General features: G+C 59.8%; 56 protein-coding genes and 3 tRNA genes (1 of these 59 cut by a window edge). 28 read left to right on the plus strand and 31 right to left on the minus strand.

Annotated elements, in window-relative coordinates:
• Positions 1–66: 66 nt before the first annotated feature.
• The 4 genes from ACQZ5N_RS23225 to ACQZ5N_RS23240 form a co-directional block, all read right to left on the minus strand.
• On the minus strand, positions 67–576 hold the full coding sequence (locus tag ACQZ5N_RS23225) for a nucleotidyltransferase family protein (RefSeq protein WP_448734253.1): 510 nt from the start codon (positions 574–576) through the stop codon (positions 67–69).
• A 276-nt stretch (positions 577–852) separates the two neighbouring features.
• Positions 853–1,416, minus strand: coding sequence for a hypothetical protein (locus tag ACQZ5N_RS23230; protein ID WP_448734254.1), 564 nt, complete (start codon positions 1,414–1,416; stop codon positions 853–855).
• A gap of 185 nt (positions 1,417–1,601) precedes the next feature.
• Entirely contained in the window at positions 1,602–2,201 is a 600-nt protein-coding gene (locus ACQZ5N_RS23235; RefSeq protein ID WP_448734255.1) for an NADPH-dependent F420 reductase, read from the minus strand.
• Between the two features lie 26 nt (positions 2,202–2,227).
• Positions 2,228–2,980, minus strand: a complete 753-nt coding sequence (locus ACQZ5N_RS23240) for a 3-oxoacyl-ACP reductase family protein (protein WP_448734256.1) — start codon at positions 2,978–2,980, stop codon at positions 2,228–2,230.
• Positions 2,981–3,093: 113 nt separating this feature from the next.
• Between ACQZ5N_RS23240 and ACQZ5N_RS23245 the strand changes: the two genes are divergently transcribed.
• Complete coding sequence (locus ACQZ5N_RS23245) at positions 3,094–4,023, plus strand: LysR family transcriptional regulator (RefSeq protein WP_448734257.1); 930 nt, start codon at positions 3,094–3,096, stop codon at positions 4,021–4,023.
• A 310-nt stretch (positions 4,024–4,333) separates the two neighbouring features.
• Here the strand turns inward: ACQZ5N_RS23245 and ACQZ5N_RS23250 are convergent.
• Positions 4,334–4,410, minus strand: a tRNA-Arg gene (locus ACQZ5N_RS23250).
• A gap of 48 nt (positions 4,411–4,458) precedes the next feature.
• Positions 4,459–4,764 carry an ETC complex I subunit gene (locus ACQZ5N_RS23255; protein WP_003507982.1) on the minus strand — a complete coding sequence of 102 codons (306 nt, stop codon included), beginning with the start codon at positions 4,762–4,764 and terminating at the stop codon, positions 4,459–4,461.
• Positions 4,765–5,030: 266 nt separating this feature from the next.
• Here ACQZ5N_RS23255 and ACQZ5N_RS23260 point away from each other — a divergent pair.
• A tRNA-Pro gene (locus ACQZ5N_RS23260) sits at positions 5,031–5,107 on the plus strand.
• 53 nt (positions 5,108–5,160) lie between these two features.
• On the opposite strand, the gene ACQZ5N_RS23265 is transcribed toward ACQZ5N_RS23260, so the two are convergent.
• Positions 5,161–6,303 (minus strand): ceramide glucosyltransferase, encoded by a 1,143-nt coding sequence (locus ACQZ5N_RS23265; protein WP_448734287.1) that lies wholly within the window; start codon positions 6,301–6,303, stop codon positions 5,161–5,163.
• A gap of 213 nt (positions 6,304–6,516) precedes the next feature.
• Positions 6,517–6,786, minus strand: coding sequence for a DUF982 domain-containing protein (locus ACQZ5N_RS23270; RefSeq protein ID WP_035262940.1), 270 nt, complete (start codon positions 6,784–6,786; stop codon positions 6,517–6,519).
• Between the two features lie 213 nt (positions 6,787–6,999).
• On the opposite strand from ACQZ5N_RS23270, the gene ACQZ5N_RS23275 reads away from it, so the two are divergent.
• Positions 7,000–7,248: a BON domain-containing protein gene (locus tag ACQZ5N_RS23275; protein ID WP_003522642.1), complete on the plus strand. Its 249-nt coding sequence runs from the start codon at positions 7,000–7,002 to the stop codon at positions 7,246–7,248.
• A 60-nt stretch (positions 7,249–7,308) separates the two neighbouring features.
• Here the strand turns inward: ACQZ5N_RS23275 and ACQZ5N_RS23280 are convergent, their stop codons facing one another.
• Both ACQZ5N_RS23280 and ACQZ5N_RS23285 read right to left on the minus strand, forming a co-directional pair.
• The gene (locus tag ACQZ5N_RS23280) at positions 7,309–7,791 is read right to left on the minus strand and encodes a DUF192 domain-containing protein (RefSeq protein WP_448734258.1); all 483 of its coding nucleotides are present in this window, start codon (positions 7,789–7,791) and stop codon (positions 7,309–7,311) included.
• The gene (locus tag ACQZ5N_RS23285) at positions 7,791–8,369 is read right to left on the minus strand and encodes a cold-shock protein (protein ID WP_004442353.1); all 579 of its coding nucleotides are present in this window, start codon (positions 8,367–8,369) and stop codon (positions 7,791–7,793) included. Before ACQZ5N_RS23285 ends, ACQZ5N_RS23280 begins: the two co-directional genes overlap by 1 nt.
• A 192-nt stretch (positions 8,370–8,561) precedes the next feature.
• On the opposite strand from ACQZ5N_RS23285, the gene ACQZ5N_RS23290 reads away from it, so the two are divergent.
• The 3 genes from ACQZ5N_RS23290 (at position 8,562) to ACQZ5N_RS23300 (ending at position 11,441) form a co-directional block, all read left to right on the plus strand.
• Complete coding sequence (locus tag ACQZ5N_RS23290) at positions 8,562–9,002, plus strand: VOC family protein (protein WP_059760310.1); 441 nt, start codon at positions 8,562–8,564, stop codon at positions 9,000–9,002.
• A 156-nt stretch (positions 9,003–9,158) separates the two neighbouring features.
• On the plus strand, positions 9,159–10,433 hold the full coding sequence (locus ACQZ5N_RS23295; RefSeq protein ID WP_448734259.1) for a D-Ala-D-Ala carboxypeptidase family metallohydrolase: 1,275 nt from the start codon (positions 9,159–9,161) through the stop codon (positions 10,431–10,433).
• A gap of 192 nt (positions 10,434–10,625) precedes the next feature.
• Positions 10,626–11,441 carry a hypothetical protein gene (locus tag ACQZ5N_RS23300; protein WP_448734260.1) on the plus strand — a complete coding sequence of 272 codons (816 nt, stop codon included), beginning with the start codon at positions 10,626–10,628 and terminating at the stop codon, positions 11,439–11,441.
• A gap of 127 nt (positions 11,442–11,568) precedes the next feature.
• Here ACQZ5N_RS23300 and ACQZ5N_RS23305 read toward each other — a convergent pair.
• A tRNA-Lys gene (locus tag ACQZ5N_RS23305) sits at positions 11,569–11,644 on the minus strand.
• Positions 11,645–11,926: 282 nt separating this feature from the next.
• Between ACQZ5N_RS23305 and ACQZ5N_RS23310 the strand changes: the two genes are divergently transcribed.
• Positions 11,927–12,673 (plus strand): cytochrome c biogenesis CcdA family protein, encoded by a 747-nt coding sequence (locus tag ACQZ5N_RS23310; RefSeq protein ID WP_003523449.1) that lies wholly within the window; start codon positions 11,927–11,929, stop codon positions 12,671–12,673.
• Between the two features lie 34 nt (positions 12,674–12,707).
• Positions 12,708–13,646 carry an AEC family transporter gene (locus tag ACQZ5N_RS23315; protein ID WP_174056950.1) on the plus strand — a complete coding sequence of 313 codons (939 nt, stop codon included), beginning with the start codon at positions 12,708–12,710 and terminating at the stop codon, positions 13,644–13,646.
• On the opposite strand, the gene ACQZ5N_RS23320 is transcribed toward ACQZ5N_RS23315, so the two are convergent.
• A complete protein-coding gene (locus ACQZ5N_RS23320) occupies positions 13,630–14,838 on the minus strand; it encodes a UbiH/UbiF family hydroxylase (protein ID WP_448734261.1) in 1,209 nt (402 codons plus the stop codon). The genes ACQZ5N_RS23315 and ACQZ5N_RS23320 overlap by 17 nt on opposite strands.
• Positions 14,839–15,047: 209 nt before the next feature.
• On the opposite strand from ACQZ5N_RS23320, the gene pcsA reads away from it, so the two are divergent.
• The 10 genes from pcsA to ACQZ5N_RS23370 all read left to right on the plus strand — a co-directional run bounded on the left by pcsA (position 15,048) and on the right by ACQZ5N_RS23370 (position 26,296).
• Positions 15,048–15,773, plus strand: coding sequence for a phosphatidylcholine synthase (gene pcsA / locus ACQZ5N_RS23325; RefSeq protein WP_269827566.1), 726 nt, complete (start codon positions 15,048–15,050; stop codon positions 15,771–15,773).
• Positions 15,774–15,984: 211 nt separating this feature from the next.
• A complete protein-coding gene (locus ACQZ5N_RS23330) occupies positions 15,985–17,541 on the plus strand; it encodes an ABC transporter ATP-binding protein (RefSeq protein WP_448734288.1) in 1,557 nt (518 codons plus the stop codon).
• Complete coding sequence (locus ACQZ5N_RS23335; RefSeq protein ID WP_448734262.1) at positions 17,531–18,622, plus strand: ABC transporter permease; 1,092 nt, start codon at positions 17,531–17,533, stop codon at positions 18,620–18,622. Before ACQZ5N_RS23330 ends, ACQZ5N_RS23335 begins: the two co-directional genes overlap by 11 nt.
• Positions 18,622–19,542 (plus strand): ABC transporter permease, encoded by a 921-nt coding sequence (locus tag ACQZ5N_RS23340; protein ID WP_448734263.1) that lies wholly within the window; start codon positions 18,622–18,624, stop codon positions 19,540–19,542. The genes ACQZ5N_RS23335 and ACQZ5N_RS23340 overlap by 1 nt, the downstream gene beginning before the upstream one ends.
• A 35-nt stretch (positions 19,543–19,577) precedes the next feature.
• Positions 19,578–20,651, plus strand: a complete 1,074-nt coding sequence (locus ACQZ5N_RS23345; protein WP_003523439.1) for a BMP family ABC transporter substrate-binding protein — start codon at positions 19,578–19,580, stop codon at positions 20,649–20,651.
• 211 nt (positions 20,652–20,862) lie between these two features.
• A complete protein-coding gene (locus tag ACQZ5N_RS23350) occupies positions 20,863–21,600 on the plus strand; it encodes a FadR/GntR family transcriptional regulator (RefSeq protein ID WP_031233913.1) in 738 nt (245 codons plus the stop codon).
• A 223-nt stretch (positions 21,601–21,823) separates the two neighbouring features.
• Positions 21,824–23,185 (plus strand): bifunctional UDP-N-acetylglucosamine diphosphorylase/glucosamine-1-phosphate N-acetyltransferase GlmU, encoded by a 1,362-nt coding sequence (gene glmU, locus ACQZ5N_RS23355; RefSeq protein WP_448734264.1) that lies wholly within the window; start codon positions 21,824–21,826, stop codon positions 23,183–23,185.
• Positions 23,186–23,287: 102 nt separating this feature from the next.
• Positions 23,288–25,114 (plus strand): glutamine--fructose-6-phosphate transaminase (isomerizing), encoded by a 1,827-nt coding sequence (glmS, locus tag ACQZ5N_RS23360; RefSeq protein ID WP_448734265.1) that lies wholly within the window; start codon positions 23,288–23,290, stop codon positions 25,112–25,114.
• Positions 25,111–25,614 (plus strand): GNAT family N-acetyltransferase, encoded by a 504-nt coding sequence (locus tag ACQZ5N_RS23365; protein WP_269832627.1) that lies wholly within the window; start codon positions 25,111–25,113, stop codon positions 25,612–25,614. Before glmS ends, ACQZ5N_RS23365 begins: the two co-directional genes overlap by 4 nt.
• A 13-nt stretch (positions 25,615–25,627) precedes the next feature.
• Positions 25,628–26,296, plus strand: a complete 669-nt coding sequence (locus ACQZ5N_RS23370; RefSeq protein ID WP_020012801.1) for a DUF502 domain-containing protein — start codon at positions 25,628–25,630, stop codon at positions 26,294–26,296.
• A gap of 1 nt (position 26,297) precedes the next feature.
• Here ACQZ5N_RS23370 and ACQZ5N_RS23375 read toward each other — a convergent pair whose 3' ends face one another.
• The 4 genes from ACQZ5N_RS23375 to recG are packed head-to-tail and all read right to left on the minus strand — an operon-like array spanning position 26,298 to position 29,380.
• The gene (locus ACQZ5N_RS23375) at positions 26,298–26,681 is read right to left on the minus strand and encodes a type II toxin-antitoxin system VapC family toxin (protein ID WP_448734266.1); all 384 of its coding nucleotides are present in this window, start codon (positions 26,679–26,681) and stop codon (positions 26,298–26,300) included.
• Positions 26,678–26,935: a type II toxin-antitoxin system Phd/YefM family antitoxin gene (locus tag ACQZ5N_RS23380; RefSeq protein ID WP_269832625.1), complete on the minus strand. Its 258-nt coding sequence runs from the start codon at positions 26,933–26,935 to the stop codon at positions 26,678–26,680. The genes ACQZ5N_RS23375 and ACQZ5N_RS23380 overlap by 4 nt, the downstream gene beginning before the upstream one ends.
• A 54-nt stretch (positions 26,936–26,989) precedes the next feature.
• On the minus strand, positions 26,990–27,262 hold the full coding sequence (locus ACQZ5N_RS23385; RefSeq protein WP_142779351.1) for a hypothetical protein: 273 nt from the start codon (positions 27,260–27,262) through the stop codon (positions 26,990–26,992).
• A gap of 12 nt (positions 27,263–27,274) precedes the next feature.
• Positions 27,275–29,380, minus strand: coding sequence for an ATP-dependent DNA helicase RecG (gene recG, locus ACQZ5N_RS23390; protein ID WP_448734267.1), 2,106 nt, complete (start codon positions 29,378–29,380; stop codon positions 27,275–27,277).
• A 188-nt stretch (positions 29,381–29,568) separates the two neighbouring features.
• Between recG and ACQZ5N_RS23395 the strand changes: the two genes are divergently transcribed.
• The 3 genes from ACQZ5N_RS23395 (at position 29,569) to ACQZ5N_RS23405 (ending at position 34,164) form a co-directional block, all read left to right on the plus strand.
• Positions 29,569–29,880: an FAD assembly factor SdhE gene (locus tag ACQZ5N_RS23395; RefSeq protein WP_065115898.1), complete on the plus strand. Its 312-nt coding sequence runs from the start codon at positions 29,569–29,571 to the stop codon at positions 29,878–29,880.
• Positions 29,881–29,884: 4 nt separating this feature from the next.
• The gene (mfd, locus tag ACQZ5N_RS23400; protein ID WP_448734268.1) at positions 29,885–33,382 is read left to right on the plus strand and encodes a transcription-repair coupling factor; all 3,498 of its coding nucleotides are present in this window, start codon (positions 29,885–29,887) and stop codon (positions 33,380–33,382) included.
• 443 nt (positions 33,383–33,825) lie between these two features.
• Positions 33,826–34,164, plus strand: coding sequence for a hypothetical protein (locus ACQZ5N_RS23405; protein WP_448734269.1), 339 nt, complete (start codon positions 33,826–33,828; stop codon positions 34,162–34,164).
• A 96-nt stretch (positions 34,165–34,260) separates the two neighbouring features.
• Here the strand turns inward: ACQZ5N_RS23405 and ACQZ5N_RS23410 are convergent, their stop codons facing one another.
• From ACQZ5N_RS23410 to ACQZ5N_RS23430, 5 genes are all read right to left on the minus strand, one after another.
• On the minus strand, positions 34,261–35,199 hold the full coding sequence (locus tag ACQZ5N_RS23410) for an AraC family transcriptional regulator ligand-binding domain-containing protein (protein WP_448734289.1): 939 nt from the start codon (positions 35,197–35,199) through the stop codon (positions 34,261–34,263).
• An 85-nt stretch (positions 35,200–35,284) separates the two neighbouring features.
• Complete coding sequence (locus ACQZ5N_RS23415) at positions 35,285–36,112, minus strand: oxidoreductase (protein WP_448734270.1); 828 nt, start codon at positions 36,110–36,112, stop codon at positions 35,285–35,287.
• 126 nt (positions 36,113–36,238) lie between these two features.
• Complete coding sequence (locus tag ACQZ5N_RS23420) at positions 36,239–37,171, minus strand: DMT family transporter (protein WP_174056941.1); 933 nt, start codon at positions 37,169–37,171, stop codon at positions 36,239–36,241.
• Between the two features lie 51 nt (positions 37,172–37,222).
• The gene (locus ACQZ5N_RS23425; RefSeq protein ID WP_262532943.1) at positions 37,223–37,891 is read right to left on the minus strand and encodes a DsbA family oxidoreductase; all 669 of its coding nucleotides are present in this window, start codon (positions 37,889–37,891) and stop codon (positions 37,223–37,225) included.
• A 45-nt stretch (positions 37,892–37,936) separates the two neighbouring features.
• Positions 37,937–39,784, minus strand: coding sequence for an extracellular solute-binding protein (locus ACQZ5N_RS23430; RefSeq protein WP_059760270.1), 1,848 nt, complete (start codon positions 39,782–39,784; stop codon positions 37,937–37,939).
• A 307-nt stretch (positions 39,785–40,091) separates the two neighbouring features.
• On the opposite strand from ACQZ5N_RS23430, the gene ACQZ5N_RS23435 reads away from it, so the two are divergent.
• The gene (locus ACQZ5N_RS23435; RefSeq protein WP_448734271.1) at positions 40,092–40,748 is read left to right on the plus strand and encodes an invasion associated locus B family protein; all 657 of its coding nucleotides are present in this window, start codon (positions 40,092–40,094) and stop codon (positions 40,746–40,748) included.
• A gap of 92 nt (positions 40,749–40,840) precedes the next feature.
• On the opposite strand, the gene hspQ is transcribed toward ACQZ5N_RS23435, so the two are convergent.
• The 4 genes from hspQ to ACQZ5N_RS23455 all read right to left on the minus strand — a co-directional run bounded on the left by hspQ (position 40,841) and on the right by ACQZ5N_RS23455 (position 44,099).
• The gene (gene hspQ / locus ACQZ5N_RS23440; RefSeq protein WP_003523419.1) at positions 40,841–41,170 is read right to left on the minus strand and encodes a heat shock protein HspQ; all 330 of its coding nucleotides are present in this window, start codon (positions 41,168–41,170) and stop codon (positions 40,841–40,843) included.
• Between the two features lie 88 nt (positions 41,171–41,258).
• Positions 41,259–42,179 carry a DMT family transporter gene (locus ACQZ5N_RS23445; protein WP_425647209.1) on the minus strand — a complete coding sequence of 307 codons (921 nt, stop codon included), beginning with the start codon at positions 42,177–42,179 and terminating at the stop codon, positions 41,259–41,261.
• A 100-nt stretch (positions 42,180–42,279) separates the two neighbouring features.
• Entirely contained in the window at positions 42,280–43,689 is a 1,410-nt protein-coding gene (gene glnA, locus ACQZ5N_RS23450; protein ID WP_003523416.1) for a type I glutamate--ammonia ligase, read from the minus strand.
• A 71-nt stretch (positions 43,690–43,760) separates the two neighbouring features.
• Entirely contained in the window at positions 43,761–44,099 is a 339-nt protein-coding gene (locus ACQZ5N_RS23455) for a P-II family nitrogen regulator (RefSeq protein ID WP_003515720.1), read from the minus strand.
• Between the two features lie 359 nt (positions 44,100–44,458).
• On the opposite strand from ACQZ5N_RS23455, the gene ACQZ5N_RS23460 reads away from it, so the two are divergent.
• Positions 44,459–45,931: an NAD(P)H-hydrate dehydratase gene (locus ACQZ5N_RS23460; protein WP_448734272.1), complete on the plus strand. Its 1,473-nt coding sequence runs from the start codon at positions 44,459–44,461 to the stop codon at positions 45,929–45,931.
• A gap of 264 nt (positions 45,932–46,195) precedes the next feature.
• Here ACQZ5N_RS23460 and ACQZ5N_RS23465 read toward each other — a convergent pair whose 3' ends face one another.
• Positions 46,196–47,236 carry a GlxA family transcriptional regulator gene (locus ACQZ5N_RS23465; RefSeq protein ID WP_003523414.1) on the minus strand — a complete coding sequence of 347 codons (1,041 nt, stop codon included), beginning with the start codon at positions 47,234–47,236 and terminating at the stop codon, positions 46,196–46,198.
• 271 nt (positions 47,237–47,507) lie between these two features.
• Positions 47,508–47,726 carry a hypothetical protein gene (locus ACQZ5N_RS23470; protein WP_196378641.1) on the minus strand — a complete coding sequence of 73 codons (219 nt, stop codon included), beginning with the start codon at positions 47,724–47,726 and terminating at the stop codon, positions 47,508–47,510.
• Positions 47,727–47,852: 126 nt separating this feature from the next.
• On the opposite strand from ACQZ5N_RS23470, the gene ACQZ5N_RS23475 reads away from it, so the two are divergent.
• A complete protein-coding gene (locus ACQZ5N_RS23475; RefSeq protein ID WP_020810641.1) occupies positions 47,853–48,791 on the plus strand; it encodes a LysR family transcriptional regulator in 939 nt (312 codons plus the stop codon).
• Between the two features lie 54 nt (positions 48,792–48,845).
• Here the strand turns inward: ACQZ5N_RS23475 and ACQZ5N_RS23480 are convergent, their stop codons facing one another.
• Together ACQZ5N_RS23480 and ACQZ5N_RS23485 are read right to left on the minus strand one after the other, a co-directional pair.
• Positions 48,846–49,766, minus strand: coding sequence for a methylenetetrahydrofolate reductase (locus tag ACQZ5N_RS23480; RefSeq protein ID WP_448734273.1), 921 nt, complete (start codon positions 49,764–49,766; stop codon positions 48,846–48,848).
• Positions 49,767–49,856: 90 nt separating this feature from the next.
• Positions 49,857–50,633 carry a formyl transferase gene (locus ACQZ5N_RS23485; protein ID WP_448734290.1) on the minus strand — a complete coding sequence of 259 codons (777 nt, stop codon included), beginning with the start codon at positions 50,631–50,633 and terminating at the stop codon, positions 49,857–49,859.
• A gap of 192 nt (positions 50,634–50,825) precedes the next feature.
• Between ACQZ5N_RS23485 and ACQZ5N_RS23490 the strand changes: the two genes are divergently transcribed.
• Both ACQZ5N_RS23490 and ACQZ5N_RS23495 read left to right on the plus strand, forming a co-directional pair.
• Positions 50,826–50,987, plus strand: coding sequence for an entericidin domain-containing protein (locus ACQZ5N_RS23490; RefSeq protein ID WP_003495552.1), 162 nt, complete (start codon positions 50,826–50,828; stop codon positions 50,985–50,987).
• Between the two features lie 118 nt (positions 50,988–51,105).
• Positions 51,106–51,858 carry a phosphodiester glycosidase family protein gene (locus ACQZ5N_RS23495; RefSeq protein ID WP_448734274.1) on the plus strand — a complete coding sequence of 251 codons (753 nt, stop codon included), beginning with the start codon at positions 51,106–51,108 and terminating at the stop codon, positions 51,856–51,858.
• Positions 51,859–51,867: 9 nt separating this feature from the next.
• Here ACQZ5N_RS23495 and ACQZ5N_RS23500 read toward each other — a convergent pair whose 3' ends face one another.
• Positions 51,868–52,218, minus strand: a complete 351-nt coding sequence (locus tag ACQZ5N_RS23500; RefSeq protein ID WP_137003655.1) for a hypothetical protein — start codon at positions 52,216–52,218, stop codon at positions 51,868–51,870.
• Positions 52,219–52,609: 391 nt separating this feature from the next.
• Positions 52,610–52,876 carry a hypothetical protein gene (locus ACQZ5N_RS23505; protein ID WP_425647216.1) on the minus strand — a complete coding sequence of 89 codons (267 nt, stop codon included), beginning with the start codon at positions 52,874–52,876 and terminating at the stop codon, positions 52,610–52,612.
• Here ACQZ5N_RS23505 and ACQZ5N_RS23510 point away from each other — a divergent pair.
• A complete protein-coding gene (locus ACQZ5N_RS23510) occupies positions 52,875–54,278 on the plus strand; it encodes an L-serine ammonia-lyase (RefSeq protein WP_035260630.1) in 1,404 nt (467 codons plus the stop codon). The two genes, ACQZ5N_RS23505 and ACQZ5N_RS23510, sit on opposite strands and share 2 nt — an antisense overlap.
• A 65-nt stretch (positions 54,279–54,343) precedes the next feature.
• A protein-coding gene (locus tag ACQZ5N_RS23515; RefSeq protein WP_035260632.1) for a DUF1489 family protein crosses the window boundary here: on the plus strand, positions 54,344–54,592 show its 5' portion. It continues 186 nt past the right edge of the window; the window shows 249 of its 435 coding nt (coding positions 1–249); its start codon is at positions 54,344–54,346; its stop codon lies beyond the right edge, outside the window.

Consider the following 54,592-nt stretch of genomic DNA (forward strand, 5'->3'; position numbering starts at 1 on the left):
ATGGCTCCGCACCGCACCCCGCCGCTACCGCCCCGAATACAGCAACCCAAAACCGCTGGAGCGAACTCAAAACTGGATAAAACTTGGGGGCAAGGTCAGGACGATGGCACTCAGTAAGTCAGAAAGTCCGTAGGGAGTGTACAGTTCCAATTTAGTATGGCCAGGTCGGAGTCCCACAGCTGCTGCCGTTGTCGGAAAAGTGGTTATGGCCTGGGCTGTCGAGGTATACGGCTTAATCGAGTATCCGAACTTGGTCTCATACCAAGAGTGTACTCTGGCCTGATTTTTCACATCTATCCAGAATGGCAGGTCAGAAAATGCGGCTCGGATACGGGCAGAGTGTTCGGCCTCCAAGGTTTCAGAAAGATCGTCGGCGTCGAAATAGACAATATCGACGTCTTGAATGCCATAAATGGGTGAGAAGCCAAAAACGTGGTTCCAAACCGTTTGGGTTACGGCACCAGCGACAAGCCAGGAATCAGGCAGAGCAATCTCATCCCATTTGTTAAGGATCGAAGAGAGCAGCGGGCTCTTGTAGACGATCGCTTGCAATTCAAGATGAAGTTCGTCGCTCACGTAAATCCTCCCTCAAACGGCTAAACTGATTCCAAATATCACGCTATCGCGCTGGCTTTTGCATGGCACATCTTATTTGATTAACTTCACAGAGAATACAGGAGCCACTTCTGCGAGGAGGTTCGCCGGTGTTTTATTAAGGTTTGCCGGCCATAACTCTCTTCAAGGCAGACAAAGCGTTTTACGCAATACCCGCCTTGAAGATTAGCAATCACTGTGAATGACTGCTGATTGGATGTTGAGTGTTGAAGTGGTTCGGGCGACCTATCGGCTTCGTTAGGCCGCCCGCCTTCCAGGCGTTTGTCGACCATCCAAAGATTGCCGCAACTGCGTCCTGACCTGTTTCCAATCGACCGTGCGGCATTCGCTTGCAGCCGATCGCCAGCTCTCGTCTTTTAGGTCGAATATGCCGGGTAGGCTGAAATAGCGATCGATTTGCAGGAAGGTATCGATCCCGAAGCCTGCAAGCGGAAGCTCGTATGCAATCGCCGCCGCTGCGATCGACACATGGTATCCGAAACCAGGATGCGCTACCTTTGGTTGGGGCAGCCAGATGTTCTTCAGTTCGCGGCACTCCAGCATAGTTGCAACTAATTTTGCTTTCTCTTGCTCTCGGCCAGATGCAAGAGGCCAACTGCCGCTGACAGAGGAAAGCCATTCGCGAAGCTCGGCGGCTCTCTGAGGATTCGTCTTCGACGTCCTAAGGATTCCGCGTTGAACGTCAATCAGGGTCTCGGGCGAGAACACGAATGTGTTCGTAGCAATGAATTCCAAGACGTGGGGCTTTTGGCGTGGTTTAGCAACCTCGCTTACAAGGCAGGTCGTTGCCAAATATTTCAATGGCTTGCTCCGTTTTTCCGCAGTCACCTTTAACTGCGAAAGCGAAGATGCCCGGATTTCACCGGCGATTTATTAAAACTGGAGATTTTTTCGTCGAATTCTTGATTTTTGTAGCGACGGCGGACGCGAAGCGACGCACGCTATGACAACAGAATTTGCTTCTCGCAGCGTGCGTCCGATGTTAGTCACCCAAATTTCACAAGGTTGAGTGCAGGGAGCGGCCCGCCCGGGAACTGCACGAGCTGTCCGCCGACCGAGACCGGACCGAGATCGATTCCCGCGAAGCCCAGCCTGGCGATCAACGCACCAACTTCTGCCTTCGATCTCGTGTCATCTCCCGAGTAAAAGAGGACGCGGCTTCCACCCTCAGCGCGCGGATCACCAGAGAGCAGATGCGGAGGGAGGTGGTTGAACGCTTTTACGACACGAGCGCCTGGTACCAGGTCAGCGAAGACTTCGGTCGACAGTCGCCCATTGAGTTCCGCTGGCTGGAAGAGCGGACGCTCGATCGGGTTGTTGGCGTCGATCACGATGCGGCCGGCCCAATCCGGAAGGCCCATCAATGCCTTTGGCAATTTCGACCACGGAACGGCGACCAGCACGAGATCGGCTTCGGCCGCTTCCTCGATGGTGCCTGCCGTGATGTGTGGGGTCAGTTCGCGTGCGAAGTCCCGAAGCGTGTCGGGACCTCGGCTGTTGGAGATCGTTGCAGCGATCCCGTTTCGCGCCAGCGCGCGGGCGAATGCGGAGCCGATCTCGCCGGCTCCAATGATACCAATAGACATGGGAAGTCTCCAGGTTGGATTGATGGTCAGGCGGTGAAGCCGCCATCGGCGACGATGTCAGCGCCGGTTACGAAGGCAGCCTCCGGGCTGGCGAGATAGGCAACGACGCTGGCAACCTCGTAGTCCTTGCCGTATCGTCCGATAGCCATGCCGGGGCCGACGATCTTCGAGACGGGACCTCCATCTGGGTTCATGTCGGTGTCGGTCGGGCCAGGGTGCACGGTGTTCACGGTGATGCCCTTGGGACCGAGGTCTCGCACGAGGCTGCGATTGAAGCCGGCAACGGCTCCCTTCGTCAGTGTGTAGAGAGAGGCTGTCGGGAAGGCTGCATACCGGACCATGGACGAACCGATATGGATGATGCGCCCACCCGACTTCATGCGACGGGCGGCCTCCTGCGTGCCGACGAACACACCGGTTACGTTGACCGCGATCATGCGCTCGTAGTCTTCGAACTTTATGTCCTCAATCGAACCGCCGAGTGCGATGCCGGCATTGTTGACGAGGATATCGAGGGAGCCGAACGCTTCCTCCGTCTTGGCCACGGCGGCACGTACGGATTCGGGGTCCCCGGAGTCGGCATGGATGGCGATAGCACGACCACCAGCGTTTTCGATGTCTTTGACGACTGCTGCTGCCCTTTCCGGCGATGCGCTGTAGGTGATGGCGACTGCGGCTCCATCTGCCGCAAGGCGCTTTGCGATGGCTGCGCCGATCGAACGGGAACCGCCCGTGACGAGAGCGGTCTTGCCGGACAGTTTCAAAGAGGTGTTGGTCATTGGAAGCACTCCATTTGCTTTGGTTTCGATGGAGTGAATATCGCCCTTTTATTCCTCTATGATTAGACGGAATTGACTGTTATTAATTTCAAGCAATCATTGAAAGATGCGTTATGGAAACACTGGCAAATCTGGAGTCCTTCGTGCGCAGCGCCGAGCTTGGAAGCTTCTCTTCGGCGGCCCGCAGACTGGGTTTAACGCCAGCGGCGGTCAGCAGGAACGTCGCCACCCTTGAATCCAACCTGAAGCTTCGGCTTTTCCAACGCAGCACGCGAAGCCTCACGCTTACGGAGGCGGGCGAGCGCTTCCTTCATTCGGTCCGTAATCACCTGGATAGCCTTCAGGGTGCGATTGCCGAGGCATCCAACGAACAGGCCGAACCGGCAGGCGTGCTGAGACTCAGTATGAGTCCCACATTTGGAGTTGAATACCTTCTTCCGACGTTGCCCGAGTTCATATGCCGATACCCGCGGATCAGGCCGGAGTGGATGTTCGAGAATCGGCAGGTGGACCTGATCACCGAGGGATACGATGCGGCGATCGGGGGTGGGTTCGACCTGACACCGGGCATCATCGCAAAGACCTTGGCGTCGGCCCATATCATCGCGGTTGCCTCGCCGTCATACATGCAGGATCGCATTCCGCCTCATGATCCATCTAGCCTGATTGAATTGGACGGCATCGTCATGCGTTCGATGCGTACAGGGCGAATTCGCCAGTGGCAGATGCGAAACGTCGCAGGTGAAGAGCAGTCGGCGGCACTGAAGGAAAGGATCGTCGTCAACGACCCGGCCGCAATGCGATCGGCTGCCGTTATGGGACTTGGCGTCGCTATGATCGCGAAGCCGGACGCATTGTCCTACCTGGAGAACGGCGAGCTTATCCGTCTTGTCCCGGCCTGGTACGCGGACGCTGGTCCGATCTCGATCTATTATGCGAACCGGACCTTGCTACCGACCAAAACCCGTGTGTTCATTGATTTCATCGGCGAGGTCTTTCAACGCAATAGGTGGCCTGAACGATTTGCAGGTACGTTGGGATAGCGTTCGCTGTTGGTGGCGCTTTCAAATGAGGCCCTGCGGGATTGAGTGCACGCCGAAAATACATGCCACTCTGGGTTTTCCAACACGCTAACTCGCCCCTCAGACAGTCTTTTGTGCTCTTTGCCGCCTACTTATCCAGTCATCAATCCTGAGAGGCTCGTAGTCCCAGAATCGGCAATGGAATTGTGATGTTTGGTGACTGGGGACAAACCTATTGGAGCATTTCGACCCGACCAAGTAAAATAGCGACAAACCTACGGAGCGCAATCATCTTGCGATAATCCGGACGTATCTGGCGTTGCAGAAAAGATGGCGACCCCTGCAGGACTCGAACCTGCGACCTACTGCTTAGAAGGCAGTTGCTCTATCCAGTTGAGCTAAGGGGCCGTCATGCCGGGCAATCGATACTCCGGCAATAACTTTGATCGTTGTGTTTCAGTGCGTCCAGGGCTGGGTGCGGTTGAAACGGAAATTGTCGGTGTAGGAAACGACCTTGCGGGTTGCTTCCTTCGGCTGGATGACGCGGTATTCGATGCCCTTGCGCTGGGCATAGGCTTCGGCCTGTTCCTGCGTCTCGAATGTCAGCTTGAGCTGCTGCTTCATGTCGGAACTGGAGGTGTAGCCCATGATCGGATCGATCTTGCGCGGAACCTCGGCGTCGAATTCCAGAACCCAGACATTGGTCTTCGCCTTGCCGGATTGCATGGCGGTTTTTGCAGGGCGGTAAATCTTCGCAGACATGTCGAAACTGCTCCGGTTGGACAGTGGGGCGAAACACCCCGAATTATTCATCACGTACCTGAATAGAATAACCAAATCGTGTCAGGAACGTTGAATTTGAAATGGACTGACTTCAGGTGAGAGTCAAGACGATTATCCCCTTGCCGTCCGATCCTGCGCCATCGTTTCGAGGTTACGTTTTGCTCATGCGGGCCGTGGCTGAACAAAGATGAATTTCCCTGTTGCGGACTGCGGGTGAACCGTGTATTCCCCAGCCATCGCCTCGGCGGAGTGTAGCGCAGTCTGGTAGCGCATCTGGTTTGGGACCAGAGGGTCGGGAGTTCGAATCTCTCCACTCCGACCATTTTAAAGCAAAACATCAGCTTTCCGGCGTAACTTCTTCCAAATAGCCGTGATTTATTCCGCGGACGGACCGGCCAGAGTGCTCTCCGCCGTGCCGATCGTCATGACATTGCCGCGCCACGCCACCGCGCTGCCGATCCAGCTTCGCGCCCAGACGACAGGCATGATCATGTCGCGGGCGATCATCGCCGGCAGCGTATGGAGCGATATCGGCCAGCGGTTGAGGGCCGCGAGCGCAAGTTCCGGCACATACATGAGGGCGAGGACGGCAAAGGCGGTTGCGGCGAGGTTTACATCCATCATGGCGGCGGCGGCGAGCGCGAAGAGGAGCGGGGGAAGCGCGCCGGTGAGGATTTCAGGCGCGAAATATTGCGGGAAGGTCACGCGTCGCAACCGCGCCCAGCGGGTCTGGCGCGACCAGATCTCGCCGGCATGGCGCTGGCCGAGCGGCTGTTCGAAGGGGGCGCAGACCAGATGCACCTTGCGGCCGACGCTTCGCACCAGCTTCGTCGAAGCGGCGTCTTCGGCGATTTCAGCGGCCAGCGCGCGAATGCCGCCATTGCCTTCCAGAAACGGCTTGTTCCACAACATCGACTTGCCCTGCGCGAAGCCCATGCCGATGGCTTCCGCCGCATATTGCCAGCGGCCCTGCGAGCCGTTGAGGAAGGCGCATTCCACATGCGCCCAGAAACCCGCAGGCCTTGATCCGAGCGGCGGCGAGCAGACCAGCCCGCTATCCTGCCGCCAGGCCGACATCATGGTCGCAATATAGGATTTCGGCATCAGCACGTTCGAATCGGCCAGAATCACCCACTCATGCCGGGCGGCCCGCCAGCCCTTGACGCAATTGTTCAGTTTCGGATTGGCGCTGATGCGGTCATCGCCGATGAGCAATTGCATGGAAACCGAGGGGAAGGCGGCTTGCGCTTTGCGAACTTCCTCGATCACCGGATCGAATTCATCGGCGACGCAGAACAGCAGCTCATAATCGGGCCAGTTGAGTTCGAAGGCGCGCGACAGCGTCAGGGGCGTGAAGTTCTCCACGCCGCGCAGCGGTACCACGAGCGAGACAGGCGGCTTTTGCCGGACAAGATCGTTTTCCGCGTCCCGTCTCGTCAGTCGCCAGCCGGCCAGAACGATGCCGAGAAGATTGAAGCCGAGGAGCAGAATTGCGCAAAGGGCAAAGACAGTTTCCATGCTGGCCAGTTCCACTCCCAAGCTTTTGGCGGTCTGCGCGCCAATCGATTCCATGGAATTCGTCTCTGCCGATTATAACGTTTGCGTGACAGTTACATGTCATCATCGGCCGGTGTGCAGGCTGCGCCGTGCATGGAAGCGTCGCAGACGCCGCGCGCAAAAGAAAAAGCCCTCCGCATAGAAGGGCCCAATCGTCATGACGGTCGATGAATTTTAATGGACGTTCAGGATATGGGCATGACTGCTTGCGACAAGAAACGATTCCCGTGCTTTCTCGATGTCGCATCTGCCGGCGATGGCATCGAGGCAGTTCCTGCGTGCCTCTTCATATTCCGGCCCGTGTTCCTCGGGCCAACGGTACATCAGCATGTCCAGCGCCACCAGCGGGCTGTAGATTTCCACGGCGACGCACAGCGGCAGATGGATCGCCACCGGCTTCATCCACGAGGCGTGGTGACACGGCTCCGTTCTGTTAATCAGCATGTCATTCTCCTCCCTGTTTTACCTGCCTTGAAGGTCTTTCATTCTCCCATGCGCGAAATGCCCGCCTCACGAAATGGTTCCCGATCACCTAAAATGTGATCGATCAGGGGGTTCCAATTTTCCAAGATGAATGGAAGATGAACAAATAGATGAACCGGAGATGAACAAAACCGCCCTCAGGGCGTTGTTATGTCCATAAGAAGGAGAACGCATATGTTCAATTTGTCAGGCATTCAGGAAAGCTTCTTCGGAGACCGCATGGCCGGCGTATGCCAGGCAATCACGTCGGCTCTGGCTTTCGAATCGGGTCTCGAGAAGTCGCGTATTTCCGCAACTGTCGAAAATGATGTGATCTATCTGGAAGGCACCGCCGATTCGGTCGAGGCGATCGACATCGCCATCAACCTTGCCGCTTCCATTTCCAATTGCCGGATTCTGAGCCATATCGAGCCGGTCTACTGAATATTGCGCCAGCCGGGCGAAAGCTCGTCCGGCTCATTCAGACGCAATAACGCGGCAACGTCATTTCCGGTTGCCGATTTGCGCGCTGCGAACCATATCGCCCGGCTTGATGCCATAGCGCTTCGCAGTGCCGCCATTCAGTTCAAGCACAAATTTTACAGGCCCGCGGGAGCTGATGATCGCTTCCGAACGCGGAACCGCGTTTTCGTGAATATGGGTAATGCGGCCGTCACGGCCAATGAAAAGCATGTCGAGCGGAATAAGCGTGTTCCGCATCCACATGGCGACGTCACGCGGCTCACCGAAATCGAACAGCATGCCGTTTTCAAGCGGCATGCTCTTGCGGAACATCAGGCCCTGTTCGCGCTGGGCGTTGTTCAGCGCCAGTTCGGCAGTGAAATCGTGGCTCTTTCCCCCGGCGGTTTCAATCTGCAGCGGTTCGGAGGTGAAAGTCTGCTGTTGCTGAGCCTGGGCGGCGGCGGCGAGCGTGAAAAAAAGAAGCGCCATAACGGCGCTTTTCACCATATGGGGCAGGGCGGACATCAATGCGACATCCCGATGGAAACCGGGTTGTCGGGGTGGATTTCCGCCGCCATCAGGCCCTTGTCGCCATCGCCGTAACGCACCAGCACCACCTGGCCGGGGCGAAGCTCCGTCAGGCCGAAACGGCGCAGCGTTTCCATATGCACGAAAATATCTTCCGTTCCTTCGCCGCGCGTCAGGAAGCCGAAACCCTTGGTGCGGTTGAACCACTTGACGATGGCGCGCTCAAGCCCGCTCGAAGGCGTTACCTGCACATGGGTGCGCACCGGCGGCAGCTGCGAGGGGTGAACGGCGGTCGACTGGTCCATGGACAGGATGCGGAATGCCTGGAAACCGCGGTCGCGCCGCTGGATGAGGGCGACGATGCGCGTGCCTTCAAGAATTGTCTGGTAACCGTCGCGGCGCAGGCAGGAGACGTGCAGCAGCACATCCTGCGTGCCGTTGTCGGGGACGATGAAGCCGAAACCCTTGGCGACATCGAACCACTTCACGACGCCGGTAATTTCGGTCAGGTCCACGGCATCGCCCGAAAGGTCCTCGACATCGACTATCGTTTTCGATGACATCCTATCAGCCATATCCTGCCAACCCCTCGATTACGCGCCATACACCGGTCAACTGATTCCTGTGCGCCAGATTAACATCTTGGTAACGGTTTCACGCAAGCCCTAGTTTTTGATTTACGCAGCTGCTTTTATGTCGCCGTCCTTGTCCGGGGCTTGCCATCATGCGTTTAACGGCTCCGGACCCGTGTAATGGAGAGGAAGAAAATGCGGTATCTGCACACAATGGTTCGCGTCAAAGACCTTGGCGAATCACTGAAATTCTATGGCGACCTGCTGGGTCTTGAGGAAATACGCCGAATCGAGAACGAAAAAGGCCGATTCACTCTGGTGTTTCTTGCGGCGCGCGACGACATTGCTGCGGCGAAGGAAAACAAGGCGCCGTGTCTCGAACTCACCTATAACTGGGATACCGAGGATTATACCGGCGGCCGCAACTTCGGCCATCTGGCTTACGAGGTCGACAATATCTACGATTTCTGCGCCCGGCTTCAGCAGAACGGCATCGTCATCAACCGGCCGCCGCGCGACGGACACATGGCCTTCGTGCGCTCGCCGGATGGTATTTCCTTCGAAATTCTGCAGAAGGGCGAAAGCCTCGCACCAGCCGAACCGTGGATATCTATGCAGAATACCGGTTCCTGGTAGGGATTTTCCGGTGAGCAGCGGCGTTTTCGGGTGCTCTTGCCTTGTCCCGAGGGGATGAGGCATAGTCCGCGAATCGAAACGGCCAGTCCCGTTTTGGGGAAGCACACGCGCCCGTTCCCGTGCTGCTGTTGGAAATGCAAGATACGGAGGCCACCCATGACAACTGTCGAGAGCGCGAAAGGACGTCTGGTCCGTCAGCGTCTCGTCATCGCGGTTTCGCTGCTCGGGCTTTCCGGATGCGTTTCGGCGGTGACCGACGACGAGATGGCGGCGGCGACCAAAAAGCCGGAAATTTCCGCACAACAGAAGCCGCAGACCGCCGCTTCAACTGCTGCGGCCGGCGCGCAACAGGGACATTATGTGGATCCGGCCGTGGCATCGGCGGCCGGAGCGACCGCACCAGCCCAGCCGCAGGCATCGGGCGGCCCGGCGCAGGCCTATGGCGCCGCTCCCGATATCGGCGGATTGACGACGCAGCCAACGGCGATCTCCGCAGGCACGACAAGCATTTATTCCACCGCATCCGCAGCAGCAGCGCCCGTCGGTGCTGCAGGGGCGCCAGGCACGACCGCCACCACGGGTACTCCTTCCCAGAGAATCGTTCCCGCCGTCAGCAGCGTCTATTCGGCACCGGTGCAGGCGGCGCAGCCGCAACCGATGGCAACGCCGGCTCAGGTCCCGCCAGCCGCACAGGCGCCGGCGGAACAGCACAGCGAAAATCGTCAGCCGGTTCCCGTAGCCGTGCCGCAGTCGGCATCGGAACAGCTCGCGGCCGTTGCCGCGCAACCAGCCAAGGACGCCAGGGCGGCGGGCGAGGGGCAGGAAAGCGAGGGTAAGGGCGTAACGCTTGCGGCATTTTTCGCCGGTGCGGCCAAAAAGCGCCTGCCGAAAATGATTGAAAGCGGCACGGCCGGCAATACGCAGGTCGCGGCATTGCCCGGAGTTTCGGACGGGACGATGGGCATCGCCCTTTCCGGCCGCTCGATGATGTCCGACGAATTCGACGACGCCCATCTCGATGAAGAGGATGACCAGCCGACCGGCCTGATGAAGCTCGCTTCGCTCTCCGGCCTCACCCGCGTCGCCCCGAACGGGCTTTTCCTGCAGACGGACCGCGTCGAAGTCGGCTGTTTCAAGCCGGAACTGGTGCGGATGATCAAGGATGTGGAGCGCCACTACAACAGCCCGGCGATCGTCACCTCGGGCTATCGTCCGCCGAAGGGCATAAGGCAGGGCTCAAAGCACTATACCTGCGATGCCGCCGACATCCAGATCAAGGGCGTCTCCAAATGGGAGCTTGCCACCTATCTGCGTTCCCTGCCGGAACGCGGCGGCGTCGGCACCTATTGCCACACCGAATCGGTCCACATGGACACGGGCGAGCCAAGAGACTGGAACTGGCGCTGCCGCCGTACTGTCGCGCGCAAATGATCTCCTGATTGGGTTTCATCGGGCCATCGAACCCAATGCGTAGACCTTTGGATTGCAGATTTCTCTAGGGTTTAAAAGCGGATTCTCCGTCACCCTGCAAAAGCTCACTCATGAGCGTTATTGCGTTGCTTTACTCGCCGAAAGCCGGAATTCCCTTGTAGACAAATAGAAAGACTTTCGTATGCTCAACTAATGGGGGCAAGCAAAGCATTACTCACCTTAAAGCTCGATACGCACGAGCTCGTTGAACTTCGTGACTTCGTCGGCGCCTTCACGTCGCTAGCGAACGAGTTTGACCGATATATTGAGCGAGAATACCCGGGTGTTCACACGGAACCTCAGATGTTCATCCGGGAAGTCCGGCAGGGCTGCATCGAGGCAGATGTGGTGACTGGTCTCGCGGTTACCGCGATAAACAGCATGGACCAGATAATAGTCCTTGAAGATTTCGTAAGGCGTTGGGGCGCGCGTTTCAAATCGCTATTGAATGGGCGTATTCCGAAGGGAGAACTGGAGACTCCTGGAGAACTCAAAGACTGGGCAGATGCCGCGAGATCGATTGCCTGCGATCCACTCGGAGGACATCGTTTAGAGGCGGCCTACTTTGAAGACGGAAAGAGAGTAATAAAAGCTGCTTTTGTCTTTTCAGCACCTGAGGCCCGCACTGCTCTTGTCAATATCGAAGACAGGAAAAAGCTCCTGATGAGGCCAGACCATTTTCACCATGAAAGAGTGCTAATGGTTTTCACTCGGTCAGATATTAATGATGCGGCTGTTGGCAGGTCTTCGGGCGAGCGCGTGTTGATTGAAGAAGTTTCCGAAAAATCTTTGGCGTTGATGTATGGCAGCGAGGTTGCTGAGGGCACAATCAAGCGCGAAATTCGGGAGGCAGACGAAAATGTTTACAAGAAGGGCTTTGTGGTGGACGTGCTCGTTAAGATGAAAAGCGGTAAGCCAGTTGCGTACTCAGTCGTCACGGTGCACGACGTTATAGATCTGCCTGAGTAAGAAAGAGGATAGCGGTCGGCCGCTATATTTATCTGGCTTTCTGAAAAGGTTCATCGCCAACGCATGTCTTCTGGCCGAAAAATAACTACTCTCACCACGATGGTATTTGTGAGAATCATGCGTTGGGTGGTGAGAGCGCAGGGATTCGAACCCTGGACCTACTGATTAAAAGTCAGTTGCTCTACCGGCTGAGCTACGCTCTCCCATGTCGGGGCTTGGCTGCCCTTCGGAAGTGCGCGGAACATAGGTAGAGCGATCCGTTCGGTCAACCCAAAAAAAGCGGTTTCGACAATCAATCCGGTTTTTTTTGTCGCACCCCCGAAAAGGTGATTGGAGAGAGGGGGCGGCTGGGGATAAAACCGGCTTCAGACATGTCGGCCGAACGGGTGAAATCCTTTTGCAGCAATGACATGCACGAAAATGAAGAGTGAAGTGCCGGCGAAGCTCGAGAATCGCGGCGGCTTTGCGGAATGCGGAGTTCTTTCTTGTCGATTGCCGATATTTCCCTGTTCAGCGCGCTTCTGGCCGGCGCTCTTTCGTTTCTGTCGCCCTGCGTTCTGCCGCTGGTGCCGCCTTATCTTTGTTATATGGCAGGTGTTTCGGTCGAGCAGTTCAGGACGGAAGATACCGCGCCGCGGCCGGAGATTCGCAGGGCCGTGCTGTTTTCGGCCTTCTTCTTCACGCTCGGTTTCGCCACGGTCTTCGTGGCGCTGGGGGCGGGCGCCTCGACGATCGGCACGCTTCTGCGCCAGAATCTCGATATTCTCGCCAAGATCGGCGGTTTCATCATCATTCTGATGGGCCTGAATTTCCTCGGCGTGTTCCGCATCGGCCTGTTTTCGCGCGAGGCGCGGTTTCAGGGGGCGGGCAAGCCTGCCACGCTGTCCGGGGCCTATGTCATGGGTCTTGCCTTCGCCTTCGGTTGGACGCCCTGCATTGGCCCGGTTCTGGGGGCTATTCTCGGCGTCGCCGCCGCGCGCGATACGGTTGGCGACGGTGCGGCGCTGCTTGCGGTCTATTCTCTTGGCCTTGCGGTACCGTTCTGGATCGCGGCGGCGTTTTCCGGCTCCTTCATGCGTTTCCTCGTCCGCTTCCGCCGCCATCTCGGCCTCGTGGAAAAGCTGCTCGGCGTATTGCTGGTGCTGACCGGTCTCGCTTTCATGTCCGGTTTTATCACCAATGTGGCGATCTGGTTCCAGGAGACCTTTCCGATCCTGATGCAAATCGGCTAAGCCTCCCGCTGGAGTTGCTTGCGGGGGAAACATAGTGACGGATATCGTCGGATTGCTGTTACCGTTTTTCGGCCTGATATTCATCGGCTACGGGGCGGCGCGCATCACGAAGCAGCCGGTCGAGGCGATGGGCTGGCTGAACACCTTCATCATCTATGCGGCGCTTCCGGCGCTGTTTTTCAAGCTGGTGTCGAAAACGCCGGTGGAAGAACTGGCGCGGATGGATTTCGTCGCGGCCAGTCTCGCCTGCACCTATGGCATTTTCTTGGCTGTGTTCCTGATCGGCCGGTTCGTGCGGAAAAACAGCCTTGCCGAAACCACGATCCAGAGTTTCGCGGCAAGCTACGGCAATATCGGCTATATGGGACCGGGGCTTGCGCTTCTGGCGCTTGGCGAAAAGGCGGCGGTGCCGGTGGCGCTGATCGTCTGTCTGGAAAATGCCGCCCACTTCATCGTCGCCCCGGCGATGATGGCGGTTGCGGGCGGAGACAAGCGCTCCCCGGCGAAGCTTGCGCTGGATGTGGCGCGCAAGGTCATCACCCATCCCTTTATCGTGTCGGTGATCGCTGGCTTTCTCGCCGCCTCGCTGTCATGGCAGCCGCCGGAGGCGGTGCAGCGGCTGGTGGATTATTTGGCGCAGTCGGCAGCGCCCTGCGCATTGTTTGCTATGGGCGTGACGCTGGCGCTTAGGCCGATGAAACGGGTGCCGGTGGAAATCAGCTATATCGTGCCGGCAAAGCTGATCCTGCATCCGCTCGCCGCTTATCTCTTGCTCTCGTCGCTCGGGCGGTTCGAGCCGGTGTGGATCTATTCGGCCGTGCTTTTGGCCGCGCTGCCGACCGCGACGAATGTTTTCGTCATTGGCCAGCAATATCACGTCTGGCAGGAGCGGGCGTCGGCAACGATCCTGATCTCGACGGTGCTGTCGGTCCTCACGCTGACCGGCGTGGTGTATTTCATCCAGCCTTTTTGAAGCTGCCGAACAGCAGCGAGGGCAAGGCCTTCAGCCCGCGGCCCGGTTCGATGCCTTCGCGCATGACCATGCTTCTAAGCGTGCCGATGCCGGAAAGCACGTGCAGGCCCGCCGCGCGCGCCATCTGCACCGGCAGGAGATCGGAAAGCAGCGAGCGGTTCAGGAGATCGACGCTCAGCGTGCGGCTATACACATCCGCCCGCCGCCTGCGGTCGAAGCTGCTGCCGGCATCGGCCGCAATCGGCCGGTCGGAGACGGCGCTCAGCAATTCCGTCAGTGCGATGATGTCGCGCAGGCTGAGGTTCAGCCCCTGCGCGCCGATGGGCGGAAAACCATGCGCAGCCTCGCCGATCAGGGCGACGCGGCCCTTGCCGAAGCGATGCGCCGTCATGGAAGAGAGTGGCCATGCCTGCACGCTGTCCTCGACGGTGACCGCTCCCAGCATGGATTGCATGCGCTCCTCGACTCGGAGGCTAAGCGCCTCCAGCGGCAGCGCCGTCAATTCCTCCGCCTGTTGCGGGGTGACGACCCAGACGAGGCTGGAGCGGTTGCCAGGCAGGGGAACCTGGGTGAAAGGGCCGGTGGGAGTGTGGAATTCCGTCGAGACATTGCCATGCGACCGGCTATGGCCGAAGTTCAAAACAATGGCCGTCTGCGGATAGGACCAGGATTTGACGCCGATGCCGGCAGCATCGCGCACCATGGATTTGCGGCCATCCGCACCGATGAGGAAATCGGCGGAGAGCGTTTCGCCATTCGCAAGCGTCACCGTCACGCGGTCGTTGCCGATGTCGATTGTCTCGGCGGACGTGTCGAGGCGGGTAATATTGTGTTCCTGCCCGACCGCTTCGCTCAGAACGCCGAGCAACGCTTCGTTGGGGATGTTCCAGCCAAAGGCGTCCAGCCCGATTTCGGAGGAACGGAACTGCACGGTGGGTGCACGCAGCAGGCGGTCGGTGCCGTCGATGATCTGCATGGTGGAAAGGCGTGCGGCCGAAGGCGCGATGCGCGACCACAGGCCGATACGGTCCATGAAGCGGATGGACTGGTCCATCAGCGCCGTGGTGCGCTGGTCCTTCCTGTCGCTCGAAGGTGCAATGAGCGCCACGTGGCGGCCCGCCCGCGCCAGCGCGATGGCCGCGATCTGGCCCGCAAGTCCCGCACCGGTGATGGCGATATCGAAGTGTCTCATGGTCCTGATCCGTTGTTATTTCCAAAGCATCATAAAGGCTTTGGTCGGGTAAATCCACTTCGGTCCCGGAACATCCGGTTGCGAAGATTCGTTGGTTGTGCCGCGATATTAGTCTTAGGATAAGCGGATTGAGCCGGTTGCAAAGCGTGGTGAATGGCCGCATACCGGAATGAACAGGCGGATGAAAAAACGGGGCACAGACGCTGACTATGAAAATTTTCAACTATAAGCGTGTTCCCTACGCGGAAATCCGCGCCTTTTCCGTTCATATGCTCACGGCTTCCGGCTCGTTCCTGGCTTTTCTCGGTGTGGTCGCCGCAGCCGAACACCGTTTCGTCGACATGTTCTGGTGGCTGGGGCTTGCGCTTCTGGTGGATGGCATCGACGGCCCGATTGCCCGCAAGGTCAGGGTGAAGGAAGTGCTGCCCAACTGGTCGGGCGATACCCTCGACAACATCATCGACTACGTGACCTATGTGCTTTTGCCCGCCTTTGCGCTTTACCAGAGTGGCATGATCGGCGAGCCGCTATCCTTCGTGGCGGCCGGCATGATCGTGGTGTCTAGCGCCATTTATTATGCCGACATGGGCATGAAGACGGACGAATATTTCTTCTCCGGCTTTCCGGTGGTGTGGAACATGGTGGTGTTCACCCTGTTCGTCATGGATGCCAGCGCCACAACGGCCATGGCCGTCGTTACGTTTTCGGTGTTCCTGACATTCCTGCCGATCAACTTCCTGCATCCGGTGCGGGTGAAGCGATTGCGGCCGCTCAATCTCGCTGTCGTGTTCATCTGGTGCGCGCTTGGCGGTTATTCGCTGCTGATGCATTTCGAAACCCCGACCTGGGCCGTGATCGGCTTTGTGGCGAGCGGCATCTATCTTTATTGCATCGGTGGAATATTGCAGTTTTTCCCCTCGCTCGGCGCGAAATAAGAAAAGGGTAAAGCCGTTTATTGCTTGTGCAAATTGCATTTAAGCGGCTTCTTTTTCAGTTGTGCGCAGCAGCAAAACCGTTATCAATAAGTTCTGATCGCGTATCATTGCATACTTTTTGGTGCGGGATTGGGAACAATTACCGCAACCGTTTGAAACGCCTCGAAGAAGGCATGACGGTTGGTGAGAGAGGGAACTCGTGACTGGAACTTTGGCGCCGGAGGCCGTGCCTCTCCTGTCCGTTCGCAAGCTGACCAAGCTGTTCGGCAATTTCGCCGCCTGCAACGGCATCGATCTCGATATTGCGCCGGGCGAAATCCATGCGCTTCTGGGGGAAAACGGCGCGGGCAAATCCACGCTCGTCAAGATGCTGTTCGGCGTTCTCGCACCGACCGAGGGCGATATTATCTGGCAGGGCCAGCCGGTTTCCGTAGGCTCACCCAGTGAGGCTCGCCGGCTTGGCATCGGCATGGTCTTCCAGCATTTCTCGCTGTTCGAGGCGCTGACGGTCGCTGAAAACATCGCCCTGTCGCTCGATCCGAAAATTTCATTGAAGGAAATCGCTGGGCAAGCGGAAACGCTGTCGCGCGCCTACGGTCTGCCGCTCGATCCCAATGCGCATGTGGCCGATCTTTCGGTCGGCGAGCGCCAGCGCATCGAAATCGTCCGCGCTTTGCTACAGAACCCGCGCCTCATCATTCTCGACGAGCCGACCTCGGTGCTGACGCCGCAGGAGGCCGATAAGCTGTTCGAGACGCTGGAGAAGCTGAAGGCCGAAGGCCGTTCCGTGCTTTATATCAGCCATCGTCTCGAAGAGGTGCAGCGCATCTGCGACCGCGCCACCGTTCTGCGTCACGGCAAGGTGACGGGCGCCTGCGATCCGCGCAAGGAAACGCCGGCATCGCTGGCGCGCATGATGGTCGGCAGCGATGTCGCAAGCGTTTCGCGGGCCACGGGCGAGGCGCTGGGTGCGCCGCAGATCGAGGTCATGGGGCTTTCGGTCGCGCCACGCACGCCTTTTGCCGTGGCGCTGAAATCGATTTCCATGACCGTACGCGCCGGCGAGGTGCTGGCGATTGCCGGCGTTGCCGGAAACGGGCAGGGCGAGCTGTTCGATGCGCTTTCGGGCGAATATCCGGTCTATAATAACGATGCGATCCATCTGCGCGGCAAGCCGGTCGGCCGTATCGGCATCAATGGCCGCCGGCTGATGGGCGCGGGTTTCGTACCGGAAGAGCGCCACGGCCACGCCGCCGTTCCCGGCATGAGCCTTTCGGACAATCTGCTGCTGGCGCGGGCGCGCTCCGACCGCAAGGCGTTTCTGACCGGCGGTTTCCTGCGCATCGTGCGTGGCTCAGTCATTAAGGCGGCGGCGCGGCGCATCTCGGAAACCATGGATGTGCGCAAAAGCGGGGCCGATCCGCTGGCCGGGTCGCTGTCGGGCGGCAACCTGCAGAAATTTATCGTCGGGCGCGAGCTTGACCGTCAGCCTGCCGTGCTGGTGGTCAATCAGCCGACCTGGGGCGTGGATGCCGGCGCTGCGAGCCGCATTCGCCAGGCGCTTGTTGATCTTGCCAAAGCGGGCTCGGCGGTCATCGTTATCAGCCAGGATCTCGATGAAATCTTCGAAGTCGCCACCAATATCGCTGTCATTTCCGACGGCAAGCTGTCAGAGACCCATCCCGTGGAAGACATGACGCTTGAAAAGATCGGCCTGCTGATGGGCGGCATCCACACACATTCGGGAGCCGCCCAGCATGCGCATTGAGCTTGAAAAACGGGCAGGGGTCTCGAGGCTTTTCACGCTGCTTTCGCCGCTTCTGGCGCTCACGCTGACGCTGCTCGTCGGCGCTATCATGTTCGCCATGCTCGGCAAGAACCCGCTGGATGCGCTTTACGCCTTTTTCGTCGAGCCGCTTCTGGAGGTCTGGTCGCTGCACGAGCTGGCGATCAAGGCCGCGCCGCTGATCCTGATCGGCGTCGGCCTGTCGATCTGTTATCGCTCCAATAACTGGAACATCGGCGCGGAGGGGCAGTTCACCATCGGCGCGATCACCGGTTCCATCCTGCCGGTGCTTTATCCCGACTGGCATTCGCCGCTGCTTTTGCCTTTGATGCTGGTGATGGGCGCCGTGGGCGGCGCGCTTTATGCGGGTATTCCCGCACTTTTGAAGACGAAGTTCAACACCAATGAAATCCTCGTCAGCCTGATGTTGGTCTATGTCGCGCAGCTTTTCCTCGACTGGCTGACGCGCGGCATCTGGCGCGATCCGGGCGGCTACAACTTCCCGCAGACAAAGCCCTTCAACGACAGCGCCGTTCTGCCGGAAATGCTGGCATCGGGCCGGGCGCATTGGGGTTTCGTTTTCGCCATCGTCGCGGCCATCGCGCTGTGGTTCATGATGCGCTACATGCTGAAAGGCTTTGAGGTCACCGTGCTCGGCCAATCGGCGCGGGCAGGGCGTTTTGCCGGTTTTTCCTCAAGCCGCATGGTGTGGTTTTCGCTGCTGCTTTCCGGTGCGCTGGCGGGGCTTGCGGGCATATCGGAAGCCTCCGGTTCCATCGGCCATCTCCAGCCCAGCATTTCGCCGGGTTACGGCTTTACGGCCATCATCGTCGCCTTTCTCGGTCGTCTCAATCCGCTCGGCATCATCCTTTCAGGGCTGGTGCTGGCGCTGACCTATCTCGGCGGCGAGGCGGCGCAGCTTTCCATCGGCGTCTCCGACAAGGTGACGCGCGTGTTTCAGGGGCTGATGCTGTTCTTCGTGCTCTCCTGCGATACGCTGATCTTCTATCGCATCAGGGTGGTCTTTTCCGGCAAGGTGCATCGTAAAGAAGGAGCGGCATGATGGATATGCTTCAGGCCATTCTCCTCACCGTCATCACCGCCGCCACGCCGCTCGTCATCGCCGCTTCCGGCGAGCTGGTGACGGAGCGCTCAGGCGTCCTCAATCTCGGTGTCGAGGGCATGATGATCATGGGTGCGGTCTGCGCTTTCGCGACCGCCCATATGACGGGGTCTCCCTATCTCGGCATTCTGGCCGGCATTGCCTCGGGTGCGGTTTTCTCGCTGCTCTTCGGTTTCCTGACGCTGACGCTCGTTGCCAATCAGGTGGCGACGGGCCTTGCGCTCACCATTCTCGGCCTCGGCGTCTCGGGCATGCTGGGTGAAAGTTTCGTCGGCCTGCCGGGTGTGAAACTGCAGCCCATCGTCTTTCCGCTGCTGTCGGACATTCCCTTTTTCGGTCCGCTGCTGTTCCGGCAGGATTTGATCTTCTACATCTCCATCGCGCTTGTCGCCGGCATCGGCTGGTTTCTGTTCAAGAGCCGCACGGGTCTGAAAATCCGCGCCATCGGCGACAGTCACGCTTCGGCCCATGCGCTCGGCATCAATGTCATCCGCACCCGTTATCTCGCCGTCATGTTCGGCGGCGCCTGCGCGGGGCTTGCCGGTGCGCAGCTGTCGCTGGTCTATACGCCGCAATGGGTAGAGAACATGTCGGCCGGGCGCGGGTGGATTGCGCTGGCGCTCGTCGTCTTCGCTTCGTGGCGCCCATGGCGGGTGCTGGCGGGCGGTTACCTGTTCGGCGCCGTCACCATCGGCCAATTGCACGCGCAGGCCTTCGGCATCGGGGTGCCGTCGCAATTGCTTTCGGCGCTGCCCTATCTCGCAACTATTGTCGTGCTGGTCATCATCTCGCATAATCGCCGCACGACCTTGATCAATACACCGGCATCGCTTGGCAAATCCTTCGTGCCGGACAGGTAAAGAAGTCTCAAGTCTCCAAACCAACAGGGGTAAAAATGAAAAAACTGGTCATCGCACTCGCCGCTTCCGTTGCGGCTCTCGGCGGCGTCGTTTCCTCGGCGGAAGCCGCCGACGCCAAGAAGGTCTGCTTCATCTATGTCGGTTCAAAGACCGACGGCGGCTGGACGCAGGCGCATGATATCGGCCGTCAGGAACTGCAGGCGCATTTCGGCGACAAGATCGAAACGCCTTTCCTCGAAAGCGTTCCGGAAGGTCCGGATGCCGAACGCGCCATCGAGCGCATGGCCCGTTCGGGCTGCGAACTGGTGTTCACCACCTCCTTCGGCTTCATGGATGCGACCGTGAAGGTCGCCCAGAAGTTCCCCAAAGTGAAGTTCGAACACGCCACCGGCTTCAAAACCGCCGAAAATGTCGCGACCTACAATTCGCGTTTCTATGAAGGCCGCTACATTCAGGGCCAGATCGCCGCGAAGATGTCGCAGAAGGGTCTCGCCGGCTACATCGCCTCCTTCCCGATCCCGGAAGTGGTGATGGGCATCGACGCCTTCGTGCTCGGCGCGCAGTCCGTCAATCCCGATTTCAAGGTCAAGGTCGTCTGGGCCAACACCTGGTTCGACCCCGGCAAGGAAGCCGATGCCGCCAAGGCGCTGATCGACCAGGGCGTCGACATTCTGACCCAGCACACCGACACCACCGCGCCGATGCAGGTTGCGGCCGAACGCGGCATCAAAGCCTTCGGTCAGGCTTCCGACATGATCGCGGCCGGTCCGAAGACGCAGCTTACCGCCATCAAGGACACCTGGGGCGCCTATTACATCAAGCGCACGCAGGCTCTTCTCGATGGTACCTGGAAGTCCGAATCCGTCTGGGACGGCCTGAAGGACGGCATCCTGACCATGGCGCCCTATACCAACATGCCTGACGACGTGAAGAAGATGGCCGAGGATACCGAAGCCAAGATTAAGTCGGGCGAGCTGCACCCCTTCACCGGCCCGGTGAAGAAGCAGGACGGTTCGGAATGGCTGAAGGCGGGTGAAAAGGCCGAGGACGGCGTTCTGCTCGGTCTCAACTTCTACGTTGCCGGCGTGGACGACAAGCTGCCGCAATAACGGGACTTTCCATTCCCGCCGATAACAGGCCGCGCATGAAATTCATGTGCGGCCTTTGTTATTTTCATATGTTTTACGCCGTGGACGAAGTTTGCCTTTGCTTTTCAGGCGACTTGATGTTTTTCACTATATTCTGACTTGAGATATACACGTCTGGCGCGATTTTTAAGATCGCCAACCGAACGGAAGGACATGGCACTTGCAGCGCGGAATGCTCGATGCGGCTATCGGTTTTCGAAAGCTGCGGACAAATCATGCACAGGTCGTTCACAAGCTCGGTCTCGATATCGTGTCCGGCACCTTCAAAACGGGCGATATCCTGCCGGGCGATGCCGAGCTGATGGAGCGGCTGAAAGTGTCGCGCACAGTGCTGCGCGAAGCGATGAAGACGCTGACCGCCAAGGGCATGATTTCCCCCAAGGCGCGTATCGGCACCCGGGTGACGGAGCGCGAAAGCTGGAACATGTTCGACAGCGAAGTGCTGCTCTGGCATTTCGAGGCGGGGGTCAGCGATGAATTCCTGCTGCATCTTTACGATATCCGTCAGGCCTTCGAGCCCTATGGTGCGGGGCTTGCCGCGACGCGGGCAAAGGACGCGGATATCGCCAAGCTCGCCGCTTACGCCAACGAGATGGGCAATACGGCCTATTCCAAGGAAAAGCGCGCGCTTGCGGATATGAATTTCCATGTGCTCATCACCGAAATGTCCGGCAATCCGTTCATGCGCACCGTCGGTTCGCTGATAAAGGCGGCTCTGGTGGGCATTTTCCGGATGAGCAACCCGGAAACCGATCCCAATGAGATTTCCGACGTCTCCGCGTCCCACCTGCGGCTCGTGGAGGCGTTTCGCCTGCGCGATGAGGCCGCAGCGCGCCGCGAGATGGAAAGGCTGATCGAAAACGGCCGCCAGCAGGTGCTGGAATTCACTGCCCGCAACCCCCGGCGATAAATCACACCGCGGGAGCGGGATGCGATCCCGTTCCAATCACGTTTGATGAAAATCGGTGCGGAAATTTGGTGCAGATTTGCATGGTTTCTTAAGTGGGCCGCCGTTATAGCAATTCCGGAATGAAATTACCGATGCGCCCGTTCGTTTTGCCGGACGGCGTGAAGTCAAACATATGCCGCCGTCCTGGCCGCACTGCGGCCGGTGACTGGGTGTTGGAGGTCTTATGGAGCGCAGCTCTCTAGCCGTTATTCTCGCAGCGGGCGACAGCACGCGCATGAAATCGTCGAAATCCAAGGTGCTGCATCCGGTCGCCGGGCGTCCGATGATCAGCCATGTGGTTGAGGCGGTGGCTGGATCTGGCGTCGGCACGGTGGCGCTGGTGGTCGGGCGCGATGCCGACAATGTCGCTGCCGCCGCAAGCATGAAGGATCTTCAGGTCGAAGCTTTCCTGCAGACGGAACGCAAGGGCACCGGCCATGCGGTTCTTGCCGCACGCGCAGCCATCGAACGCGGTTTCGACGATCTCATCGTTGCCTATGGCGATGTACCGCTCATCACGTCTGCAACGCTCGACCGGGCGCGTGAGGCGATTGCCGCCGGTGCCGATGTCGCCGTCATCGGTTTCCATACCGACCGCCCGACCGGTTACGGCCGGCTGCTGGTCAAGGATGGCGAACTTGTCGCTATCCGCGAGGAGAAGGATGCGACCGATGTGGAGCGTAAGGTTACCTGGTGCAATAGCGGATTGATGGCCATCAACGGCCGCAACGCGCTGGACCTGCTCGACCGGATCGGCAACAGCAATGTGAAGGGCGAATATTATCTGACCGATGTGGTCGAGATCGCCCGTTCCCTCGGCCGCCGCGCCGTCGCCATCGATGCGCCCGAAACGGAACTGGTCGGCTGCAACAACCGCGCCGAACTGGCCTTTATCGAGAAGCTCTGGCAGGAGCGCCGCCGCCACGAACTGATGGTGGACGGCGTTTCGATGATTGCGCCCGAAACCGTCTTCCTCTCCTATGACACGAAGATCGGCCAGGACGTTTTGATCGAGCCGAATGTCGTCATCGGTCCCGGCGTCACCATCGAGCCGGGCGCCGTCATCCATGCGTTTTCGCATCTGGAAGGGGCGCATGTCGCCGAATGTGCGGCCGTCGGTCCCTATGCGCGGCTGCGTCCGGGCGCGAACCTGCACGCCAACGCCAAGGTAGGCAATTTCTGCGAGGTCAAGAAGGCGGAGATCGGCGAGGGCGCCAAGGTCAACCATCTGACCTATATCGGCGATGCATTCATCGGCGCGGGCAGCAATATCGGTGCGGGCACCATCACCTGCAATTACGACGGCTACAACAAGGCCGAAACACGGATCGGTGCCAACAGCTTCATCGGTTCGAACTCGTCGCTGGTCGCTCCTGTCACCATTGGAGAGGGGGCCTATATCGCCTCCGGCAGCGTGATTACCGATGACGTGCCGGCCGATGCGCTGGCGTTCGGGCGCGCGCGGCAGGAGATGAAGCCGGGCCGGGCGACCGTTGTGCGCGAGCGGGCGAAGGCGCTGAAGGAAGCGAAGAAAAAGTCGTCCTGACGGACGTTACCAAACGATACCGAAAGTGACCGGCGCCATAATTGCGGATTGTTCGGGAACGGTTAGTAGTTTCGGCGAAGAGATCGCCGTCTGGAGAAATATATGTGCGGAATTGTCGGAATTGTCGGAACCCAGCCCGTTGCTGAACGGCTTGTCGATGCGCTGAAGCGTCTCGAATATCGCGGTTACGATTCGGCTGGTGTCGCCACCATCGACAATGGCGCGATGGACCGCCGCCGGGCGGAAGGAAAGCTCTTTAACCTGGAGAAGAGACTTTCGGAAGAGCCGCTGCCGGGTGTGGTCGGCATCGCTCACACCCGCTGGGCGACCCATGGCGTTCCGAACGAAACCAATGCCCATCCGCATTTCGTCGACGGCGTCGCCGTCGTCCACAATGGCATCATCGAAAACTTCGCCGAACTGCGCGAAGAGCTGACCGCCGGAGGCGCGAGCTTCACCACCCAGACCGATACCGAAGTGGTGGCGCAGCTTCTGGCGAAATATACCTGCGAGGGTCTCGGCCATCGTGAAGCGATGCTGAAGATGCTGAACCGCGTGACGGGCGCCTATGCGCTGGTGGTCATGTTCAAGGACGATCCCGGCACGCTGCTTTCGGCGCGCTCCGGCCCGCCGCTTGCCGTCGGTTACGGTCGGGGCGAAATGTTCCTCGGGTCCGACGCCATCGCGCTGTCGCCCTTCACCAACGAGATCACCTATCTGGTGGATGGCGACTGCGCCATCGTGACCCGTCAGGGTGCGGAAATCATCGATTTCTCGGGCAAGCCGGTGAAGCGCGAGCGTCAAATCTCGCAGGCGACGGCCTATGTGGTCGACAAGGGCAACCATCGCCACTTCATGGAAAAGGAAATCTACGAGCAGCCGGAAGTCATTTCCCATGCGCTCAGCCACTATGTGGATTTCGCTTCCAAGACCGTGAAGCAGGCCGACACGGCCATCGATTTCGCCAAGCTTTCCGGTCTTGCCATTTCCGCCTGCGGTACGGCCTATCTGTCGGGCCTGATCGGCAAATATTGGTTCGAGCGTTATGCGCGTCTGCCGGTGGAAATCGATGTCGCCTCGGAATTCCGTTACCGCGAAATCCCGCTCGTTCCCACGCAGGCTGCACTGTTCATTTCGCAATCCGGCGAAACCGCCGATACGCTGGCGGCCCTGCGTTATTGCCAGCAGGAAGGGCTGAAGATCGGTGCGGTGGTCAACACGCGTGAATCCACCATGGCGCGCGAATCCGATGCGATCTTCCCGATCCTTGCCGGTCCGGAAATCGGCGTCGCTTCCACCAAGGCCTTCACCTGCCAGCTTGCCGTGCTCGCTTCGCTTGCCGTTGCTGCCGGAAAAGCACGCGGTACGATCACGCCCCAGCAGGAAACCGAACTGGTTCGCCATCTGACCGAGATGCCGCGTATCATGAGCAAGGTTCTCAACAGCATCCAGCCGCAGATCGAAGCGCTGTCTCGCGATCTGTCGCGTTTCAAGGATGTGCTTTATCTCGGCCGCGGCACCAGCTTCCCGCTGGCGCTGGAAGGCGCGCTGAAGCTCAAGGAAATCTCCTATATCCACGCCGAGGGTTATGCCGCCGGCGAGCTGAAGCATGGGCCTATCGCGCTGATCGATGAGAACATGCCGGTCATTGTCATCGCGCCGCATGATCGCTTCTTCGAAAAGACCGTTTCGAACATGCAGGAGGTCGCCGCGCGCGGCGGCCGCATCATCTTCATCACCGATGAGAAGGGGGCCGCCGCTTCCAAGCTCGACACCATGGCGACAATCACGCTGCCCAATGTCGATGAGCTGATCGCGCCGATGGTCTTCTCGCTGCCGATCCAGCTACTCGCCTATCACACCGCCGTCTTCATGGGCACGGATGTGGATCAGCCGCGCAATCTGGCGAAATCGGTAACGGTGGAATGATCGTCCGGCCGGAGCGTCAGGGCGATGAAGAGGCGATTGCTCGCGTTACGGAAGATGCTTTCCGTAACGTCGATTATAGCGACAAGACGGAACATCTGATCGTCGAGCGGTTGCGCAGGGCGGGCGCGCTCACCGTTTCACTGGTTGCCGAGGATAGCGAAGGCATTATCGGCCATGTCGGTTTTTCGCCGGTGACGCTCACCAGCGGCGAGACCGGCTGGTTCTGCCTCGCGCCGCTTTCCGTGACACCGGAACGGCAGGGGCAGGGCGTCGGTTCAAAGCTGGTGAGGGACGGGCTTGCCGTTCTGGAGCGTCTGAATGCTTCCGGCGCGGTTGTCGCGGGAGATCCGGACTACTATGGCCGCTTCGGTTTTCGCCATGTCGAAGGGGTGAATGCGGAAGGGATTCCTGACGAATATTTCACAGTTCTTCGCTTGCATGGTGGAACTCCATCCGGCATTGTCGGTTTTCATCCGGGTTTCGATGGCGACAACGCTTAATTCCGAACGGTAAATGACCGATATTCCAGTCAAAATTTCATTCGCAGCCCGGCTGCGCAATAGTTTCCTCACGGGCGTTCTGATCCTTGCGCCCGTCACCATCACCATGTGGCTGGTGTGGAGCTTCCTGCAATGGGCCGATAGCTGGGTGAAGCCCTATATTCCGGCCCGTTACGATCCCGAGCAATATTTCGATGTGGCTATTCCCGGTTTCGGCCTGCTGATCGCCGTCATCGGCATCACCCTCATCGGCTTTCTCGGCAATAACCTCATCGGCAAATGGATTTTCGGCGTTGGCGAATCCATCCTCAACCGCATGCCGCTGGTGCGGCCGATCTACAAGAGCATCAAGCAGCTGTTCGAATCCGTCCTGAAGGAGCATTCGAACTCCTTCAAGAAGGTCGGCCTGATCGAGTTTCCGTCATCCGGTACCTGGGCGATGGTCTTCGTCGCCTCCGAGGCCAAGGGCGAGCTTGCCCATCGTTTCAATGAAATGGGCCAGCAGATGGTCGCCGTCTTCCTGCCGCCGACACCGGTGCCGACAGCCGGCTTCCTGCTGTTCGTGCCGAAAGACAAGATCGTGATGCTGGACATGACGCCGGAAGATGCGGCGAAACTGCTGATATCCGGCGGTCTGGTGGCCCCGGATTTCACGCCGCCGAAGATGATCGCGCCGGTTTGAGCTAGATAACGCCGAGGATGTCCGTCTGCGAGAAGTCGTTGCCGACATAAAGCAGGGGGCAGCCCTCGGTTTTCGCCAACTCGTAGGCAAAGCAGTCGCCGAAATTCAGTCCGGCGGGATGAATGCCCTTGCCCCAGATGCGGTAAGCTTCGGAAACGCCATGTGCCGATTTGGGGGTAACAGGTCTAATTTCGGCGCTCAGAGCTTCGATCAGCATCTCTAGTTCCCGGCTGCGGTTGCGCCGCTGAGCCACGATCATGGCCTCCGCAAGCGTACCGGCGGAAATGAGCAGAGGCTCATCCGTTTCGAGAGCTGAGGCGCAGGCATCCGCTTTGGGCTCATCAAGCAGGATCGCCATCAGAGCCGACGTATCGATAACGATCATTTCGGAAGGCCGTGCTCGTCATAGAGAAAATCCTGACTATGTGCGTCATCCGGGCCATCATCGGCTTTGTTGGCAACGGTCGCGCGCACTTTTGCGAGTGCGGCCCTGCGGGATGTTTTATCCGCCACGGCAGTGACCGGAACCAGCCGCACGGCGGCGTGGCCATGACGGGTGAGAATGACCTCATCACCGGCTTCGGCGCGGCGCACCAGTTCGGTAAGCTGACTTTTTGCATCCGTTACGGATATCTGCATCGCTAACCTCAAGTGTTAAAGTTAGCATTAGATTAGTCCATTCAATGGACCATATCAATCCTCGTCATCCAGATCATCCACTTCCGTGCCGGTGGTCGTGGCGTGGAATACGGGAACGAAAAGCCGCATATAGACCAGCCGCACGCTCCAGCCTTCTTCCAGCGCCTGGCTCCAGGCCTTCTTGCGGCCGGGCTTCTTGAACGCCTTGCCGATTGCCTTTTTCGCGCTCTTCGCAAATGTCTCCGGTTGCAGAATATTCTGCGGCGAACACAGCGCGTAGCCCTTGCGGAAGGCGGGTGGTGGGCGGCGCGGGTCGATCATGTTCATGGCGGTTCACTTTCAGCCAGCGTGCAGGAAGCGGATCGCTTCGTCGCGGCGGTGCAAATAGAGCAGGGTGCGCAGCGCATTGCCGCGCGGGCCTGTCAGTTCGGGGTCGCGCTCGATCACGTAAGCCGCGTCTTTGCGGGCGATTTCCAGAAGATCGGCATGGGCCTCGAGGCTGGCGATGCGGAAGCCCGGCGTGCCTGACTGGCGGGTGCCGAGCAGCTCGCCTTCACCGCGCAGCTTCAAGTCCTCTTCCGCGATCAGGAAGCCATCCTCGCTGTCACGCAGGATGGAGAGCCGGGCGCGGCCGTTTTCGCTGAGCGGGCCTTTATAGAGCAGGATGCAGGTGGAGGCCTCGTCGCCGCGGCCCACACGGCCGCGCAACTGGTGAAGCTGGGCAAGGCCGAAACGTTCGGCGTGTTCAATGACCATGATCGTCGCGTCCGGCACGTCGACGCCGACTTCCACCACCGTCGTTGCCACCAGCAGCCGGGTTTCACCGCTCTTGAAAGCGAGCATGGCGGCGTCTTTTTCCGGACCGCTCATGCGACCATGGATAAGGCCGATATTGGCGCCGAGCATCTGCGAAAGAACCGCGTGCCGCTCCTCCGCCGACATCAGGTCGGATTCTTCCGTTTCCTCCACCAGCGGGCAGATCCAGTAGGCCTTCTTGCCCTCCTTCAACGCCGCGCGCAGTCGCTCCACGATGTCACCGATCCGTTCGGTGGGGATCGTCACCGTCTGGATGGGTTTGCGGCCGGCCGGCTTTTCGGTGAGCTTGGAGACATCCATATCGCCGAAGGCGGCCAGAACCAGCGTGCGCGGAATGGGTGTGGCGGTCATGACCAGCATATGCGGCGTGATGCCCTTGGCGGTGAGGCGCAGGCGCTGGTGCACGCCGAAACGGTGCTGCTCGTCGACCACTGCCAGCACGAGGTTTTTATAGCTGACGCTGTCCTGAAACAGCGCATGGGTGCCGATGACGATCTGCGCTTCGCCCGAGGCCACGCGCTCCTCGATCTCGCGGCGCTCCTTGCCCTTGGTGCGGCCGGTCAGCACTTCGACAGTGATGCCCGCTGCATTGGCGAGCTTCGAGATGGTGGCGTAATGCTGGCGGGCGAGGATTTCGGTCGGGGCCATCAGCACCGCCTGTCCGCCGGCCTCCACCGCCGTTGCCATGGCCATCAGCGCCACCAGCGTCTTGCCCGCGCCGACATCGCCCTGCAGCAGCCGCAACATGCGGTCTTCGCCGGCCATGTCGGTCAGGATATCCTTGACCGCAGCGCTTTGGCTCGCCGTCAGCGAGAAGGGCAGCTGCGACAGGATTTTGGCGGCGACATCACCCTTGGCGCGGATCGGCTGGCCCGCCACCTTGCGCAGCCGCTGGCGCACCAGCGCCAGTGAGAGCTGCCCTGCGAGGAATTCGTCATAGGCGAGCCGCCTACGCGCCGGGGCCTGCGGCTCGATATCGGCGCTGTCGCGCGGGTCATGCAGCTCGCGGAAGCTTGAGGCGACATCGCCGAAACCCTGCCGGGTCTTGAGCGTCTCGTCGATCCATTCCGGAAAGACCGGCAGCTTTGAAAGCCCGCCTTCGATTGCCTTGCGTAGCACCTTGGCAGACAGCCCGGCGGTCATGGGATAAACGGCTTCGACCAAAGGCAGGTTTTCCGCCTCGGAAAGTTTCACCATGAAATCCGGATGCACCATGGAGGCGCGGCCGTTGAACCAGTCCACCTTGCCGCTGACGAGAACCTCTTCATCGACGGGCAGGGCCTTGGACAGCCAGTCGCCCTTGGCGCGGAAGAAGGTCAGCGCCAGTTCGCCGGTCTCGTCATGCAGGAAGACGCGATAGGGCGCATTACGGTTTCCCGGCGGCGGCGGTTGGTGGCGGTCGATGCGTCCCTGAATGGTGACAATGGCGCCGGGGCTGGCCAGCGCAATGCCGGGGCGGTTGCGGCGGTCGATGACGTTGGATGGCGCGTGGAACAGGAGATCGATCACGCGGGTGTCGTCGGCGTTTTCCCGGCCCAGGAGCTTGGCCAGAAGATCGGCAAGCTTCGGCCCCACACCGGCAAGGGTGGAGACGGAGGCAAACAGCGGATCGAGAATGGCCGGGCGCATGGGCAGCAAAATCGGGGAAGGGGGCGGCTTATGCAAGACTTCGCTGGCCACAAAGGCGGGTTATCACCGGCAGATTTTCACCGCCGTGGCATTATTTCGATAAAAACCGGTTCCCAAGCGTTCGCCTCCTGTTCTATAGGAGGTCGCAGTCAACATCCTGTTGAATAGCCAACCGAAAGGTGAATGCGATGACTGGACTGGTGCGCACGAGTGCCGACCTCGATCCGAGACGCCGGCGGATTCTTTACCGCTGCTGGCACCGGGGCATTCGCGAGATGGATCTGGTGCTCGGGCAATTTGCGGAAGACAATATTGCCGGGCTTTCCGATGACCAGCTGGATGAGCTTGAGATCATCATGGCGGAAGAGGATAACGACCTCGTCAAGATGGTGACGGGCGCGCTTGCCATACCGGAAAAATTCCAGACCCCGCTGTTCGAGAAGATCGCCTCTTACCGTCCCGATTTCGATCTCGTCACCACTGACACCCTGAAAGCGTGAGAATATGATAGCCGGATTCGATGCAAAGCTGGTGTCGTCGGCCGATACGCCGCTGACCATCGGAAACGTGCCTTCCGGCATGGAAGCCCTTTTGCTTGCCGATATGGCGCGGGCCGGCACGTCGGTCGCCTATGTGATGTCGGATGGCCAGCGGGTCGCCGATCTCGAACAGATCCTCGGTTTCGTCGCACCTGACATTCCGGTGATGACGCTGCCGGCCTGGGACTGCCTGCCCTATGACCGCGTGTCACCGAGCGCCGACACTTCGGCGCGCCGGCTGGCGGCGCTTTCCGGTCTCATCAGCCACGCCAAGAAGCCACATCCGGCCATCGTGCTGGTCACCGTCAACGCCATGCTGCAGAAGATGGCGCCGCGCGACATTATCGAGAGCCTCGGCTTTTCGGCCAGGCCCGGCAACCAGATCCGCATGGAGGAGATTGCCGCGCGGCTGGAACGCAACGGTTTCGACCGGGTGGCGACGGTGCGTGAAGTGGGTGAATTCGCCGTGCGCGGCGGTATTCTCGATGTTTTCGTTCCCGGTACGGAAGAGCCGGTACGGCTCGATTTCTTCGGCGATACGCTGGAAAGCATCCGCACCTTCGATCCGGCCAGCCAGCGCACCATCGGCCAGGCGCGCTCGCTTGATTTGAACCCGATGAGCGAAGTGACGCTGACGCCGGATACGATCAGCCGTTTCCGCAAGAATTACCTGTCGCTATTCGGCGCGGCGACCCGCGACGACGCGCTTTATCAGGCCGTCTCCGAAGGCCGCCGTTATGCCGGCATGGAGCATTGGCTGCCACTGTTTTACGAGCAGTTGGAGACCGCCTTCGATTATCTGAAGGATTTCCGCATCGTCACCGATCACACGGCGCGGGAGGCGGCGAAAGAGCGCTCCAAGCTGGTGCTCGATTATTACGATGCGCGCCGCAGCTCCGGCGAAACCAAGGGCTCGACGCAGGGCGCGCCCTATAAGCCGGTTTCGCCCGGCCAGCTTTATCTCGACGGCAAGAGCTTCGATGCCGCACTGGCTGCCGTTAACGCCGTGCGTCTGACCCCTTTCAACGAGCAGGACAGCGAAGGCCGCCCGGTCGCGACGCTCGACGCCCATGTCGGGCCGCGCTGGGCGCGCCCGCCAACCGAAGGCGAGAGTGAAGAGCGGGTCAATGTTTTCGATCTGGCGGTAAAGCACATTGCCGAACGCCGCGCCAAGGGCTGGAAGGTGCTGATCACCGGCTGGTCGGAAGGTTCGCTCGACCGCTTGTTGCAGGTGCTGAATGAGCACGGGCTTGAGAAGATCAAGCCAGTTACCTCGCTGAAAGAGGTGGAGAAGCTCGGCAAGGGCGAGGCGGCCTCGGCGGTTCTCAGCCTTGAGGCGGGTTTTGAAACCGGGACGCTGGCCGTTATCGGCGAGCAGGATATTCTCGGCGACCGCATGGTGCGCCGCTCCAAGCGCCGCAAGCGTGGCGCGGATTTCATCTCGGAAGTGGCGGGGCTGGATGAGGGCTCGCTGGTTGTCCATGCCGAACATGGCATCGGCCGCTTCGTCGGCCTGCGGACAATCGAGGCGGCGGGCGCGCCGCGGGCGTGTCTGGAGCTGCACTATGCCGATGACGCCAAGCTGTTCCTGCCGGTTGAAAACATCGATCTTCTGTCCCGTTACGGTTCGGATGCGGCGGAAGCGCAGCTGGACAAGCTCGGCGGCGGCGCATGGCAGATGCGCAAGGCCAAGCTCAAGAAGCGCCTGCTGGACATGGCAGACGAGCTTATCCGCATCGCGGCCGCGCGCCTGGTGCGCCATGCGCCGGTGCTGACGGCACCGGATGGGCTTTACGACGAATTCGCCGCCCGTTTCCCCTATGACGAGACGGAAGACCAGCTGAACGCGATTGAGTCCATCCGCGAGGATCTGGGGGCCGGCCGGCCGATGGATCGCCTCATCTGCGGCGATGTCGGTTTCGGCAAGACGGAAGTGGCGCTCCGCGCGGCGTTCCTCGCCGCCATGAATGGCGTGCAGGTGGCGGTGGTGGTGCCGACCACGCTGCTTTCCCGCCAGCATTTCCGCACCTTCTCGGAACGTTTCCGTGGGTTGCCGATCCGGGTGCAGCAGGCCTCGCGCCTCGTGGGCTCCAAGGAGTTGATGCTGACGAAAAAGGAAGTGGCGGACGGCAAGACGGATATTGTCGTCGGCACCCATGCGCTGCTCGGCGCGGGCATCAGCTTCGCCAATCTCGGCCTGCTGATCATCGACGAAGAGCAGCATTTCGGCGTGAAGCACAAGGAGCGGCTGAAGGAGCTGAAGAGCGACGTGCATGTGCTGACGCTCTCTGCGACGCCTATTCCGCGCACCTTGCAGCTTGCCATGACGGGCGTGCGCGAGTTGTCGCTCATCACCACGCCGCCGGTGGACCGCATGGCGGTTCGCACCTTCATTTCGCCCTTCGATCCGCTGGTGATCCGCGAGACGCTGATGCGCGAGCATTATCGCGGCGGCCAGAGCTTCTATGTCTGCCCGCGCCTTGCGGACCTTGCCGATATTCACGCCTTCCTGCAATCGGATGTGCCGGAGCTGAAGGTGGCGGTGGCGCATGGGCAGATGCCGGCGGGCGAACTGGAAGACATCATGAACGCCTTTTATGACGGCAAATATGATGTGCTGCTGTCGACCACCATCGTCGAATCCGGCCTTGATGTGCCGACTGCCAATACGCTGATCGTGCACCGCGCCGACATGTTCGGCCTTGCCCAGCTTTACCAGCTGCGCGGCCGTGTCGGCCGTTCCAAGGTGCGTGCCTTCGCGCTCTTCACCCTGCCGGTCAACAAGGTGCTGACGACGATGGCGGAGCGGCGGTTGAAGGTGCTGCAATCGCTCGATACGCTCGGCGCCGGCTTCCAGCTGGCCAGCCACGACCTCGATATTCGCGGTGCGGGCAATCTGCTCGGCGAGGAACAGTCCGGCCATATCAAGGAAGTCGGTTTCGAGCTTTACCAGCAGATGCTGGAAGAGGCGGTTGCCGAGGTGAAGGGCGACGAGCAGGTGCAGGATAGCGGTTGGTCGCCGCAAATCTCGGTCGGCACCTCTGTCATGATCCCGGAGGATTATGTTCCGGATCTGCATCTGCGCATGGGTCTTTACCGCCGTCTCGGCGAGCTTGCGGATATAAGCGAGATCGATGGTTTCGGTGCGGAAATGATCGACCGTTTCGGCCCGCTGCCGAAAGAGGTGCAGCACCTCCTCAAGATCGTCTACATCAAGTCGCTCTGCCGCACTGCCAATGTCGAGAAGGTGGATGCCGGGCCGAAGGGCGTGGTCGTGCAGTTCCGTAATAAGGAATTCCCCAATCCGGCAGCGCTTGTCGCCTATATCGGCAAGCAGGGCACGATGGCGAAAATCCGCCCGGATCACAGCCTGTTCCTGACCCGCGACCTGCCGACGCCGGAAAAGCGGCTGGCGGGCGCGGCGATGATCATGACACAGCTTGCCGAACTGGCGCGGTCCTAAAACTTCGGGAGGTCGTCGACCCAAAGCAGACCGATGAGCGTGGAGCTTTAGCCCCCTCTGCCCTGCCGGGCATCTCCCCCTCAAGGGGGAGATCGGCAAGAGGCGCTACCATCGCTTCACGCGCAAGCTTCAAGGTGGGCGAGACCTTGCCGCAGATCGATCTCCACCCTTGAGGGGGAGATGCCCGGCAGGGCAGAGGGGGGTAAACCCCACCCACCTCCGCTTCCGAAAGCCAAAACCTGAAGCACGTCCGGACAAACGAAAACGGAAGGGTCCGACATCCGTTTGCTTTACCGGACCTCCCAGTCCCCAAAGCCCTGCAAACATTACCGGTATGTAATGAAACGGACATGCGCCGGTAGCCTCGACGCGTGTAGTCTTGCTCCCATCTCCTGCACTGCGCCCAATATGACGCGCGAGCGGGAAGACGAAGGAGCAAGACAATGTGGACCAGGATGAACAGGTTCGCCTCCGCAGGTCTGGTTGCTTTGACAATTGCGGGCACCACAATTGCCACCACCAACCAGGCGGAAGCACGCAACCACTTCGGACACGGGCATGGCGGCGGCGGCATTGCCGCAGGTATCGCCGGAGCGATTATCGGCGGCGCCATCATCGCCGGGGCGCGGCATTCCTATGGCGGCCCCTATTATGGAGAGCCTTTTTACGTCCCGCCCGTTTATGGCCCGCCGGTGATCTATCAGCCGGCCTATCCGCGCTGCCACGTCGTCTGGCGACAGAATGCCTGGGGCGACATGTATCGGGCCAGGGTTTGCGACTAGGTCATGAAATCCGACAGGCGCGATGATCCGTGCGAGCCGGAAAGCGAAACGCAGCTTCCGGCCTTTGGCCGGTAGCTGGCGGCGCTCTGTTCAATGTCAGTGCATCCCTCGCCACTGGGCTGGCGTCACGCCTTCCCAGGTTCGAAACGCCCGATAGAACGAGCCTGTGTCCTGGAAACCCAGCAGGAAGGCTATCTCTTCAATTCCATTGCGTTTGTCTGAAAGCAGGTCGCGGCCGAGTTCCTGCCGCGCCTGCTCAATGAGCGCTCGATAGTTCGATCCCTGTTCGGTGATACGACGCTGTAGGGTTCTTTCGCTCATGCCGAGTTCGCGCGCCACCTCGGAAATCTCCGGCTTGCCGCTTGCGATGCGGCGTTTGATCAGAATCTTGACCTGCTCCGGCAGCGAGGATTGCGCCTCGATCTCTCCAAGGGAGGTTGCAAGCGCGGGCTCCAGTATAGCCAGCAGTTCAGGATTATGCCCGGCGAATGGAAGATCGAGATCGTCGCGTTTCAGCACCATGGCATTCTGCGGACAGCCGGTGCGGATGGGTGCGTTGAAATAACTCCGATGGACGTCGGAAACAGGTCCACGGCGAATCATCTCCACTCGAACCGGGGTGACATGTCTGCCGGTGCCCCGCCGCCCCAGTTCGAGAAGGGCGGCGAAAGTGACGTCGGCCGCAGCATCCGGCTCGGCCTCGTCAGTGTGCAACCATCTTACGGCAATCCGGGCTTCGCCGCCGCTTTCCGTTACCGAAAGCTCTTCCGGGGTGCACAGCCGCTTGAAGCGGGCCAGCCGGTGCAGCCCGTCACGATAGTCGCGGGCGAAGAAGGCTGACATGGTGGCGGGTGGATGCATCGCCGTGTCTGTCTCGACCGTCATCCGGAGGCCGATGGCCGGACCCTGCGACAGGTCCTCGACCGCCCGCCACAGGTCGAAATATTGCGCCGTCGTCAACCATGCGTCCGGGGCGATGTGCAGCGTTGCGGGAAGCTTTGCCTGCCGCAGCAGGGCCGGGGCGGGCAGCCCCATACGCTCCGCCGCCCGCCAGAAAGCCTGGGGCAGCCTGCACCTGTCGCTCAAATCCCTGCTCATGATCCGACCTCCGGCCTTCTTTCTACATCTGGCTTCTGATCAGCCTGTCGAAGGCCCGGTCGCCGAACCATTTGCGCACGCCGATCATCAGCCGGGCGTATTTGCCGGCCGCATAACGTGTCTTCGGGCGGGCGGACCTGACCGCCTTGCTCACCACGTCGGCAATGACCTCGGGATCGGTGCCCATACCCTTACCGTAGCTTCGGTCCATGGAAGCCGCAACGCTCTGCGCCATCTTCGCATAAGGGCCGTTTGCCGAGCGTTCGAGGAGACCCTGCGCTGCGGCCGCGCCGAAACCGGTCTCGATCAGGCCCGGTTCGATCACCACGACGCGGATGCCAAATGGCTCAGCTTCCAGCCGCAGACTGTCCGACCAGCCTTCCAGCGCGTGTTTGGTCGCATGATACCAGGCACCCAGAACGGTGTAGATCTTGCCGCCCATCGAGGTGATGTTGACGATGGTGCCTTTGCCCCTTGCGCGCATGGCCGGCATAAGGAGCTGTGTCAGACGGGCGGTGCCGAAGACGTTGACCTCGAACTGGTAGCGCGCCTCGTCGAGCGGAATCTCCTCGACGGGGCCGTAGAGCCCGTAGCCGGCATTGTTCACGAGCACATCGACGCCACCGGATCGTGCGGTAATCGCGGCGACAGTGGCGACGATGTCTTCGTCGCTTGAGATGTCCATGCGCAGCGCAACCGCGCCGAGCTTTTCCAGATCCGCCATCCTGTCGAGGCTGCGCGCGGCGACATAGACGAGATAGCCATCGGCGATCAGGCGTTTGGCGATGCATTTGCCCATGCCGGATGACGCGCCGGTAACGAGGGCGGTCGGTTGGGTTCGTATGTTCATGTTGGCACCTCTTGCTCTTGGATAGGGCCAACATAGGTCGCGCATCGTGCCATCGCAGTGGCGGAACGCGCCATATTTATGGTGCAAGCCGCCAGGTCTCGTCTTTCAACCTTATGAGGGGCAACCTTATGAGGGATTTTCCGGCGTGATGCCGACCGCGACGTTCTGGTCGGTGGCGGCGATCGAGGCGGGCAGCGGCACTTTTCTCTGTTTCTCGCGGATCAGCGTCAGCAGGCCGGAACCGACGATGAGGGCGATGCCGACCAGCATCCATCCGTCGATACGGTCGCCGAAAATCAGATAGCCGAACAGGATGGCCCAGAGCATCTGGCTATATTGCGTCGGGCCGATCATGGCGGCGGGCGCATATTGGGCGGCATACATGACCAGTACGTTGCCAAGCGCGCCGAGCAGGCCATATCCCGCCAGCAGCAGCCATTGCTCGCCGGCCGGCATGACAAAAGTCGGCACCATGGCGATGCCGCTTATGGTGAGACAGCCGAGCACACCGGCACCATAAAGCGAGACGTTCTTTTCCGACGGTCCCATGGCGCGGAAGATGACGATGCTGAGCGCACCGCTGAAGCCGCCGATGATGGCGCCGAGATGGCCGACGCCGAGTTCGCGGAAGCCCGGCCGCAGGATGACCAGCACGCCGAGGAAACCGATGATGACGGCCGACCAGCGCTTGATGCCCACCTGTTCCTTCAGGAACACCACCGACATGATGGTGACGAAGGAAGGAAGCAGGAAGATCAGCGCGAAGGCTTCCGCCATGGAAAGATGGGTGAAGGCGGTCACGCTGCCGACTGCGCCGGTGCCGGCGGCAAAAAAGCGGATGATCCACAAAGGGCGGTTCGTCGTTCTGACGATATCCACCCAGCGGTCATTGCGTTTGCGGATGAAGGGCAGGGCGGCAAAGCCGAACAGGGCGCCGAAGAAGGCCGATTCGATCGGCGAAATCTGGCCTTCTATGAGTTTAACGCTTGCATCGCTCCAGGCGTAGGCAGCGAAGGCGGCAAAGGCGAGCAGAATGCCTTTCAGGGTCTGGTCGGACACGGAAACACCGGCGAAAAATCGAGTTGATGAAAACCGCCGGTGGTTTGACCGTCAGTTCATCGATCTATGCTCGTCCGCCTTGATTTTTGCAATATCTCGCAGTGCAGCAATCAATACATCCGGCGTTTGTGCACCGCTTATGGCGTATTTCTGGTCGATGATGAAAAAGGGCACGCCGGCGACGCCCATTTGCTGCGCCGCATCAATTTCGGCGACGACGGTGTCCTTGTCGGCGTCCGAGGCCAGAAGCCGGGCTACGACCTTGGCGTCCATGCCGGATTTTTCGGCCACATCGGTCAGCACCGCGTGATCGCCGATGTTGCGCCCTTCCTCGAAATTGGCCTTGAACAGCGCGGTGACGACCTTTTCCTGAACGTCGCGGCCTTCGGAATGCGCCCAGAGCGACAGCCGATGGGCGTCGAGCGTGTTCGGGCCGATCTTGATCGCATCGAAATCGTAATTGATGCCGACTTCCCTGCCGAGTTGCACCAGCGTGGCATGCGCCTGTTCCAGGCGTTCCTTGCCGAGCTTTTCCTCGAGAGCGGCTTTCTGATCGACGCCTTCAGGCGGATAATCCGGGTTGAGGCGGTAAGGACGCCAGTTCACGTCGACGCTGATTTCGTCCTGCACCTCGGCAATGGCGAGATCGAGCCTTGCCTTGCCGAGATAACACCACGGGCAGACCATATCCGATACGACGTCGATAACGATGCGTTCCATGGTTTTATCTTCCCTTTTCTCTGCCGGGGATGGGTGCGGTGCGGTTTATTGCGCCCGCGCATCCCACCAGGTCTGTTTCTGATTGCCGGATATCGGCGTCATATCCGGGCGGTCGATATATTTCCAGCGGGCCACCCATTGCGCGCCGATATAATAGAGCGGAATGACATAGTGGCCGGCAACGAGAAGGCGGTCGTAACCGCGCACCGCCGCCTGAAAATCCTCCGTCGACCGCGCCTGCAGCAGGGCCTCGATCATGCGGTCTATATCGGGATTTGCAGCGCCCGCATAGTTGAAGCTGCCCTGCGCATCCCGCGAGAGCGAACTCCAGCGGTTGAGCTGTTCCATCCCCGGTGAGAGCGAGGAGGGCAGGGAGCGGATGATCATATCATAGTCGAAGCTGTTCGAGCGGGCCTGATATTGCCCGTCATCGACCGAGCGGATGCCCATGGCGACGCCGATCAGGTTGAGCGAACGCTGATAGGCAAGCGCGATGCGCTCCTGCGCCGGGTTCTGGGTCATGATTTCGAAGGCAAGCTGACGACCGTTGGCGTCAGACATCCTGCCGTTCTTGATGCTGTAGCCAGCCTCTTTCAGCTTGTCGACGGCCATTTTCAGAACTTTGCGGTCCGCGCCGGTGCTATCGGTGGTCGGCATGGCATAGGTTCCCGCCAGCAGTTCCGGCGGCATGGTTTTCGCCGCGTCGCCAAGCAGGGCAAGCTCGCGCTCGTCTGCGGCATTGCCATAGGCGCCGAGCGGGGAGTTCTGCCAGTAACTCTGCGTGCGCTTGAAGGAGCCGCCGAGGATGTTCTTGTTCATCCATTCGAAATCGAGCGCATAGGACAGGCCCTCGCGCACCTTTTCGTCGGCGAAGACGGCGCGGCGGGTGTTGAAAACGAGACCGAACATGCCGGTGGGCAGGCGCGGCTGGAAGACGTCCTTGACGATATCGCCGCGATGGACGGCCGGGAAATTGTAAGCCTGTCCCCAGTGGGAGGTATCGGAAGTGCCGTTGATGGCGTCGCCTTCAGGATAAATGTCGATATCGCCCTTCTTGAAGGCCTCGAACATGGTGGTGACCTGAAGGAAATAGGTGACGCTGATCTCGTCGTAATTGTCGAAGCCGACCTTGCCGGGAATATCCTTGCCCCAATAATCCGGGTTCCGCTCCCAGATGATTCGTTCGCCCGGCCGCAGGGTTTTGATTCGGTATGGACCCGAGCCGACGACCGGGCCGAGGCCCGCCTGCTCGAATTTTTCCGGATCGATCGCATGTTTCGGCAGGATCGGGGTGGAGGAGGCGAGAATGAGCGGCGTTTCGCGGTTCGCCTTGTCATTGAAGGTGAAACGCACGCTGCGATCGCCGATTTTTTCCAGTTTCGCCACGCCGTCCAGACGGGTGTTGAAGGGTGGGCGGCCTTTTTCCTTCAGGAGGTTGAAGGTGAAGATGACGTCATCCGCGGTCACCGGCTCGCCGTCGGACCATTTTGCCTTCGGGTTGAGGTTGAACTGGACGAAGCTGCGCTCCTCATCCCACTCCGCGGTTTCGGCGAGCAGGCCGTAAAGGCTGAAAGGCTCGTCGCTGGAGCGCAGCATCAGCGGTTCGTAAAGAAGATTGCCGAATTCCGGGTCCCAGACGCCGCGTGCGGTGGTGCGCATTCCCTTGAGAACGAAGGGATTGAGGCTGTCGAAGGTGCCGACGACGCCATAGGAGATGCGGCCGCCTTTCTTCACGTCCGGATTGACGTAAGGGAGGTGGCGGAAATCTGCCGGCAGGGCGGGTGTGCCGTGCATGGAAATGCCGTGAAGCGGCTGTGCCAGGGCGGTTCCGGCGGGAAGCAGGGATGATCCCAGAAGGAACAATGCGGGGATGAGGGCCGCAAGGTTGCGCATGTCACTATCCTGTCTCAACGGTCAGTCCGATATGTGGACCTGACCGGTTTATCGTCATGATTCTGGCAGATATGTAGCACACGGACATTGCATGACCCATGCAACGGCGGGAAATCTTGGGTCAGCTCAAGAAAAAGTTAAAGAAGTGCTGGATATCGCCGCGATCGGCATGTAACAGGGGGACCGGAAGAGACGGGTCACGCATTTGCCTCATTTAAACGACAGTTGAACGGGCAGAAGGATACCGCCATCGGCGAACAGGATCTTGCGGTTCTGTTCTGGCAGACATTCAGGAGACGGAACTCTTATGATGCACAAGGCAAACACATTCACCCGGACGGTTCTGTCCGCTCTGGTCCTTTCTCTCGGCGCAATGTCCGCTCCGGCCATCTCGCAGGCGCAGGATGCGGCTCCCGCCGCTCAGGGCGCCGGCGCTCCGCCGCTCGGCTGGTTCAAGACCTGCTCCAAGCAGGAAGACAACGATGTCTGCGTCGTGCAGAACGTGGTTCTTGCCCAGAACGGCCAGATGATCACCGCCGTCGGCCTCATCACCGTTGAAGGCAAGGTCAACCGCAAGCTGCTGCAGGTTTCCGTTCCGACCGCGCGTCTCGTTCCTCCGGGCGTGATGATGCAGATCGACGGCGGCAAGGGCCAGAAGCTCGATTACGCCGTTTGCCTTCCCGACAAGTGCACGGCCGAAGTTCCGCTGACGGACGCCATGATCGCTTCCCTGAAGAAGGGTAGCGAGGTGGTCTTCACCTCCATCAACTTCCGTCGCGCGCCGAACCCCATCAAGATCGCGCTCTCCGGCTTCACCGGCGCCTATGACGGCCCGGCGATCACCCAGTCGCAGCTTGCCGAAAGCCAGCGCAGCCTGCAGGAAGGCATGCAGAAGAAGGCTGAAGAGGCCCGCAAGAAGCTGGAAGCCGCACAGGACGCTGCCAAGGGCGCGCCGAAGCCCTGATTGCAGCGTAAGCTCCAAAAACAGGAAAACCGGTCTGGCGACAGACCGGTTTTTTTATGCCCCTGGGAGGGAGGGGAGAAATTTGACGGGCGTCAATGCGCCGTCGACATTTTCGGGCGCCATTCGCCGTTCGGCGCCTTGTCGAAGATGCGGCCGATATTGGGATTTCGGAGCGGCGTCTCGTTTTCGTCGTGGACGAGGTTCTGTTCGGAAACATAGGCGACATATTCCGTCTCCTCGTTTTCGGCCAGAAGATGATAGAAGGGCTGGTCGCGATCCGGCCTGATTTCCGCAGGGATGGCGTTCCACCATTCCTCGGTATTGGCATATTCCGGGTCCACGTCGATCACCACACCGCGGAACGGAAACACCTTGTGGCGGACGATTTCGCCAAGCGTGAATTTTGCGTTTCTTTGTTTCATGGCATGTACTTCCTTTCCCAATACTAGTTGGTATCGGAATGCGAAATATCAAGACCTAGCGGTTTTGGCGCCGGTCTGCCTTCCGCGTTCAGCGCCTTCTGCCGATGGGCGCGGTGGCGATGATGACGCCGCCGGTGACCAGCACGATGCCGATGGCGTGATAGGTCTCGAAAGTCTCCCCCAGAAACAGCGTGGCCATGAGGATCGAGACTGGCGGCATCATGTAAAGCGTGATGCCAGCGGTGGCGGGACCGAAGACGCGCACCGTATGGGTGAAGCAATAAAAGGCCAATAGTGAGGCGAACAGGATGATACCGCCGATCTTGGCCCAGGCCATTGGCGTGGCGGGCAACATGCCGCCCTGCGCCAGTTCCAGAGCCGCCGGCGGCAGAAGCACGAGCGCGCCGGAAAAGGCGATCAGGCCGAAAAGGCTGAAAGAGGCCATCTGCCGTGCGGCGGGATCGCGAAGCAGCAGCGAATAGACCGCAAAGGCGATGGCCGCAGTCAGGATCGCGAAATCGCCAATGTTGAAATTCAGGTGCCAGAGAGCGGACATATCGCCCTTGAGCACGATGGCCGCCACACCGGCAAAGGCGATGACCATGCCCGCCACTTCGAGCTTCCGGATCGGGCGGCCCTGGAAGATGCGCTGGAACAGGATGATGAACAGCGAGGATGTGGTGTAGATCAGCGTGCCGTTGGCGGCCGTCGTCATGGTCAGCCCCCAATAGACCACGCCGCCGCAGATGCCCATGCCGAGAATGCCGAGGACGAGCCAGAGCAGCGTTTTCCGCCGCACGAAGGCAAGGCAGTTGCGCCAGTCGGCGATCATGAAGGGGGCGATGATGAGGGTCGAGCCGATCCAGCGGATGAAGGCGGCGATGAAAGGCGAGACTTCGCCGACGACGCCACGGCCGAAAATGACATTGCTGGAGAAAAAGAACGGCACCGCCAGAAAGATGAGCCAGTCCGTGAGGCGCGTTTGCTGAGAGGCTGGCTTGTTCGACATTCTTCGCAATGATGGCTGGGCTTCAAAAGAAAACGGCGGCTTTCCAGGGAAAACCGCCGGAATGGATGGAGCGCCCCGATGGGAGCGCTCCAAAGGCCGATCAGGCCGAGTAGTACATGTCGAATTCGACCGGATGCGGGGTCATTTCGAAACGCATGACTTCCTGCATCTTCAGCTCGATGAACGAGTCGATCTGGTCGTCGTCGAACACGCCGCCGGCGGTCAGGAACTTGCGATCCTTGTCGAGGCTTTCCAGCGCTTCGCGCAGCGAGCCGCAGACGGTCGGGATCTTCTTCAGTTCCTTCGCAGGAAGGTCGTAAAGGTCCTTGTCCATCGGCTTGCCGGGGTGGATCTTGTTCTTGATGCCGTCAAGGCCGGCCATCAGCATGGCCGCAAAACCGAGATAGGGGTTCTGGGTCGGGTCCGGGAAGCGGACTTCGACGCGCTTTGCCTTCGGGTTGGAGCCGAAGGGAATACGGCACGATGCGGAACGGTTGCGCGCGGAGTAGGCGAGCAGAACCGGCGCTTCATAACCCGGCACCAGACGCTTGTAGGAGTTGGTGGTGGGGTTGGTGAAGGCGTTGATGGCCTTGGCGTGCTTGATGATGCCGCCGATGTAATAGAGGCAGGTCTCGGAGAGGCCGGCATATTCGTCGCCCGCAAACGTCGGCTTGCCGCCCTTCCAGATCGACTGGTGAACGTGCATGCCCGAGCCGTTGTCGCCGAAGATCGGCTTCGGCATGAAGGTTGCCGTCTTGCCATAGGCATTGGCGACCTGGTGCACGACGTACTTGTAGATCTGCATCTTGTCGGCGCTGGATACCAGCGTGTCGAACTTCACGCCCAGCTCGTGCTGTGCGGCGGCCACTTCGTGGTGGTGCTTTTCGACGACCACGCCCATTTCGGCCAGAACCGTCAGCATTTCGGAGCGCATGTCCTGCAGGCTGTCGATCGGCGGAACCGGGAAATAACCGCCCTTGACGCGCGGACGGTGGCCGAGGTTGCCGGTCTCGTAATCCGTGTCGTCGTTGGACGGCAGTTCAGACGAATCCAGCTTGAAGCCGGTGTTGTAGGGATCGGCCTTGTACTTCACGTCGTCGAAGACGAAGAATTCCGGCTCCGGGCCAACGAAAACGGTGTCGCCGATACCCGACGCCTTGAGGTAGGCTTCGGCCTTCTTGGCGGTGCCGCGCGGGTCGCGGTTATAGGCTTCGCCCGAGACCGGGTCGAGGATGTCGCAAAGGACGACCAGGGTGGACTGGGCGAAGAACGGGTCGATATGGGCGGTGGCCGGATCGGGCATCAGCACCATGTCGGACTCGTTGATGGCCTTCCAGCCGGCGATCGAGGAGCCGTCGAACATGACGCCATCGGCGAACATGTCTTCGTCCACACAGACAACATCCATGGTGACGTGCTGCAGCTTGCCCTTGGGGTCGGTAAAGCGCAGGTCCACGAACTTGATGTCGTTATCCTTGATCTGCTTCAAGATATCGTTTGCGGTCGTCATTTAAACGTTTTCCTTGAGTGTGATGATGACGAGGTGAAAACCCAAGCCTCCCCGGCTCGGGACGTTCTTGATTATATGGCGTCCACGCCTGTTTCACCGGTACGGATGCGGATGACTTCCTCGACATTGGAAACGAAAATCTTTCCGTCGCCGATACGTCCTGTCTGCGCCGCATTGCGGATCGCCTCGATGACGGCTTCCGCATTCTCATCCGCCAATACGACTTCGACTTTCACTTTCGGCAAAAAGTCCACGACGTACTCCGCTCCGCGGTAGAGTTCCGTGTGGCCCTTCTGACGACCAAAGCCTTTTGCTTCCGTGACCGTGATTCCCTGAAGTCCGACTTCCTGAAGGGCTTCCTTCACTTCATCGAGCTTGAAAGGCTTAATGATCGCTTCGATCTTTTTCATGAGAAAATATCTCTCCGCTTCTCCCGTTAAAGCAGGTAACTCCCGCTCTGCCACAAGAATGCACGTATTGTGCCAGATCGGAAGCGGGCTTGAAGAAAAAACTTCGATCCCCCGGCTTTCCGACACAAAATGCATTCGCTTTTTGCGCTTTTCCAGCCAATTTCTCGCGGAAACCCGAAAAATCCATCAGCATTTCTGTGAATTTGTATTATTTTAGTTTTTTTGAATATTTGGAAAGGCGCGAACAGGGGGAATGGCTGTTTGTTTATATTTTATGCATTTGTCTATTATTTAGACATGGCTATTTGCTTATTTTTGTATCGATTGCCTTTCCGGCGTTTTGAAGGGATGATCGGGACATGAAATCCCCGCACCTCTTCCTGATCGATCCTGTTGCCATGGCCCGCATCGATGCGGCGGCCGGGCAATCCGGCATTCCTCTTTATGACCTGATGGAGCGGGCGGGGCAGGCGGTTGCGGCCTCGGTGCTGCGTCACTATCCGCAGGCGCAGCGTTTCGTCGTGCTCTGCGGCGGCGGCAACAATGGCGGCGATGGTTATGTGGCGGCGCGGGCGCTTTTGCAGAGCGGGGCGGTCGTCGCGGTTCATCATCTCGGCGATGTCGGCGCACTCAGGGGCGATGCACGGACGGCATTCGAGCGGAGCGGCGCGGCGCCGCTGCCGCTTGACGGCTATTCGCCTCTTGCCGGCGACGTGGTGATCGATGCGGTGTTCGGGGCCGGATTGTCCCGCGATGTTCCGCAGGAACTCATACGGGTGATCGAGGCGGTCACGCGGGCGAAGGTGCCGGTTCTCGCCGTCGACCTGCCCTCGGGCCTCTGCGGCAGGCGGGGCGTGCCTCTCGGCGCTTCGTTCAGGGCCGAGCGGACGGTGACCTTCATGGCGCGCAAGCCGGGTCATCTGCTGATGCCGGGGCGGGAGCTTTGTGGAACGCTCGAGGTGTTCGATATCGGCATTCCGTCCCGCATCCTTGACGCCCATGCGGGATCGGTGGCGGAAAATAGCCCGCTGATCTGGCGGGATGCCTTGCCTCATGCCGATATGGAAACCCATAAATTCCGTCGCGGGCATCTGACCGTCTTTTCCGGCCCGGCCCATGCGACGGGCGCAAGCCGCATGACCGCGCTTTCGGCACTGAAGGCGGGGGCGGGGATCGTCACCATCGCTGCGCCGAGGCAAGCGCTCGACGTGCTCTCCGTCACGCTGACGGCGGTGATGAACGCAGCGGTGGACGATGCCGACGATCTACGGTCGTGGCTGGACGATGGGCGTCATGGCACCTTCGTTCTCGGCCCGGGTTTCGGCGATCTCGAAAAGGCGCGGCAATTCGTGTCCCTGCTTGGAGACAAGGCGGTGGTGCTGGATGCCGATGCGATCACGGCTTTCAGGGATCACAAGGAGGACCTGTTTGCGCACGTCACGTTAGGCACGGGCAAATTCGTGCTGACGCCGCATGAGGGCGAGTTTGCACGACTGTTTCCCGATCTTGCCGCCGACAGGATGCTGAGCAAGATCGAGAAGGCGCAGGTCGCCTCGGCGCGCAGCGGCGCCGTGCTGGTCTATAAGGGCGCGGATACGGTGATTGCCGCGCCGGATGGCCGGGCGCTGGTCAACACCAATGCTCCCGCGAGCCTTGCGACGGCTGGATCAGGCGATGTGCTGGCCGGTATCATCGGCGCGCTGCTGGCGCAGGGAGCTCCCGCTTTCGAAGCAGCCGCGGCCGGTGTCTGGCTGCATGGCGAGGCCGCCCGTAGGGCAGGCGACGGCTTGACGGCGGAAGACCTTGCCCATGCGGTTCGGCCGTTTGGGTGACTTGGTCTGATTGTGTTGTGGCAGTCCTGTGAACCGGGTCTTTGCTGGCCGCTCGCTGAACCTGCGATCTTACCACAGTTCCATCATCCGCACTCCGTCACCCCGGACTGGATCCGGGGTCCAGTGCGATCAAGTCCTTGACCGCAGAAGACTCTTCTCACGGCGCAGACGCCCCGTGGCTACATGCCGGATCAAGTCCGGCATGACGAAGGAGAGGTTTATCCCTGAAGCAAGTCCGTCGCGTTTGCGGCATTCAGCCCGCATTCAATGCGCGGCCTTGCCTGCCTGGCTCGCCGTCGCCATTCGCGATGCGCTGATAAGGAGTTTGCGTTCGGCGCGCTCCTGCTGCGGCGTGCGATTGTAGATTTCGCGATAACACTTGGAAAAATGCGAGGCGGAGACGAAACCGCAGGCGACGGCGACCTCGACCACCGGCATGGCCGATTGCACCAGCAGATGGCGGGCGCGGTCGAGGCGGATTTCGAGATAATAGCGGGCGGGCGAGCGGCCCATTTCCTGGCGGAAGAGACGCTCCACCTGCCGGCGCGACAGATCGGCGGCGTCGGCGATATCGAGCAGCGACAGCGGTTCGGCAAGATTGCCTTCCATCAATTCGATGATCGACAGAACCTTGCTGTTCTGCACGCCGAGGCGGGCGCGCAGCGGCAGGCGCTGGCGGTCATTGGGGCTGCGCACCCGGTCGGTCAATTGTTGTTCGCAGACGCGGTTGACGAGGTTTTCGCCGAAATCCTGGCCGATCAGGCTCAGCATCATGTCGAGCGAGGCCGTGCCGCCGGCGCAGGTATAGATGTTGCTGTCGACTTCGAAGAGGTCGGCATAGACTTCCACCTGCGGGAAGGCTTCGGAAAAACCGGGCAGGTTTTCCCAGTGGATCGCGCAGCGCTTGCCGTTCAAAAGGCCCGCCTGTGCGAGAATGTGGGCGGCGGTACAGAGGCTGCCGATGGCGATGCCGCGATTATAGGCTTCGCGCAGCCAGGCATTGACGGATTTGTTGATGTGTTGATCCACATCGATGCCCGAACAGATGATCGCCATTTCCGGGCGGTTTTCGCCGCTGACGTAGCGCCGCTCATCGGCAAGACAGGTATCGGGCTCAAGACAGATGCCGCTTGACGACATGACCTTCTGGCCATCGAGCGAGGAGAGACGCCACTCATAGGCCTGATAGCCCAACATTCGGTTGGCGATGCGAAGCGTTTCAACCGCTGCGGCGAATGGCAGCATGGTAAATTGCGGAATGAGAAAAAAGACGATTGAGCGCTTCTTCTGGGAGTTTCTGCTCATTTGCCCGTGCTCCGTTGCGAATACGCAATTCCTCCCTTGGAATTGGTCTTCTGGATGTCCTGTTTACGACATCTTTAACGAAAAATACGCCGTGGAATCGGGGCTGTCAAAAAATAGCTTTTGAAATATGCAAATTTTGCGACAAGCCTTTAAAAAAGGCGGTGTGTCGCATGTAAAACAGGCAGGCTATTTTGCGCCCTTATCCCTCCATTCGAAGGACGGGCAGGGATGGCTCGCACGTCCAGAAACGTTGCGAGCCACCGGTTGAATGTCATCTGCGGATGACGTTTATGCGGCTGTTGTCCGTCGTCGGCCATCCGATATCCTTCAATGTTTCAGGCGGCAATGCCTCCAGTGCGCGAAGCATTTTTTCGCGACGCCATGCGGCGTAACGGGCGGCAACATGGTCGGACAGGCGATGAAGCCAGCCGGTGGATGACGGGCGGTTCGAGGAACGGTTCGCCACGGGGAGATAATGTATCATGGTCATGTCTTGATCCTTTCCTGAACCACGATCCTGTTTGCGACTTCGGTATGCGCTTGCCGACGAGGCTAAATCCGCCCCGTCAATCGATGTCCCGGATGGTGCGCGCTTGTTGACATTCAATCAAACGAAATGATATCCATCTATAAATCAAAATATTTGAAGGTGCGTGCCATGACCGTGACTTTCCGCCAACCGCTGCCGTTGCTGGATAACGACATATTGAGAACCTTCGTCGCCATCGCGGAAACGGGAAATTTCTCCACCGCCGCAGAAGTGGTGTTCAGAACGCCGTCCGCCGTTTCCATGCAGATCAAGAAGCTTGAAGAGCAGTTGAAAACGACGCTTTTCCTGCGCGATGCCCGTTCGGTGACATTGACGGCGCATGGGGAGACGCTTCTGACCTATGCGCGACGCATGATTGCGCTGTCCAACGAGGCGGTGTCGCGTTTCGTCATGCCCGAGCTTTCCGGTGTCGTTCGTCTCGGCGCACCGGAGGATATTGGCGAGCGTGGCCTGCTGCCGGGCATTCTCAAGCGTTTTGCCGAGGCTTTCCCCGGCATCATGATCGACGTCACCATCGATTCCAGCTCCAATCTTTATAAGCGCATGGATGAGCAGAGGCTCGATCTCGCCCTCGTCAACTGTGCCTCCCATCCCCTTCGGGATACGGGCGAGGTGCTGATGCGCGAGCGTCTGGTCTGGGCGGGCGCCAAATGCGGCACCGCCTATCTGCGCGATCCGCTGCCGATCTCCATCTGGGAAGAGGGCTGCATCTGGCGCTCGGAAGCGATCCATTCGCTGGAAAAGCGCGGCCGCAATTTCCGCGTGGCCTATCTCAGCGGCCATACCATGGCGCAGCGCGCGGCGATTGCCGCCGATCTCGCCATCGCGCCGCTGCCGCGATCCTATGTGCAGAACGACATGGTCATTCTGGGCGACAAGGAAGGCCTGCCGGAACTCGGCTGTTTCGATATCCGCCTGATCATGGGTGACAAGGCGTCGCGCCCTGTTCTTGCCGTGGCTGAAAGCATTCGAAACGCTTTTGTCGAAGTCGCCAAGGCGGCCTGAGGTCTTGGAGGTGCGCGGCGGCCGTGGCCCGTCGCGCCGTTAGAATCGCGGTTTTTAGCCCGCCATCGAATCCGGCGATGCCGAACGGTCCGCCGCGCCGGTTTGCCAGCTTCCACGCTTGACCAGCCAGTCGGCCGAATTCTGCAATCCGCCGAAGGGGAAGACGTGAATTTGCCGGATCGGCCCTTGCGGATTGGCCTGCCAGTGCCGCTCGATGGGTCCGACGATGCTTTCCGGTGAATGGCCCTTGGCAAGCGTTGTCAGCGAAAGCGCGTTCTTCTTGAGATAGGCGATGGAATTGCCGACGCCGCAAAGCGCGGCATATTTCAAGAGCGTCGTGATCTTGGCCGGGCCGGAAACGCCGATATGCACCGGAAGCTCGATGCCTGACGCCGCAAGTCCTTCCGCCCAGGTGATGAAACGCGCGGGATCGAAACCGAACTGGGTGACGATGCGCATTGCGGCATTGCTTCTTTCGGCAAAATCGCGTTTCAGCCTGAGTGCGGCCATCGCCGTCTCCTCGTTGAAATCGGGGCTGCCTTCCGGGTGGCCGGCGATGGCGATCTGCCTTATGCCGTAACGGTCGAAAATGCCGGTGGACAGCATGTCCATGCTGGATGCGAAGGGACCGGCAGGCCGGTCGACGCCGCCGCCGACAACCAGAACATCGGTTACGCCCGCTTCTCCGGCAAGCCGTTTTACCTGTTCCTCAAACGCTGCCCGGGAGGGGATGCGCCGCGCTGCAAGATGCGGCACCGGCTCATAACCGAGGTCGCGCAAATGTCCTGCGGCTTCGACGAGCCTTTCCTGCGAGGCGGCTCCAGTGTCGGTGAGATAGACGCGCACACCCTGCGGAAAGAGACCGGCAAGGTCGGTCGAGCCAAGCACCTGCGCGGGCGAGGCTTCGATGGAGGCGGGAATGATGGAAGCGGCGGAAATATCGGGCAATTTGTGCGTGATCCTTTTTATTATCATGCACCTATTTTGCGGCGAAGTCTGTGCCTGTTGCGGCAAGACAGGCTTGCATCTGCGACGAAGCTCGGCTCCAATCTCTGACGCGCGGCTTCACCAGATCCGTTTCGTCATGCCGTTCCAAAGCCAGGTCCAGATGGTCGGCGGGAAGCGCAGTACCGATTTGCCGGGTGAGGGCGGCTGCGGCGCAAGGCTGCCGGAAAGGGCGTCCTCGATGGCGCTGACGGCGATATCCACCGAAGCGGCGGTCAAAAGCAGCGGATAGGTGGCAATCGTGTCGGAAGGGGATGGTTTCAGCCGCTTCTCGTAGAGCGTGGCACCGGTATCCACGCCCTTGTCGACCAGATGCACGGTCGCGCCGAAATTGCCGCGGTCTTTTTCCACCAGCGCCCAGTATCCGCCCATCTGCCCGCGATAGGCGGGATTGATGCCGGCGTGGAAATTGATGACCGGGCATTGCAGGGCCTGAAGCGTGGTCGGTGTCAGCAGGCGGCAGGAAATGGTGAAGATCGCCGCCGGTTTCAGCAGATTGGCGGCCTTGCGGCATTCCTCATCGTTGAGCGAGGCGAATTGGGTGACGGGAAGGCTGTGGTGGAGATCGGGAGAAAGGCCGTGTTCGGCGATGATCGCATCGCTTCTGCGAAGCGTGAAGCGTTTGCCGAGCCGCGAGGCGATCATCGTCGCCATCTGACCCGCAGCGACTATCCAGCCGAGCCGTCGTGCGCGTCGCCTGAGAATGACCGACTTGCTTTCCGGCTGCTCCATGAAAACATGGATGTCGGGAAATCGGGCCGCCAGCGCATTGATCATGACATTGGGGTTCACCCCGCCCGCCGTCATCACCAGAAGCCGATTGTTGATGTCAGTCATATCACCCACGGGATTTTCCTAAGCCATGATCCAGACGCCGAGTTTCACGCGTGAACTTCAAAACCATGTTAATTTTCATCGACAGGATTTTTTGAAATGCCGCTGGAACGGATTTTTGTGACTCACGTTATTGTGACGCATATCACATCGGTACTTGCCTTTGGACGGCAAGTCATAGGGGAGTATTTTCACATGATCACACGCATTCTTTCGACCGTTTTCGTGGCTTTGTTGACCGTTGTCACCCTGAGCTCCTGCGGTAACACCATTCGCGGCATGGGTCGTGACACGGCGAACGCCGTCGACGCGACGCAGGATGCAGGCCGCAATGTGGACCGCGCCGCCCGTCGCTGACGACATCTCCCCTTAAAGGTCCGGCGTCATCCTGAAACACGGGTGACGCCTTTTCTTTGACCGAATTTTCCTGCGAATGTGCCCCGACGAGAATCACGGGGCGGGCATGAACGGATCGATGAAAAGACTGGCGAAGCTGCTGTTGCCTTTGCTGTTGCCATTTTCGGCTGAGGCTGGCGGGCAGGCGGATTTCTGCAGGATCATGGACCATGCCGGCGGTCGTTATACGGTCTGCAGTTTCGATCCGGCAAAAAGCACCATCCGGATTTACGACCGCGATCATGTCTCCGGCCAGGGATACGGTTCCTTCGCCGCTCTCTCGTCGGCGCTGTGGCGGCAGCACATGTTCAGCGTCTTCGCCATGAATGGCGGCATGTACCATTCGGACTATTCCCCCGTCGGGCTCTTTATCGAAAATGGCATCGAACGCTCGCCGATCAGCACCGGCGGCGGCTGGGGCAATTTTCATCTTCTGCCCAATGGCGTGTTTTATCTGAAGGGGGCCGCGGCAGGCGTGCTGGAAACGCAGGCCTATCTTGCAGCGGATCCCAAGCCGGACTTCGCCACGCAATCCGGGCCGATGCTCGTCATCGATGGCAAGCTGCATCCGCGCTTTCTGCCCGATAGCGACAGTCTGAAGCGGCGTAACGGCGTCGGCGTTTCCCGCGATGGCATGGTGCATTTCGCCATTTCGGAAAATACAGTGCGCTTTTACGACTTCGCCACGCTGTTCAGGGATGTGCTGGACGCGCCGAATGCGCTCTATCTCGACGGCACCATATCTAGCGTCGATATTCCCGCGATGAAAAGGCGGGACTCGCTGTTCCTGATGGGGCCGATCATCGCCGTTGTCGACAGGGTGCCGGATTAGCCTGAACGATCAGATCGGCGCCTTGGGATAGGCTTTTTCGAGACCGGCCGATGCCGTCAATCCCTTGCGGAAGGCGAGAAAAGCGGGGTGCTGGCTCGCCCTTGCGGTTTCCGTGATGCGAATCTGCAGCCGGGCAGGGGCATTGCCGCCAAGCCATTCGCCGGTCGTTTCCAGTTTCAGGCTGTTGAGGAAGCGGGCATTGGTCTGCTGGTCGAGATAAAGATTGAGGCCTGCCAGCAGGTTTTCGTCCTGCAGGGCGTTTTCCATCAACAGCAGCACCCAGGCTTTATCCTCGCTTGCAAGCGAAGTGAGCTTCGATGCGACCGTTTCGCGATCGGGGAAGGAGGATGCCTGCTGCATGGGGTGACTCGCATCGTTGCCGTTGCCATCGTCGATAAAGCACAGGTTACGCCCTTTCAAGGCGCAGTATTTCCACGCGGGAAGTTCGACCATAACGTGCCGGCGGCCGGAGTTTTCAACAGGCGTTTGTGCATAAGCTTTAAATAACAGTTACACTTTAGTCCAAATTGCGGCGATCGCCAAAATGGCGCTTATGCGGGCCTCACGCTAACACCTTGTTTTTTCACATACCTATGCACGGGGCGAATGGCAGCCCGTCAAAAACGCCTTCATTTAGCCGCTTTTTGCATTTGCCTTCGCCGCCGGATTTTAATAAATGCTTGCCTCAACGGGCCGGGTCTTGAAGATCCCCCGGAGAGTGAATAGCTGGAGTAATCATGGAAGAAACCGCTCAGAAATCCTGCTGGGGCGTCACGTTGCGCGCACTTGCAGGCTTTGCCGCTTTTCTCGCATTGACGTACATTTTTGGCAGCCCATAAGCATCTCTCCTGAATGACGGGTTTTGAAACGGCGCGGTTTTCCTTTGGAAACCGTGCTGTTTTCGTTTGAAGGCAATTATGTCGCAGCTGCGCAAACCGCTGACGCTCTTTTGTGGCGATCCGTTTCGGCTTTGGATATGATGGTGGTGGAATCCATTCTTATTCAAGGCGAACTTCATGTTTCTTTCGGTCTTTGACGTCTTCAAGATCGGTATCGGTCCTTCGAGCTCCCATACGATGGGGCCGATGACGGCAGCCAACCGCTTTCTGGCGCTGATCCTCAGCGATGAGTGGCCGCGGCCGGCGGGCGCGGCCGTTGCGCAGCTGAAGGTCAGCCTGCATGGCTCGCTCGCCTTTACCGGCATCGGCCACGGTACCGGGCGTGCCGTCATTCTCGGCCTCACCGGCGAACGGCCGGATATTGTCGATCCCGATGCGATGGACGCCATTATCGAGACGGTGGAAAAGGCCGGCACCGTGACGCCGCCCGGCCATCCTTCCTATGTGTTCCGCCCGGCTGAAGATTTGGTCTTCGACAAGAAGAACCCGCTGCCCGGCCATGCCAACGGCATGACCTTTTCCGCCTTCGACAATCAGGGCAGGCTGCTCATCAAGCGCATCTATTATTCCGTCGGCGGCGGTTTCGTCGTGACCGATACGGAGCTGGAGGCGATCAAGCAGCGCGGCAAGACCATCGATAACGGTCCGCGCGTGCCCTATCCCTTCGCCACCGCGCGGGAAATGCTGGATATGGCGGCCCGTTCCGGCCGCACCATCGCCCAGATGAAGCGCGCCAACGAGGAGACGGTGGTTTCCCGCGAGGAGCTGAACGAGCGTCTCGACCAGATATGGGAAGCGATGAACGGCTGCATCGAGCGCGGTCTGAAAGTGGACGGCATCATGCCTGGCGGCCTGAAGGTGCGCCGCCGCGCCCGCTCCATTTACGAGAAGCTGAATGCGGAATGGCGCAGCAACCGGTTAAACCCGGTCATGGCCAATGACTGGCTGAGCGTTTACGCCATGGCCGTGAACGAGGAAAATGCTGCCGGCGGCCGCGTGGTGACCGCGCCGACCAACGGTGCGGCAGGCGTCGTTCCGGCGACCGTCAGATATTTCCGGCATTTCCATGAGGATGCGAGCGTCGATGACGTGCGCGACTTTTTGCTGACGGCGGCGGCCATCGGCGGCATCATCAAGCACAATGCCTCGATTTCAGGCGCGGAAGTGGGCTGTCAGGGCGAGGTGGGCTCGGCTTCCGCCATGGCGGCGGCAGGCCTTGCCGCGGTCATGGGCGGATCGCCGGAACAGGTGGAAAATGCCGCCGAGATCGCGCTCGAGCATCATCTCGGCATGACCTGCGATCCGATTGCCGGGCTTGTGCAGGTGCCGTGCATCGAACGTAATGCCATGGGCGCGGTGAAAGCGGTGACGGCGGCCTCGCTGGCGCTGAAGGGCGACGGCCAGCATTTCGTGCCGCTCGATGCCTGTATCGAGACCATGCGCCAGACCGGCAACGACATGAGCGAGAAATACAAGGAAACCTCCACCGGCGGCCTTGCCGTGAACGTTGTGGAGTGCTGAGCGGGCAGGGCGTCAGGCATGGTTGCCATGCTTGACGCCCGCCGCAAAAAGGCATTGATAGAACCATGCCTCTACATCTCATCAAACTTTGCGTCGGCGCGGATTCAATTCAGGACTTGAGAGACTGGGTCGCGCATCGTGCTCTGACCGCAATTGCCGCAGGCCTTGAGCCGCACAGCGTCCACACCACCCGCATGATCCCGAAACGTGTCGAGGAATTGCTCGAGGGCGGCTCGCTCTACTGGGTCATCAAGGGGCAGGTGCAGGCGCGGCAGAAACTTCTCGATATCCGCTCCTTCAAGGGGGAAGACGGC

The organism is Agrobacterium sp. 22-221-1 (assembly GCF_053522445.1).

Bases quoted from the DNA above. Each gene is read 5' to 3' on its own strand.
- ACQZ5N_RS23480 (WP_448734273.1), bottom strand. From the start codon at position 49,766: ATGATAATAAAAAGGATCACGCACAAATTGCCCGATATTTCCGCCGCT.
- ACQZ5N_RS23370 (WP_020012801.1), top strand. From the start codon at position 25,628: ATGACCGATATTCCAGTCAAAATTTCATTCGCAGCCCGGCTGCGCAAT.
- ACQZ5N_RS23445 (WP_425647209.1), bottom strand. From the start codon at position 42,179: ATGTCGAACAAGCCAGCCTCTCAGCAAACGCGCCTCACGGACTGGCTC.
- glmS (WP_448734265.1), top strand. From the start codon at position 23,288: ATGTGCGGAATTGTCGGAATTGTCGGAACCCAGCCCGTTGCTGAACGG.
- glmU (WP_448734264.1), top strand. From the start codon at position 21,824: ATGGAGCGCAGCTCTCTAGCCGTTATTCTCGCAGCGGGCGACAGCACG.
- ACQZ5N_RS23435 (WP_448734271.1), top strand. From the start codon at position 40,092: ATGATGCACAAGGCAAACACATTCACCCGGACGGTTCTGTCCGCTCTG.
- mfd (WP_448734268.1), top strand. From the start codon at position 29,885: ATGATAGCCGGATTCGATGCAAAGCTGGTGTCGTCGGCCGATACGCCG.
- ACQZ5N_RS23485 (WP_448734290.1), bottom strand. From the start codon at position 50,633: ATGACTGACATCAACAATCGGCTTCTGGTGATGACGGCGGGCGGGGTG.
- ACQZ5N_RS23245 (WP_448734257.1), top strand. From the start codon at position 3,094: ATGGAAACACTGGCAAATCTGGAGTCCTTCGTGCGCAGCGCCGAGCTT.
- ACQZ5N_RS23500 (WP_137003655.1), bottom strand. From the start codon at position 52,218: ATGCAGCAGGCATCCTCCTTCCCCGATCGCGAAACGGTCGCATCGAAG.
- hspQ (WP_003523419.1), bottom strand. From the start codon at position 41,170: ATGAAACAAAGAAACGCAAAATTCACGCTTGGCGAAATCGTCCGCCAC.
- ACQZ5N_RS23280 (WP_448734258.1), bottom strand. From the start codon at position 7,791: ATGTCCGCCCTGCCCCATATGGTGAAAAGCGCCGTTATGGCGCTTCTT.
- ACQZ5N_RS23300 (WP_448734260.1), top strand. From the start codon at position 10,626: ATGGGGGCAAGCAAAGCATTACTCACCTTAAAGCTCGATACGCACGAG.
- ACQZ5N_RS23275 (WP_003522642.1), top strand. From the start codon at position 7,000: ATGTTCAATTTGTCAGGCATTCAGGAAAGCTTCTTCGGAGACCGCATG.
- pcsA (WP_269827566.1), top strand. From the start codon at position 15,048: ATGAAAATTTTCAACTATAAGCGTGTTCCCTACGCGGAAATCCGCGCC.
- ACQZ5N_RS23490 (WP_003495552.1), top strand. From the start codon at position 50,826: ATGATCACACGCATTCTTTCGACCGTTTTCGTGGCTTTGTTGACCGTT.
- ACQZ5N_RS23340 (WP_448734263.1), top strand. From the start codon at position 18,622: ATGGATATGCTTCAGGCCATTCTCCTCACCGTCATCACCGCCGCCACG.
- ACQZ5N_RS23265 (WP_448734287.1), bottom strand. From the start codon at position 6,303: ATGGAAACTGTCTTTGCCCTTTGCGCAATTCTGCTCCTCGGCTTCAAT.
- ACQZ5N_RS23290 (WP_059760310.1), top strand. From the start codon at position 8,562: ATGCGGTATCTGCACACAATGGTTCGCGTCAAAGACCTTGGCGAATCA.
- ACQZ5N_RS23235 (WP_448734255.1), bottom strand. From the start codon at position 2,201: ATGTCTATTGGTATCATTGGAGCCGGCGAGATCGGCTCCGCATTCGCC.
- ACQZ5N_RS23495 (WP_448734274.1), top strand. From the start codon at position 51,106: ATGAAAAGACTGGCGAAGCTGCTGTTGCCTTTGCTGTTGCCATTTTCG.
- ACQZ5N_RS23505 (WP_425647216.1), bottom strand. From the start codon at position 52,876: ATGAAGTTCGCCTTGAATAAGAATGGATTCCACCACCATCATATCCAA.
- ACQZ5N_RS23350 (WP_031233913.1), top strand. From the start codon at position 20,863: ATGCTCGATGCGGCTATCGGTTTTCGAAAGCTGCGGACAAATCATGCA.
- ACQZ5N_RS23240 (WP_448734256.1), bottom strand. From the start codon at position 2,980: ATGACCAACACCTCTTTGAAACTGTCCGGCAAGACCGCTCTCGTCACG.
- ACQZ5N_RS23510 (WP_035260630.1), top strand. From the start codon at position 52,875: ATGTTTCTTTCGGTCTTTGACGTCTTCAAGATCGGTATCGGTCCTTCG.
- ACQZ5N_RS23285 (WP_004442353.1), bottom strand. From the start codon at position 8,369: ATGGCTGATAGGATGTCATCGAAAACGATAGTCGATGTCGAGGACCTT.
- ACQZ5N_RS23320 (WP_448734261.1), bottom strand. From the start codon at position 14,838: ATGAGACACTTCGATATCGCCATCACCGGTGCGGGACTTGCGGGCCAG.
- ACQZ5N_RS23410 (WP_448734289.1), bottom strand. From the start codon at position 35,199: ATGGGGCTGCCCGCCCCGGCCCTGCTGCGGCAGGCAAAGCTTCCCGCA.
- ACQZ5N_RS23460 (WP_448734272.1), top strand. From the start codon at position 44,459: ATGAAATCCCCGCACCTCTTCCTGATCGATCCTGTTGCCATGGCCCGC.
- ACQZ5N_RS23425 (WP_262532943.1), bottom strand. From the start codon at position 37,891: ATGGAACGCATCGTTATCGACGTCGTATCGGATATGGTCTGCCCGTGG.
- ACQZ5N_RS23405 (WP_448734269.1), top strand. From the start codon at position 33,826: ATGTGGACCAGGATGAACAGGTTCGCCTCCGCAGGTCTGGTTGCTTTG.
- ACQZ5N_RS23465 (WP_003523414.1), bottom strand. From the start codon at position 47,236: ATGAGCAGAAACTCCCAGAAGAAGCGCTCAATCGTCTTTTTTCTCATT.
- glnA (WP_003523416.1), bottom strand. From the start codon at position 43,689: ATGACGACCGCAAACGATATCTTGAAGCAGATCAAGGATAACGACATC.
- ACQZ5N_RS23430 (WP_059760270.1), bottom strand. From the start codon at position 39,784: ATGCGCAACCTTGCGGCCCTCATCCCCGCATTGTTCCTTCTGGGATCA.
- ACQZ5N_RS23270 (WP_035262940.1), bottom strand. From the start codon at position 6,786: ATGCTGATTAACAGAACGGAGCCGTGTCACCACGCCTCGTGGATGAAG.
- ACQZ5N_RS23345 (WP_003523439.1), top strand. From the start codon at position 19,578: ATGAAAAAACTGGTCATCGCACTCGCCGCTTCCGTTGCGGCTCTCGGC.
- ACQZ5N_RS23380 (WP_269832625.1), bottom strand. From the start codon at position 26,935: ATGCAGATATCCGTAACGGATGCAAAAAGTCAGCTTACCGAACTGGTG.
- ACQZ5N_RS23455 (WP_003515720.1), bottom strand. From the start codon at position 44,099: ATGAAAAAGATCGAAGCGATCATTAAGCCTTTCAAGCTCGATGAAGTG.
- ACQZ5N_RS23470 (WP_196378641.1), bottom strand. From the start codon at position 47,726: ATGACCATGATACATTATCTCCCCGTGGCGAACCGTTCCTCGAACCGC.
- ACQZ5N_RS23385 (WP_142779351.1), bottom strand. From the start codon at position 27,262: ATGAACATGATCGACCCGCGCCGCCCACCACCCGCCTTCCGCAAGGGC.
- ACQZ5N_RS23335 (WP_448734262.1), top strand. From the start codon at position 17,531: ATGCGCATTGAGCTTGAAAAACGGGCAGGGGTCTCGAGGCTTTTCACG.
- ACQZ5N_RS23415 (WP_448734270.1), bottom strand. From the start codon at position 36,112: ATGAACATACGAACCCAACCGACCGCCCTCGTTACCGGCGCGTCATCC.
- ACQZ5N_RS23255 (WP_003507982.1), bottom strand. From the start codon at position 4,764: ATGTCTGCGAAGATTTACCGCCCTGCAAAAACCGCCATGCAATCCGGC.
- ACQZ5N_RS23375 (WP_448734266.1), bottom strand. From the start codon at position 26,681: ATGATCGTTATCGATACGTCGGCTCTGATGGCGATCCTGCTTGATGAG.
- ACQZ5N_RS23365 (WP_269832627.1), top strand. From the start codon at position 25,111: ATGATCGTCCGGCCGGAGCGTCAGGGCGATGAAGAGGCGATTGCTCGC.
- ACQZ5N_RS23295 (WP_448734259.1), top strand. From the start codon at position 9,159: ATGACAACTGTCGAGAGCGCGAAAGGACGTCTGGTCCGTCAGCGTCTC.
- ACQZ5N_RS23395 (WP_065115898.1), top strand. From the start codon at position 29,569: ATGACTGGACTGGTGCGCACGAGTGCCGACCTCGATCCGAGACGCCGG.
- recG (WP_448734267.1), bottom strand. From the start codon at position 29,380: ATGCGCCCGGCCATTCTCGATCCGCTGTTTGCCTCCGTCTCCACCCTT.
- ACQZ5N_RS23475 (WP_020810641.1), top strand. From the start codon at position 47,853: ATGATATCCATCTATAAATCAAAATATTTGAAGGTGCGTGCCATGACC.